Genomic DNA, 57,671 nt, shown 5'->3' with positions numbered 1-57,671 from the left:
GTTCGATAAAGCCCGGCAGTATTGGGACGCGCGGGATCGTTCGATTTAACCGATCATTAACGCCCAACCTTTGCGCTTTTAGTTCGAACCTATGGGAATAGACTCGTCTCCAACGATTATTGAGCGAGGATATCCAGATGGGTTTGTTGGTCGAAGGCCGCTGGCAGGACCAGTGGTATGAAAGCAAGGACGGCACCTTCCAGCGCGAACAGGCGCAGCGCCGTCATTGGGTGACCGCCGACGGCAGCGCCGGCCCCTCGGGCGAAAGCGGGTTTGCCGCCGAGGCCGGGCGCTACCATTTGTATGTCTCCCTGGCCTGCCCCTGGGCCCACCGCACGCTGATCGTGCGCAAGCTCAAGGGCCTGGAGGCGCTGATCGATGTCTCGGTGGTCAGCTACCTGATGCTGGAAAACGGCTGGACCTTCGACAAGGCCCACGGCTCCACAGGCGACAAACTCGACCCTCTGCAATTCCTGCATCAGCGCTACACCGCCGACACGCCGGACTACACCGGCCGCGTCACCGTGCCGGTGCTGTGGGACAAACGCCAGCGGCGCATCGTCAACAACGAATCGGCGGAAATCATCCGCATGTTCAACAGTGCCTTCGATGGTTTGACTGGCAACCACCTGGACCTGTATCCCGAGCACCTGCGCCGCGATATCGATGCCTTGAACGAGCGGATCTACCCGGCGGTCAACAACGGTGTGTATCGCGCCGGGTTCGCCACCACCCAAACGGCCTACGAAGAAGCGTTCGACGGTTTATTCGCCGAACTGGACTGGCTGGAGGCCTTGCTTGCGACCAAACGCTACCTGGCTGGCGAATACCTGACCGAGGCGGATATCCGCCTGTTCACTACGATCATCCGTTTCGACGCGGTGTATTTCGGTCACTTCAAATGCAACCTGCGGCGCATCGCCGATTATCCGAACCTGTCGAACTGGCTGCGGGAGCTGTACCAATGGCCGGGCATTGCCGAAACCGTGGACTTCACCCATATCCAGGGCCATTACTACGGCAGCCACAAGACCATCAACCCTAACGGGATCGTGCCCAAGGGGCCGAAGCAGGATTTCACGGTTGCCCATGATCGGGAAAGGTTGAGCGGGAAAGGAATTTGGCGTGGGGCTGGTGCTTGATTCTGGATTCTCGCTGTATTTGAGGGCCTCATCGCGAGCAAGCTCGGCTCCCACACTGGATCTTCAGTGCGCCAAAGGCCCCTGTGGGAGCCGAGCTTGCTCGCGATCGGGGCGACTCGGTCTTCCTAGACCTGCCCCTGAGCCCCTTCAAACCAGGCCAGTTTCTCGCGTAACTGCACCACTTCCCCAACGATCACCAGCGTCGGCGCATGCACCTCGTGCTCGGCCACCAGCCGTGGCAAGTCGGCCAAAGTGCCGGTAAAGACCCGTTGGTTCGACGTGGTGCCCTGCTGGATCAACGCCGCTGGCGTATCCGCCGCGCGGCCATGCTTGATCAGCTCGTCGCAGATCATCGGCAGGCCGACCAAACCCATGTAGAACACCAGCGTCTGCGCCGGCGACACCAGGTCGGCCCACGGCAAATCGCTGGTGCCGTCCTTGAGATGGCCGGTGATGAAACGCACCGATTGGGCGTAGTCGCGATGGGTCAGCGGGATCCCGGCGTAGGCCGCGCAACCACTGGCGGCGGTGATGCCCGGGACGACCTGGAACGGGATGCCATGGGCCGCCAGCTCTTCGATCTCCTCGCCACCACGGCCGAAGATGAACGGATCGCCGCCCTTCAACCGCACCACGCGCTTGCCCTGGCGAGCCAGGTCGACCAATTGCTGGTTGATCTGGTCCTGGGGTACGGCGTGGTCGGCGCGGCGCTTGCCGACGTAGATGCGCTCGGCGTCGCGTCGGCACAATTCCAGAATCGCCGGCGCCACCAGGCGGTCGTACAGCACCACGTCCGCCTGCTGCATCAAGCGCAAGGCGCGGAAGGTCAGCAGGTCCGGATCTCCCGGCCCGGCCCCCACCAGATAAACCTCGCCCGGCGCGCTCGGCGCCTGGCCGTCGATCTTTTCCCGCAGCAAGCGCTCGGCTTCGCCGCCCTGCCCGGCCAGTTGGCGGTCGGCGATAGGGCCTTGGAACACTTCCTCCCAGAACGCCCGGCGCTGCTGGACATCGGGAAACAGTTGCTTGACCTGATTGCGAAAACGCGCCGCCAGCCCGGCCAACTGCCCATAGGTCGAGGGAATCCAGGTTTCCAGCTTGGCCCGGATCAGCCGTGCCAGCACCGGCGCGTCGCCGCCACTGGACACTGCGATCACCAAGGGCGAGCGGTCGACGATCGCCGGGAAGATCACGCTGCACAGGGCCGGCGCGTCCACCACGTTGACCGGCACGCAACGCTTGTGGGCGTCGGCCGAGACCTGGGCATTGAGCGGTTCGTCGTCGGTGGCGGCAATGATCAGCCCGCAACCGTCCAGATCCGACTCAAGGTAACCGCGCTGGACACACTCGCCGCCGCTGCCACTGACCAGTTCCCGCAACTGCGGTTCGATGTCGGGTGCGACCACCCGCAGCAACGCGCCGGCATCGGCCAGCAGGCGGGACTTGCGCAAGGCAATTTCCCCGCCGCCGACCACCAGCACGCGGCTGCCGCGCAGGTTGTGGAACAGTGGCAAATAGTCCATTTAGCCGATGACCTCGATGCCGCCCATGTAGGGTTTCAACACCTCGGGCACACGGATCGAACCGTCGGCCTGCTGGTAGTTCTCCAGCACCGCCACCAGGGTGCGCCCCACCGCCAGGCCGGAGCCGTTGAGGGTGTGGACCAGTTCCGGCTTGCCGGTTTCCGGGTTGCGGAAACGCGCCTGCATGCGGCGGGCCTGGAAGTCGCCGCAGTTGGAGCACGACGAAATCTCGCGGTACTTGTCCTGGCTCGGAATCCAGACTTCCAGGTCGTAGGTCTTGACCGCGCTGAAGCCCATGTCGCCGGTGCACAGCGCCAGGGTGCGATACGGCAGTTCAAGCAGTTGCAGGACCTTCTCGGCGTTGGCGGTCAGGCTTTCCAGCGCTTCCATGGATTTCGACGGCTCGACAATCTGGACCATCTCGACCTTGTCGAACTGGTGCTGGCGGATCATGCCGCGGGTATCACGGCCCGACGCCCCGGCTTCACTGCGGAAGCACGGCGTGTGGGCAACGAACTTGATCGGCAACTGCTTGGCATCGACGATCTCGCCGGCCACGATGTTGGTCAGCGAGACTTCGGCGGTCGGGATCAGGTACAGGTCGGCCTCGCCGTCGCGGCTGATCTTGAACAGGTCTTCCTCGAACTTCGGCAACTGACCGGTGCCTTGCAGGGCCGGGGCCTGGACCAGATACGGGGTGTAGGCTTCTTCGTAGCCGTGTTCGGTGACGTGCAGGTTGATCATGAACTGCGCCAGGGCCCGATGCAGGCGCGCGATCGGCCCGCGCAACAGGGCGAAACGGGCGCCCGACAGCTTGGCGGCGGTTTCGAAGTCGAGCCAGCCGAATTTCTCGCCCAGGGCCACGTGGTCCTGCACCGGGAAATCGAAGGTTGTCGGCGTGCCCCAGCGGCGCACTTCGACGTTGCCGTCTTCGTCTTCCCCGACCGGCACCGATTCGTGCGGCAGGTTCGGGATGCCCAGCAGGATCGAATCCAACTCGGTCTGGATCGCGTCCAGCTCGACCTTGCCCGCGCTCAATTCGCCCGCCATGCGCTCGACATCGGCCATCAGCGGCGCGATGTCTTCGCCACGCTGCTTGGCCTGACCGATGGACTTGGAGCGCGCGTTACGTTCAGCCTGCAGGGCTTCGGTGCGGGTCTGGACGGTCTTGCGCTGTTCTTCCAGCGCTTCGATGCGCGCGACGTCCAGGGCAAAGCCACGGGAAGCCAGGCGGTCCGCTACGTCCTGGAGGTTGCTACGTAACAGTTTGGAATCGAGCATGTCGGTCTCTCGTTATCAAAGTTTGGTCAAGGACAGGCCGGCCCAGGTGGCGAGCAGCCCGCCGAATACGCTGATGGCCGCATAGCCCAGGGCCAGCGGCACCTGCCCGCTTTCCAGCAGGCGCACCGTATCCAGTGAAAAGGATGAAAAAGTCGTCAGGCCGCCGAGAAAGCCAACCATCAGCCCGGCCCGCACCTCGATGGGCACTTCCGGGCGAATCAAAAACAGACCGTATAGAACGCCGATCAGCAGACAGCCCACGATATTAACGGCCAGCGTCGCGGTATAGAAGTGCCGGGGCCAATTTGCGTTGATCCAGTTGCCCGTGGCGAAACGCAGCAGCGTGCCGGCGACACCGCCAGCGGAAACGGCAAGTATCAGGGGGATCAAGGTTTTCTCCGCTGCCGTGGGCTCAAGCGATCCAGTTGTGCCAAGTGGTTGAGCTTCTCGCCGATCTTCAGCTCAAGGCCCCGCGGTACTGGCTGGTAGAAGCGCTGGGGTTCGAGTTCATCGGGAAAATAATCTTCGCCGGCGGCATAGGCGTCCGGCTCATCATGGGCATAACGGTATTCTTCGCCATAGCCCAGTTGCTTCATGAGCTTGGTCGGCGCGTTGCGCAGGTGCAGCGGCACTTCGAGGGAGCCGTGTTCGGTGGCGCTGCGCATCGCCGCCTTGAAGCCCATGTACACCGCGTTGCTCTTCGGCGCACAGGCCAGGTACGTGATGGCCTGGGCCACGGCGAGCTCACCTTCCGGGCTGCCGAGGCGCTCCTGCACATCCCACGCCGCCAGGCACAGGCTCAGGGCCCGGGGGTCGGCATTGCCGATGTCTTCGCTGGCCATGCGCACGACGCGCCGCGCCAGGTACAGCGGATCGCAACCGCCGTCGATCATGCGCGCAAACCAGTACAAGGCCGCATCGGGGTTGGAACCGCGGATGGATTTGTGCAGCGCCGAAATCTGGTCGTAGAACGCTTCGCCGCCCTTGTCGAAGCGGCGCCGGGTATCGCCCAGCAGGCTTTGCAGCAGCTCGACGCCAATCTCGCTGTCGTCTTCGGCCAGGTCCGAGGCGTTTTCCAGCAGGTTGAGCAAGCGCCGGCCATCGCCATCGGCGGCGGAAAACAGGATCTGGAAGCCTTCATCGCTGAGGCTCAAATGCCGCTTGCCCAGGCCGCGCTCCTCGGTCAGCGCCCGATGCACCAGCTTGCGCATCGCCGTCTCGTCGAGGCTCTTGAGCACATAGACCCGCGCCCGCGAGAGCAAGGCGTTGTTGAGTTCGAACGAAGGGTTTTCGGTGGTGGCACCGATGAAGATCAGCGTGCCGTCTTCGACGTAGGGCAGGAATGCGTCCTGCTGGGACTTGTTGAACCGGTGCACTTCGTCGACGAACAGGATCGTGCGCTTGCCGTACTGCCCAGCTTGCTGCTTGGCCACTTCCACCGCCTGGCGGATTTCCTTGACCCCGGCCAGCACCGCCGACACCGTTTCGAAGTGAGCGTCCGAGACTTCCGCCAGCAGCCGCGCCAGGGTGGTCTTGCCCACGCCCGGCGGGCCCCAGAAGATCATCGAGTGCAGGGCGCCCTGCTCCAGGGCTTCGCGCAGAGGCTTGCCGCGGGCGAGCACATGTTCCTGGCCGACGTACTCATCCAAGTTGGTCGCGCGCAGGCGAGCGGCCAGTGGCTGGGCAATCGGGGCGCTTCGAAACAGGTCCATGATTACTACAAAACCTCCGCTGGGTCCTGTTGCCATTCCTCTCTGCCGGAGCAGATCCATGGGAGCCAATCTGTGGGAGCAAGGCTTGCCCGCGATTGCATCGTCTCGGTCCACCAGATGCACCGAGGTGTTTGTATCGCGGGCAAGCCTTGCTCCCACAGACCTTTTCCCACAGGCCATTTCCAACAGGGGGCCAGTGTTTATTCCTGGATCACATCGGCACCCTTGGGGATGTCGAACTTGAACTTGGACGCGGCGATCCGCTCGTTGGCCTTGACCCCGGTGAACAGGATATTGGTGCGCTGGCCAACACTGTCGATCAACTGCATGTCGTTGACCAGGCCGTTGCGGAACGACAGGCGCAGGCTGTCGAACAGGCTGTCCTTGGTCTTGGGCTTGAGGGTGAAGTCGATCACGCCACCGGCCTCCTTGGAGGTGATCTCGAAGCTCTGGCTGATCTCGGAGATGTCACCGGAGAGCAACAGCGCCGGCGTCTGGGTCAGGCGCTGGTCGAGGGTCTTGATGGTCACCTGTTCCAGGTCCGGGTCCCACAGGGAGACTTTCTTGCCGTCGGACACCATCAGTTGTTCGGCTGGCGCATCCGTGTGCCAGTAGAACAGGCCCGGGCGCTGCAGGGCCATGTCGCCGGCGGTTTCCTGCAATTGGGTGCCACTGCCATCGAGGGTCAACTGGGAAAAACGTGCGGTCAGGGTCTGGGAGCCCCCCAGCAATTGGGTCAGGCGAGCCACGTCCTTTTCGCCGGCGTGGGCCGACAAGGTAGACAAGGCCAGTACGGGCAACAGCAACATGCGAATCAGGCGCATGGGAGTCCTCATGAAGTCGTGGGGGTTCGAGCGGCGCTTCGGCAGGCCGCCCGGGTCATTAGTCGCGCATCGGGCCCGGCGCCAGTACTTCGCGCGAGCCGTTGGTGTTCATGGCCGTCACCACCCCGGCCATTTCCATGGCTTCGATCATGCGGGCGGCGCGGTTGTAGCCAATCTTCAGCTTGCGCTGGACGGCGGAAATCGAGGCCCGGCGGCTCTCCAGGACAAACTGCACCGCTTCGTCATAGAGCGCATCGGTTTCAGCGTCGTCGTCACCGCCGCCACTGCTGCCCTCGAAACCGCTGCCGGCCTCTTCGACACCGTTGAGAATGTCGTCGTTGTATTCAGGGGCGCCACGCAACTTCCAGGCCTCGACCACGCGGTGCACTTCGTCATCGGAAACGAACGCACCGTGCACACGAATCGGCAGGCTGGTGCCCGGCGGCATGTAGAGCATGTCACCATGCCCCAGCAACTGCTCGGCGCCACCCTGGTCGATGATGGTCCGCGAGTCGATCTTGCTCGATACCTGGAACGCCATGCGGGTCGGGATGTTGGCCTTGATCAGGCCGGTGATCACGTCCACCGACGGCCGCTGCGTGGCGAGGATCAGGTGGATACCGGCCGCACGGGCCTTCTGGGCGATACGGGCGATCAGCTCTTCGACCTTCTTGCCGACGATCATCATCATGTCGGCGAATTCGTCCACCACCACCACGATGGTCGGCAGTTTGTGCAGCAGCGGCGCTTCGTCGTGGATGCTCTCGCGGTGATACAACGGGTCGCTCAATGGCGTACCGGCCTCTTCGGCTTCCTTGACCTTGGCGTTGAAGCCCGACAGGTTGCGCACGCCCATCTTCGCCATCAGCTTGTAGCGGCGCTCCATCTCGGCGACGCTCCAGCGCAGGGCGTTGGCAGCGTCCTTCATGTCGGTGACCACCGGGCACAGCAAGTGCGGGATGCCTTCGTAGATCGACAGTTCGAGCATTTTCGGGTCGATCATGATCAGCTTGGCGTCTTCCGGGCCGGACTTGAACAGAATCGACAGGATCATCGCGTTCACGCCCACCGACTTACCGGAACCGGTGGTACCGGCCACCAGCAGGTGGGGCATCTTCGCCAAGTCGGTGATGACCGGCTTGCCGCCGATGTCGTGGCCCAGGGCCAGGGTGACCGGCGACTTGTGATTGTCATACTCAGGCGTCGACAGCACTTCGGAGAAGCGCACGATCTGCCGGTCTTCGTTGGGAATCTCGATGCCCACGGTGGTCTTGCCGGGAATCACTTCCACCACCCGCACGCTGGTCACGGCCAGGGAGCGCGCCAGGTCCTTCGCCAGGTTGGCGATGCGACTGACCTTCACGCCGGCGGCCGGCTGGATTTCGTAGCGGGTAATCACCGGACCCGGGTGGATCGAATCCACCGACACCTCGACCCCGAACTCCTTGAGCTTGATCTCCAGCAAGTGGCCGACGGCCGCCAGGGATTCGGGGGAATAATTGAGCTGTTTCTTCTCGGCCGGGTCCAGGATCGAGATCGGCGGCAAGGTCCCTTCCACCGCACTGTCGACGAACAGCGGCGCCTGTTTCTCTTTCTGCACGCGCTTGCTCTGCTCCGGCGGCTTGGCCGGGGCCATGGTGATGACCGGCGGCACCTGTTTTTCGCGCTCGGACATGTGCTTGCTCAAGGCCTGCTCACGCTCGATCAGGCGCTCCTTGACCTTGGCCTGCTCGCGCTTGTCCGGCGTCGTCGGGGCCACCACGTCGTGGACGCGGTCGTCGACTTCACGCAGTTGCGCCACCAGTTGCTTGCGCTCGGTGCGCGCCGCCCACCAGCGGTTGACGGCGCCCTGGATCAGTTCGATCAGGTCGAGGGTGATCTTGCCCGTGACGTCCATGACCTTGAACCAGGACAGGTCGGTGAACACCGTCAGGCCAAACAGGAACAGGGCGATGAACAGCAACGTGCTGCCCTGGATGTTCAGGGCGTTCCTGGCCAGGTCACCGAGGCTTTCCCCCAGGGCGCCACCCGCCCCGGCCGGCAAACCGGTGGGCGCATGGAAATGGATATGGGCCAGCGCGGCCCCCGACAACACCAGGAATACCAGGCCGATCAGGCGCCAGGAGAACAACCAGCCGCTCCACTGCCACGGCTCGTGGCGCTGACGGAAGATCTGATAGGCCTTTATCGCCAGCAGCAACGGGAAAATGTAGGCGAAATAGCCCAGCACCATGAACAGGATGTCGGCGCTGTAGGAGCCGGCCGGACCGCCGAAATTCTGCACGTCGTCGATCTTGCTGTTATGGCTCCAGCCCGGATCGTCCTTGCCGTAGGTCAGCAAGGCCATCATCAGGAACAGGCACAGGGCACCGATGGCGATCAATGCACCTTCCTTGAGCCGGTAGTGCAGTTGCTGGCGCCAGAGCGGAACGACTGGTTTGGGTGCTGCGGTGGATTTCTTCAAAACGCTTCTTTTCCTGCGCCAACGGCGCGTCCATCTGTTGAATGACTATAAAAAACTGCCCATGACGAGCAGGTAAAAAAGTGAATGTGCACAACCGGTACTACTTTTACCACTGTGAGGTGCATCCAGAAAACCGCAGGCGTGGCCGAAAATTTTGATCTTTAGCCCATCCTGCGTTCAAAACCCAGGCATTGTACGGGTTTGTCTGCGCCAATTGGACCATGCATTCTCTTTTGTGACAAAGGCTTATGAGGTGTTTTTATGAGCGAAGTGAAGCATTCACGCCTGATCATTCTGGGTTCCGGCCCTGCGGGGTACAGCGCGGCTGTCTATGCCGCCCGCGCCAACCTCAAACCCGTTGTCATTACTGGCCTGCAGGCCGGTGGCCAGCTCACCACCACCGTGGAAGTCGATAACTGGCCCGGCGATGTCGAAGGCCTGACCGGCCCGGTACTGATGGAGCGCATGCAACGGCACGCCGAGCGTTTCGACACGCAGATCGTCTACGACCATATCCACACCGCCAAGTTGCAGCAGCGCCCGTTCGAATTGATCGGCGACAGCGGCATCTATACCTGTGATGCGCTGATCATTGCCACCGGTGCCTCAGCCCAGTACCTGGGGCTGCCCTCGGAAGAAAGCTTCGCCGGCAAAGGGGTTTCCGCGTGCGCGACGTGCGATGGCTTTTTCTATCGCAACCAGGTGGTAGCGGTAGTCGGCGGCGGCAATACCGCGGTCGAGGAAGCCCTGTACCTGTCGAACATCGCCAGGGAAGTGCACCTGATCCACCGCCGCGACAAGCTGCGCGCCGAGAAAATCCTCCAGGACAAACTCTTCGAAAAAGCCACCAGCGGCAATATCAAGCTGCACTGGAACCAGAACCTGGATGAAGTCCTGGGCGACGCCAGCGGCGTGACCGGCGCGCGCCTGCGGCACAGCGAGACCGGCGAAACCAGCACCTTGTCCCTCGCCGGGGTGTTCATTGCCATCGGTCACAAACCCAACACCGATCTGTTCCAGGGCCAGTTGACGATGCGCGACGGCTACCTGCTCGTGCACGGCGGCAGCGAAGGCAACGCCACCGCGACCGATATCGAAGGCGTATTCGCCGCAGGCGACGTGGCCGACCATGTCTATCGCCAGGCGATTACTTCCGCCGGTGCCGGCTGCATGGCCGCACTCGACGCGGAGAAGTATCTCGATGACATCCCTGCCGTTTGACGGTTAACCTTCCAGGCGGGGGCTCGCTGACCGGCGAGACCCGCATCTGCCGCCCTCCCCTTCTACAAGCCGGACGCCCATGCTGACCTGGTTACAACGCAACAGCTTCGAATTTCCGCCATTGGCAAAGGCCATGCGCGATCCCAACGGATTATTGGCCGCCGGTGGCGATCTATCCGCCGACCGGCTGATCCAGGCCTACCGCCACGGCTGCTTCCCATGGTTTTCCGAGGGGCAACCGATCCTGTGGTGGTCGCCGGACCCACGCACGGTGTTGTTTCCCGACGAACTGCACATATCCCGCAGCCTGGGCAAACTGTTGCGCAAGCAGCGCTATGACGTGACGTTCGATCGGGATTTTGCCGCGGTCATCCAGGCCTGCGCGGCACCGCGAGACTATGCCGAGGGCACCTGGATCACCGACGCCATGCAAACCGCTTATCTGGAATTGCACCGACGCGGTTTCGCCCACTCGGTGGAAGTCTGGGACCAGGGGATGCTGGTGGGCGGCCTGTATGGCTTGGCCATGGGCCAGTTGTTTTTTGGCGAATCCATGTTCAGCCGGGCCGACAATGCGTCGAAATTCGGCTTCGCCACCCTGGTCCAACACCTCAAGGCCGCCGGTTTCGTGCTGATCGACTGTCAGATGCCCACCGAGCACCTGCACAGCCTGGGCGCTCGGTCGATTCCACGCACCGAATTTGCGGGCTATCTAAAGGCACATCTGGACCTGCCCAACCAAGCAACATGGGTTTGCTGAGCGACATTCGCGCTCCTGGCTTACAATTAAATCCAAAGCTTATTCCGAGGGCCGATCATGACCGAGTTGGCGCGTTTGAAGTTCTATGCCACTCAGCCCCACTCTTGCAGTTACCTGCCGGAGGAGCAGGCCACGACGCTGTTCCTCGACCCTAGCCAGCCCATGGATGTGCATGTCTACGCAGACCTGTCGGAAATGGGCTTTCGTCGTAGCGGCGATCATCTCTACCGGCCCCATTGCCAGCATTGCAACGCCTGCGTCCCGGCGCGCATTCCCGTGGCGCAATTCTTGCCCAATCGCCAGCAGAAACGCATTTTCAAACGCAACGCCGACCTTCAGGTCCGCCCGGCCAAGCCGCAGTTCACCGAGGAATACTTCGACCTGTACCAACGCTACATCGAACAACGCCATGCCGATGGCGACATGTACCCGCCCAGCCGGGATCAGTTCTCGACCTTCCTGGTGCGTGACCTGCCGTTTTCCCGCTTCTATGAGTTCCGGCTGGAGGGACGACTGCTCGCCATCGCTGTCACGGACCTGCTGCCCAACGGCCTTTCAGCGGTGTACACCTTCTATGAGCCGGAGGAAGAACGGCGCAGCCTGGGGCGCTTTGCCATTCTCTGGCAAATCAACGAAGCCCGGCGCCTGGGACTGGAAGCGGTGTACCTGGGCTACTGGATCAAGAACTGCAAGAAAATGAACTACAAGACCCAATATCGGCCTATCGAATTGCTGATTAACCAGCGATGGGTCGTCCTGAGTTAGAAGCCTTTGGCTTAAAAGCTAGAACCCCTTGGCTTGACCCCCCTTTTTCGGGCACAATGCACGCCGCTTTTGCCTGGCGCAGTTGCACCGGGCCATTCACTGGATACCGAGGGCTTTACTGCATGTCGAAAGAAGACAGCTTCGAAATGGAAGGCACTGTCGTCGACACCCTGCCCAACACCATGTTTCGTGTGGAGTTGGAAAATGGGCACGTCGTAACCGCGCATATCTCCGGCAAGATGCGCAAGAACTACATTCGTATTCTTACCGGTGACAAAGTGCGCGTCGAGCTGACGCCCTATGACTTGAGCAAAGGGCGCATCACTTACCGCGCTCGCTAACAAGTCAATACAAGACGCCCGGCTAGATGCCGGGCGTTTTTGTTTGCCTGCGATTTGATGCTCCCGCCCTCCTTGTGGGAGCGAGCTTGCTCGCGATAGCAGAGGGTCAGCTTGCATTGATGCAGGATGTGCCGCCGCCATCGCGAGCAAGCTCGCTCCCACAGGGATTGGCGGTGGGGCCAGTAACAGCAAAAAGGCGCCTTTCGGCGCCTTTTGCTTTGTTGCAGTTAACGGTCAGGCCATTTCGGCCGTGGTTTCGAAGTCGAAGGTCAGTTCGCCGTCCTTGATGTCGATGTGAACCACACCGCCATGCTCGGCCAGCTCGCCAAAGAGAATCTCCTCCGCCAGCGGACGCTTGATCTTGTCCTGGATCAAGCGAGCCATCGGCCGCGCGCCCATCGTCACATCGTAACCACCTTCGGCCAGCCAACTGCGGGCCGCATCGGTAACCTCCAGCAACACACGCTTGTCTTCGAGCTGCGCCTGAAGTTCGGTAAGGAACTTGTCCACCACGCTCTTGATGACTTCATGACTGAGGCGACCGAACTGGATAATGGTGTCCAGGCGGTTGCGGAATTCAGGCGTGAAGCTTTTCTTGATCACTTCCATCGCATCGGACGAGTGGTCCTGATGGGTGAAACCGATCGAAGCGCGAGCTGCGGTTTCGGCACCGGCGTTCGTGGTCATGATGACGATCACGTTGCGGAAGTCCGCCTTGCGCCCGTTGTTATCGGTCAGCGTACCGTGGTCCATCACCTGCAGGAGCAGGTTGAAGACTTCCGGATGCGCCTTCTCGATTTCGTCGAGCAGCAATACGCAGTGCGGTTGCTTGGTGATGGCTTCGGTCAACAGGCCGCCCTGGTCGAAACCGACATAGCCCGGAGGCGCACCGATCAGACGCGATACGGTGTGGCGCTCCATGTACTCGGACATGTCGAAGCGCACCAGCTCGATGCCCATCGCCTTGGCCAACTGCCGTGCCGCCTCGGTCTTGCCGACACCGGTAGGACCGGCGAACAGGAACGAACCCACCGGCTTGTCCGGCGACTTGAGACCGGCGCGGGACAGCTTGATGGCGGTCGACAGCGAGTCGATGGCCGCATCCTGGCCGAACACCGTCAGCTTCAGGTCACGCTCCAGGTTACGCAGCAGTTCCTTGTCGGAACTGGTGACGTGCTTGGGCGGAATACGCGCGATTTTCGCCACGATGTCCTCGACCTGAGGCACTTCGATGCGCTTGACGCGTTTCTCCACGGGCTGCAGGCGCTGGTAGGCACCCGCCTCGTCGATGACGTCGATGGCCTTGTCCGGCATGTGCCGGTCGTTGATGTAGCGCGAGGCCAGTTCAGCGGCCGCGCGCAGGGCTTCATCGCTGTATTCGATGTTGTGGTGCAGCTCGAATCGCCCCTTCAGGCCGCGCAGGATGCCAATGGTGTCTTCCACCGAAGGTTCCGACACATCGACCTTCTGGAAACGCCGAGCCAGGGCACGGTCTTTCTCGAAGATCCCGCGAAACTCCTGGAACGTGGTCGAGCCGATGCAACGGATATCACCTGAAGACAGCAGCGGCTTGAGCAGGTTCGACGCATCCATGACCCCGCCCGACGCCGCCCCGGCACCGATAATGGTGTGGATTTCGTCGATGAACAGGATCGCCTGCGGACGTTTTTTCAGTTCGCCGAGCAACGCCTTGAAGCGCTTCTCGAAATCACCGCGGTATTTGGTACCTGCCAGCAAAGCCCCCAGGTCGAGGGAGTACACCACGCTGTTGGCCAGCAGGTCCGGCACCTGGTTATCGACGATGCGCTTGGCCAGGCCTTCGGCAATCGCGGTCTTGCCCACGCCCGCCTCGCCCACCAGCAATGGGTTGTTCTTGCGCCGCCGAGCCAGGATCTGGGCCACGCGCTCGACTTCCGCCTCGCGCCCGACCAGCGGATCGATCCGGCCCTGGCGTGCCAGTTCGTTCAGGTTGCTGGCATAGGCATCCAATGGGTTGCCTGAAGAAGAAGACTCACCGCCCTCGTCGTCCTGCATATCCTGCTCACCCTCGGAATGATCGCCATGCCCAGGCACCTTCGAGATGCCATGGGCGATGTAGTTGACGACATCGATACGCGCAACGCTCTGCTGCTTGAGCAGGAACACCGCTTGGCTTTCCTGCTCGCTGAAGATGGCAACCAGCACGTTGGCGCCGGTGACTTCACGCTTGCCCGAGCTCTGTACGTGGAAGACAGCACGCTGCAGGACACGCTGGAAGCCCAGGGTTGGCTGGGTTTCACGATCCTCGTCATGCACGGGGATCAATGGCGTGGTGGAGTCGATGAACTCCTGCAGATCATGCTTGAGTTTATCGAGGTTCGCGCCGCAGGCACGCAAAACGGTGGCGGCAGCCTCGTTATCCAATAGGGCCAGCAGCAGGTGCTCGACGGTCATGAATTCATGACGCTTCGAACGAGCCTCCTTGAAGGCAAGATTGAGGGTGACTTCGAGCTCGCGGTTTAACATAGCTTCACCTCATACCCAAGTGGTCGGCGTTAACCGTCCTTCTCGATTTCACAGAGTAGCGGATGCTGGCTTTCCCGGGCGTACTGGTTGACCTGCATAGCCTTCGTCTCGGCGATGTCGCGGGTAAACACGCCACATACTGCCCGTCCCTCTGTATGGACGGCCAGCATGACCTTGGTCGCCAGCTCCCGATTCAGGTTAAAAAACACCTCGAGCACTTCGACGACGAAATCCATCGGTGTGTAGTCATCGTTGAACAAAACCACCTTGTACATCGGTGGCGCCTGTAATGCGGGCTTTGCTTCCTGAACAGCAATGCCTGCGGAATCGTCGTCGTGTAGATCCGGGCGATCCTGATTGAATGTTAGTCGAATCTGGCTGACTGCATGCATGGAAAGAAAGGTTCGTTTAGTTGGCGAATACAGTGATGGGGGCGCTTGTGGGCGATTTCAACCACGACCACCGGAGCCACCTTGACTATCGGGAAAACGGTGTTACAACCAATAGAGCCCATCGTGGGTTAAAAAGGTCCGTGGAATCTATCCTGTACAAGAAGATTAACCTGCGGATGGACTGGATGATACTCCAGTGATGGAGTGCGTTGCAGAGGGAAATGGGTTATGTCGGTCGTCAAGATGAAGGGTAAGGTGAAATGGTTCAATAATGCCAAGGGTTACGGTTTCATTCTTGCGGACGGCAAGGATATTGGAGACCTGTTCGCCCATTTTTCGGTGATCGAGATGGACGGCTACAAGACCCTGAAGGCCGGGCAACCGGTGACATTCAACGTCATCCAGGGGCCCAAGGGCCTGCACGCGATCAACATCAAGGTTGTCCTCGCCGAAGACGCGCCCGCCCCTGCCAATGTCATTGTCAGGGTCACCGAGACCCACTGACCCGGCAGTCGCCACCCCGCCTGAATGAAAATGCCCGGCTCGATCACTCGAGCCGGGCATTCGCGTTGAGCGCCGATCCGCTTACATGTGCGAGATCAGGGCATCACCGAAGCCCGAGGACGATACCAGCTTGGCGCCCTCCATCAGGCGTTCGAAGTCATAGGTCACGGTCTTGGCCGAAATCGCGCCGTTCGTGCCCTTGATGATCAAGTCGGCCGCTTCGGTCCAACCCATGTGGCGCAACATCATTTCCGCCGACAGAATCAGCGAGCCCGGGTTGACCTGGTCCTTGCCGGCATACTTGGGCGCGGTACCGTGGGTGGCTTCGAACATCGCCACGGTGTCGGACAGGTTGGCGCCCGGCGCGATACCGATGCCGCCCACTTCCGCCGCCAGGGCGTCGGACAGGTAGTCACCGTTCAGGTTCAGGGTGGCGATCACGTCATACTCGGCCGGGCGCAACAGGATCTGCTGCAACATCGCATCGGCGATGGCGTCCTTGACGATGACGTTCTTGCCGGTCCGCGGGTTCTTGAACTGCATCCACGGCCCGCCGTCGAGCAGGGTCGCGCCGAACTCTTCGGCCGCCACTTCGTAGGCCCATTCCTTGAAGGCACCTTCGGTGAACTTCATGATGTTGCCTTTATGCACGATGGTCAGCGAATCGCGGTCGTTGTCGACCACATATTGCAGGGCCTTGCGAGCCAGGCGCTTGGTGCCCTGCTTGGAAACCGGCTTGACGCCGATGCCGCAATCCTCGTCGAAACGGATCTTGGTCACGCCCATTTCTTCTTTCAGGAACTTGATAACCTTGGTGGCTTCGGGCGAGCCGGCTTTCCACTCGATGCCCGCGTAGATGTCCTCGGAGTTCTCGCGGAAGATCGTCATGTCCACGTCGCCAGGCTTCTTGACCGGGCTTGGCACACCTTCGAACCAGCGCACCGGACGCAGGCAGACATACAGGTCGAGCTGCTGGCGCAGCGCTACGTTCAACGAACGGATACCGCCACCCACCGGCGTGGTCAGCGGGCCCTTGATGGAAACCACGTAGTCCTTGACCGCATCCAGGGTTTCCTGGGGCAACCAGGTGTCCTGGTCGTAGACCTGGGTCGCTTTCTCACCGGCATAGACTTCCATCCAGGAAATCTTGCGCTTGCCGCCATAGGCCTTCTGAACCGCAGCGTCCACAACCTTGATCATGACCGGACTGATATCGACGCCAATGCCGTCGCCTTCGATGAAGGGGATGATCGGGTTGTCGGGAACATTAAGAGAATGGTCTGCATTGACGGTGATTTTGTCACCGACGGCTGGAACCTGAATCTTTTGATACCCCATGCTGAACTCCATTGCTTGGATTGAACATCTGGCTGCGTTCGAGCGTACCCCAGTTGAATCGGCACGCAAACCCTACGTTAGGCCCATCGGCGGCAAAGCGTTGCACTTCGCCGCGTACAACCCTGAAAACCAAGGGAAAAGCGCCAAACATGAGCATAGTCCGCCCCAGGGGGACTGCGACGTTTAGACCAATGGACGTGTACGGAAGTCTATGAACCATCGGCAGATCGCCAGCTACCTATGTATAATGCCGCCGCTGACCACAGGGTCACGACGGCTGACGGCTCTATCACAGGACTTTCCGCCAGTTTAAAAGCCGGACCGTTACCGCGGCCCAACCGCTTGACGCTCGACTGATGCACCCAACATCACCGCGAAGAAACCTCGACATTCGGTTCACGGATGACTTTGAACGAACGCGCTTACCCGGCGCCCCTCGAGTTTCTGCGCATGCTTTAGCAAAGAAGAGAGTTAATCCGAATATGCCCACCCGCTCGAAGATCATCTATACCTTCACCGACGAAGCGCCTGCCCTCGCCACCTATTCGCTGCTGCCGATCGTCGAAGCCTTTACCGCTTCGGCCGATATCGCCGTGGAAACCCGCGATATCTCCCTCGCAGGGCGCATCCTGGCCAGCTTCCCCGAGCAACTGGGTGACAAAGCCGTAGCCGACCACCTCGCCGAACTGGGCGACCTGGCCGTTACGCCTGAAGCCAACATCATCAAGCTGCCGAACATCAGCGCCTCGGTGCCGCAACTGCAGGCCGCGATCAAGGAATTGCAGGCCCAGGGCTACGCACTGCCGGACTACCCGGAAACCGTGACCACCGACGCCGAGAAAGACGCTCGCGCCCGTTACGACAAGGTCAAGGGCAGTGCCGTGAACCCGGTCCTGCGCGAAGGCAACTCCGACCGCCGCGCACCGCTGTCGGTCAAGAACTATGCGCGCAAGCACCCGCACAAGATGGGCGCCTGGGCCGCGGACTCCAAGTCCCACGTAGCCCACATGAGCACCGGCGATTTCTACGGCAGCGAAAAAGCCGCCCTGATCGACGCCGCCGGCAGTGTGAAAATCGAGCTGATCGCCCAGGACGGCACTGCCACTGTCCTGAAGGAAAAAACCACCGTACAAGCCGGTGAGATCCTCGACTGCGCCGTGATGAGCAAAAACGCCCTGCGCGACTTCATCGCCGCTGAAATCGAAGACGCCAAGCAAAAAGGCGTGCTGCTGTCGGTTCACCTCAAGGCCACCATGATGAAGGTCTCCGACCCGATCATGTTCGGCCAGATCGTTGCCGAGTTCTATAAAGACGCCCTGGCCAAGCACGCACAAGTGCTGGAACAGATCGGCTTCAACCTGAACAACGGCATCGGCGACCTGTACACTCGCATCAAGGCCCTGCCGGCCGAGCAACAGGCGCAGATCGAAGCAGACATCCAGGCGGTCTACGCGGCGCGCCCATCCCTGGCGATGGTCAACTCCGACAAAGGCATCACCAACCTGCACGTGCCGAGCGACGTGATCGTCGACGCCTCGATGCCAGCCATGATCCGTGACTCCGGCAAGATGTGGGGCACCGATGGCCAGTTGCACGACACCAAGGCCGTGATCCCGGATCGCTGCTACGCCACCATCTACCAGGCAGTGATCGAAGACTGCAAGCAACACGGAGCCTTCGACCCGACCACCATGGGCAGCGTGCCGAACGTCGGCCTGATGGCCAAGAAAGCCGAAGAATACGGCTCCCACGACAAGACTTTCCAGATCAAGGCCAACGGCGTGGTCCGCGTTTCGGACAACACCGGTCGCACCCTGCTGGAGCAGAACGTCGAGGCTGGCGACATTTTCCGCATGTGCCAGACCAAGGACGCGCCGATCCAGGATTGGGTCAAACTGGCCGTCAACCGTGCCCGCGCCAGCAGCACCCCGGCGATTTTCTGGCTGGATCCGATGCGCGCCCATGACGGCGTGGTGATCGAGAAGGTCCAGACTTACCTGAAGGATTACGACACCGCCGGCTTGGACATCCGCATCATGTCGCCTGTCGACGCGATGAAGTTCACCCTGGGCCGCACCCGCGAAGGCAAGGACACCATCTCGGTGACCGGCAACGTGCTGCGTGACTACCTGACCGACCTGTTCCCGATCATGGAACTGGGCACCAGCGCCAAGATGCTGTCGATCGTGCCGCTGATGAACGGCGGTGGCCTGTTCGAAACCGGCGCTGGCGGCTCGGCCCCCAAGCACGTCCAGCAGCTGCTGGAAGAGAACTTCCTGCGCTGGGATTCCCTGGGCGAGTTCCTGGCCCTGGCTGCATCCCTCGAGCACCTGGGCGTGACCTACAACAACCCGAAAGCCCTGGTGCTGGCCAAGACCCTGGACCAGGCTACCGGTGAGTTCCTGGACCGCAACAAGTCGCCTTCGCGCAAAGTCGGCGGCATCGACAACCGTGGCAGCCACTTCTACCTGACCCTGTTCTGGGCCCAGGCGCTGGCCGCTCAAAACGACGACGCGGCCCTCAAGGCTCAGTTCGCTTCCCTGGCCAAGACGCTGACCGACAACGAAGAAAAAATCGTTGCCGAACTCAACGCTGTCCAAGGCAAGCCCGTGGAGATCGGCGGTTACTACTTCGCCAACCCGGAGCTGACCAGCAAGGCCATGCGCCCGAGCAACACCTTCAACGCGGCGATTGCTGCGCTGGTGTAAGGTTGTAAGGGAACACCACAAACCCCGGCCTAGTGCCGGGGTTTGTGTTTCCAGGCATGCCAAGCCCTCCTGTGGGAGCCGAGCTTGCTCGCGATGACGGCTGCATGCTCAACCACGATGCAAGCAGGCCCACCGCTATCGCGAGCAAGCTCAGCTCCCACACGAGCACAGGCGCTCTCCAACCTCTCTTGACCCACCCCATTGGCTGCCCAGGCTGACCTTGACAGTACAATCAGACAGCCTAGCCTTAAAAGCATCGTTCTAAGTACGCCCTCTTCACTGAAGGCGCATGAAGTAAAGCATGAGCGCCGAAAGCCACGGCTTGATCCAAGCACACCCTTTCAGCGTTTATGGATGCGAGATGTCTCGGCAAGAGAACGAGAGAGCGTCAAATCGGGCAGCATTCTGAACTGCCTACAGCTGTATCGACCTCAAGTGGAGCGAAACCGGGTTGCTCGAATCGCCTGCGTAGCGATAGCAATCCTTCCTGGTTTGAGTTTTTAACGAACGACACGCTAAAAACTCATTACCTGATTCGCATCCGTTGAGGAAGCACACCATGAAAAACAATGCGCAAATAACCCTACCCGCCCAAAGGCACTTCTCTATTGGTAACTGGAGCTTTCTGGAGCTGACAGTTTCCCCAACCCTCTATAAAAGAGACCATGACAATGAGCCCTTTGCCTATTATGAAGTGAGCAAGATCAGCTCTACGGGTGGAAGATACTCTACCGATGTTCGTACCAATGACTATGGCCAGCGATACAGCTACGCCACTGCCTCCCATGAATTACTGTTTAAAAGCGCATCCGCCGAATACCGATTCAATGCGACCAAGTTTGGAAATCAGGTCACCTATTCCACCAACTCACCGGGCGCCTCCGTCGAAGCGTTCTATTTCATATTCGATGATTTTCTCCGCATGATCGAACTTACAATGCGCGAGCCCGGAGAACCCGTCGAGGGCAAGAGGCATGAGGCCGACAGGGAGTGCGAGGCTCAGATCAACGGCCAGACCATTCAATGCTCTTCAGCCGACCCTGTGCATCCCGCCCCCCCAAAAAAGGTGTCGCAAATCGTTTTCGCAGACACGGATAAATTTTCTTTTTTATCCAACGTCAATCTCTATTTTTCGGGCTGCGATGTATACCTGGAAGAGTCCCCAGGAAAAGTAAAAAGAGTTGATCGTCACGGCGAGGGCAATCCAAGTGCGGCCACCAACTACTACCTTACACCGGACAAGGGCTATCCCCCCGGAATCACAAGCCTGACTATAAAAGACGGGTTTTCGGAAACGACGGCTATCGTTGAGTTCGATCACGACACGTTCAATAAACAGGTCACCATGACAATTAAATCCTTTACCAGCAGACTGTGCGATATCCGAGCATTCACCTACAACGAACACCACTTTCCCAATGCGATATGCATTGCCCTTTAAGGACGTCCAAACCTTGCACGGGCCAGCATCGCTGACCAGGGAAACATGAGCATAGGCATGGACATTTGCTCGGGACGGCGATTGGTCATTCATTTAATATCGACTGACCCACCGCTATCGCGAGCAAGCTCGCTTCCACGGTGGCCCATATTCCCTACGAGAAATAAAGGAACCCCATGGACTGGCAACCCCACATAACCGTCGCCACCATCGTCGAGGACAACGGCCGCTTCCTGATGGTGGAAGAATCCAAGGGCGGGCGCGCAGTGCTCAACCAGCCCGCCGGGCACCTGGACCCGGACGAAACACTGATCGACGCCGCCGTACGCGAAACCCTGGAAGAAACCGGCTGGGACGTCGAGCCCACCGGTGTGGTAGGCATTTACCTGTACACCGCCCCCAGCAACGGCGTGACCTACCAGCGCGTCTGTTTCGCCGCCAAGGCCTTGCAACACCACCCCGAGTATCAATTGGACGACGGCATCCTCGGCGCCAAATGGCTGACCCGCGACGAATTGCTCCAGCGGCGCGAGCACTGGCGCAGCGAGCTGATCATCCGTTGCATCGACGATTATCTGGCCGGCCATTGCCACAGTCTGACGCTGATCCGTCCTTCTCTTTAGCCTTGCGCGCCCGGGCCTGATAGAATCGCGTCCTTTTTCAAGACACTCATTGAATTCCTATGCGTGATCCAGCCCCTTCTGACACACCCAAGAAGCGCGTCATTGTCGGCATGTCCGGCGGCGTGGACTCTTCCGTTTCCGCCCTTCTGCTGATTGAGCAGGGTTATGAGGTGGAAGGCCTGTTCATGAAGAACTGGGAAGAAGACGACGGAACCGAATACTGCACCGCCATGGATGACCTGGCGGACGCCCAGGCCGTGTGCGACAAGATCGGCATCAAGCTGCACACCGCCAACTTCGCCGCCGAGTACTGGGACAACGTGTTCGAGCACTTCCTGGCCGAATACAAGGCCGGTCGCACGCCGAACCCGGACATCCTCTGCAACCGCGAAATCAAGTTCAAGGCGTTCCTCGACTACGCCATGATGCTGGGCGCCGACCTGATCGCCACCGGCCACTACGTGCGCCGCCGCGACATCGATGGCCGCACCGAACTGCTCAAGGGCCTGGACCCGAACAAGGACCAGAGCTACTTCCTGCATGCCGTCGGCGGCGACCAGATCGCCAAGACCCTGTTCCCGGTAGGCGAACTGGAAAAGCCCGAAGTGCGTGCGATTGCTGAAAAACACCAGCTCGCCACCGCCAAGAAGAAGGACTCCACCGGGATCTGCTTTATTGGCGAGCGCCGCTTCAGCGACTTCCTCAAACAATACCTGCCGGCCCAGCCGGGCGAGATCAAGACCACCGAAGGCGAAGTCATCGGCCGCCACCATGGCCTGATGTACCACACCATCGGCCAGCGCCAGGGCCTGGGCATCGGTGGGCTGAAAGACGCCGGGGAAGAGCCGTGGTACGTGCTGGTCAAGGACCTGGAGCACAACGAGTTGATCGTCGGCCAGGGCAACGACCATCCCTGGCTGTTTTCCCGCGCCCTGCTCGCCTCCGAGATCTATTGGGTCAACCCCATCGACCTCGGCGAACCACGCCGCCTGACAGCCAAGGTTCGCTACCGCCAGAGCGACCAGCCCTGCACCCTGGAAAAAACCGCCACGGGCTACCGCGCCACCTTCGATGACCCGCAGCGGGCGGTCACACCCGGCCAATCCGTGGTGTTCTACGACGGCGACATCTGCCTGGGCGGCGGCGTGATCGAAGTCGCAGAGCCCTGGAGCAGCCAGGCATGAACCCAATCCAGGAACAACTGACGGCATTGGGCGGCGTGTTTCTCGCCGCCGTGCTGGTGGACAGGATCGCCAAGACCGGCCAGGCCACCGAAGCGGGCGTGGCCTGCATGCTCGGCAGCCTGCTGGTTCGCGACCCCAAGGACACCCTGGAAGTCTATGGCGGCGACGACCTGAACCTGCGCGAAGGCTATCGTGCGCTGATCGGCGCCCTGGAGCGCGATCCCAGCACCTTGCAACGCGAGCCGCTGCGCTATGCCCTGTCGATGCTGGGCCTTGAGCGCCAGTTGGCCAAGCGCGACGACCTGCTGGAGACCATCGGCAAACGCTTGCCGCAGATCCAGTCCCAAGTCGAACACTTCGGCCCGGCTCACGAAAACGTCGTCGCGGCCTGCGGTTCGCTGTACCAGGACACCCTGAGCACCTTGCGCCAGCGCATCCAGGTGCATGGCGACATGCGCAACCTGCAACAGCCAAGCAATGCCTCGAAGATCCGCGCCCTGCTGCTGGCCGGGATTCGCTCGGCACGACTTTGGCGGCAATTGGGTGGCCATCGTTGGCAACTGGTGATCAGCCGCCGCAAATTGCTGAAAGAGCTTTACCCGTTGATGCGCAACGAATAAGTCGCCTCGACCTGCTTTTTTGTGGCGAAGGCGCTTGCTCCCTCGCCACAGGTAATAAACAGTTTTAGCTTGTTACGCGTAGCACGCCGGTCAGTTGGCGACGGACCGGCACTTGTTTTCATGTATGATACGCGCCCCATTTCGTTGCCCGACTGTCCGAGAACACCCCATGCAGCTCTCTTCGCTCACTGCGGTTTCCCCTGTTGACGGCCGCTACGCCGGCAAAACCCAGGCCCTGCGCCCGATTTTCAGCGAGTACGGCCTGATCCGTGCCCGCGTCCTGGTTGAAGTGCGCTGGCTCCAGCGCCTGGCCGCCCACCCTGCCATCGGCGAAGTGCCGGCGTTTTCCGCCGAAGCCAACGCGGTGTTGAACGCGCTGGCAGAAAACTTCGTGCTGGAGCACGCCGAGCGCGTCAAAGAGATCGAGCGCACCACCAACCACGACGTCAAGGCCATCGAATACCTGCTCAAGGAGCAGGCGGCCAAGCTGCCGGAGCTGGCCAATGTCAGCGAGTTCATCCACTTTGCCTGCACCAGCGAGGACATCAACAACCTGTCCCACGCCCTGATGCTGCGCGAAGGCCGTGATGAGGTGATGCTGCCCCTGATGCGCCAGACCGCCCAGGCCATCCGCGAACTGGCGATCCGCTTCGCCGACGTGCCGATGCTGTCGCGTACCCACGGTCAACCGGCTTCGCCGACCACCCTGGGCAAGGAACTGGCAAACGTGGTCTACCGCCTGGAGCGCCAGATCGCCCAAGTGGCCGCCGTGCCGCTGCTGGGCAAGATCAACGGCGCCGTGGGCAACTACAACGCCCACCTGTCGGCCTACCCGGACATCGACTGGGAAGCCAATGCCCGCGCCTTCATCGAAGACGAGCTGGGCCTGAGCTTCAACCCGTACACCACCCAGATCGAACCGCACGACTACATCGCCGAGCTGTTCGATGCGATCGCGCGCTTCAACACCATCCTGATCGACTTCGACCGTGACATCTGGGGCTATATCTCCCTGGGCTACTTCAAGCAGCGCACCATCGCCGGCGAAATCGGTTCTTCGACCATGCCGCACAAGGTCAACCCGATCGATTTCGAAAACTCCGAAGGCAACCTGGGCATCGCCAACGCGCTGTTCCAGCACCTGGCGAGCAAACTGCCGATCTCCCGCTGGCAGCGCGACCTGACCGACTCCACCGTACTGCGCAACCTGGGCGTGGGTTTTGCCCACAGCGTCATTGCCTACGAAGCCAGCCTCAAGGGCATCAGCAAGCTGGAACTGAACGAGCAGAAGATCGCCGCCGACCTCGACGCTTGCTGGGAAGTTCTCGCCGAGCCGATCCAGACCGTGATGCGTCGCTACAACATCGAAAACCCGTATGAAAAGCTGAAAGAGCTGACCCGTGGCAAGGGCATCAGCCCTGAAGCGCTGCAGACTTTCATCGATGGCCTGGACATGCCTGCCGAGGCCCGCGCGGAGCTGAAGAAGCTCACGCCGGCCAGCTACATCGGCAACGCGGTGGAACAAGCCAAGCGCATCTGATCCACGGCTTTACCTTTGAGACGCCCGGCCGCGCCGGGCGTTTTTATTCGCGTCTGAAAAGTATATTTTTTCAATAGGTTACACATGAATCCTGATATTCCTCTGCAACTCCTGGGCGGCATCACGGCACGGGAATTCCTGCGCGACTACTGGCAGAAAAAACCCCTGCTGATCCGTCAGGCGATTCCTGACTTCCAAAGCCCGATCGACGCCGATGAACTGGCCGGCCTGGCCCTGGAAGAAGAAGTCGAATCGCGCCTGGTGATCGAGCACGGCGAGACCCCTTGGGAAATGCGTCGCGGCCCGTTCGCCGAAGACGAATTCAGCAAGTTGCCGGAGCGCGAGTGGACCCTGCTGGTGCAGGCGGTCGATCAGTTCGTACCGGAAGTCGGCGAACTGCTGGAGAACTTCCGCTTCCTGCCGAGCTGGCGCATCGACGATGTGATGATCAGCTTCGCCGCCCCCGGTGGCAGCGTGGGTCCGCATTTCGATAACTATGACGTGTTCCTGCTGCAAGGCCATGGCCAGCGCAACTGGAAGATCGGCCAGATGTGCGACTCCGAAAGCCCGCTGCTGCAGCACGCCGACCTGCGCATCCTCGCCGACTTCGAAGCCACCGACGAGTGGACCCTGGAGCCGGGCGACATGCTCTACCTGCCGCCGCGCCTGGCGCACTGCGGCGTGGCCGTGGACGACTGCATGACCTACTCCGTGGGTTTCCGTGCACCAAGCGCCGCTGAAGTGCTGACTCACTTCACCGACTTCCTGAGCCAGTTCCTGCCGGACGAAGAACGCTACACCGACGCCGACGCGCGCCCGGTGGCCGACCCGCACCAGATCCAGCAAGACGCCCTCGACCGCCTCAAGGGCCTGCTGGCCGAGCACATGAGCGACGAGCGCCTGCTGCTGACCTGGTTCGGCCAGTTCATGACCGAGCCGCGCTACCCGGAACTGGTAGTGGGTCCGGAAATGGAAGATGACGAGCTGTTGGCCGGCCTGGAGCAAGGCGCGGTGATCATCCGCAACCCAAGCGCCCGCCTGGCCTGGTCGGAAGTCGACGACGACCTGTTGCTGTTCGCCAGCGGCCAGAGCCGTTACCTGCCGGGCAAGCTGCGCGAACTGCTGAAAATGATCTGCGCCGCCGACGCCCTGCACAGCGAAAACCTCGGCCCGTGGCTGGCCGACGAAGACGGTCGCAGCCTGATCTGCGAGCTGGTCAAGCAAGGCAGCCTGGGGTTCGCCGATGAATAAAATTCACGTTCGTGTCGCAGACTGGCAAAAGGATAACGCCGAGATCCGGCGCATTCGTGAGACCGTGTTCATCGCCGAGCAGTCCGTCCCGCCCGAGCTGGAATGGGATGCCGACGACCAGGGCGCGGTGCATTTCCTGGCGTTTGAAGGCGATTTCCCCATCGGCACCGCGCGCCTGTTGACCGACGGCCACATCGGCCGTGTCTCGGTCCTCAAGGACTGGCGCGGCCTGAAGGTGGGCGATGCGTTGATGCACGCGGTGATCGCCGAAGCCGAGAAGCGTGGGCTCAAGCAGCAGATGCTCAGCGCCCAGGTGCATGCCACGCCGTTCTACGAGCGGTTGGGGTTTGCAGTGGTCAGCGAGGAGTTCCTGGAAGCCGGGATTCCTCACGTGGACATGGTGCGGCGCTCGGCCTGAAACCGCTGACCAGCAAGAGGGTGACCTTTGTGGCGAGGGAGCTTGCTCCCGCTGGGTCGCGAAGCGGCCCCAAAAACAAAGGGCTGCTGCGCAGCCCAGCGGGAGCAAGCTCCCTCGCCACAGGTGCATCACACCCCCCCCCAAAACGCCCCGCCATCCCCCGATGCCGGGGCGTTTTGCCGTCTACCATTCAACTTGCCCCATCCGGGGCCGACAAACTGGCAATATCAAGCCTTTGTCTCGCGGAGAAATGGACATGCCTCTACGCACCCTCCTGGTCACCCTGCTGCTCGGTTGCAGCCTGTCAGTCATGGCCGATACGCAAATCGTGCCACTGAACTACCGTACCAGCGCCGACCTGCTGCCGGTGGCGCAGAATTTCATTGGCAAGGACGGCCAGGTCAGCGCCTACGGCAACCAACTGATCGTCAACGCCGAGCCCGGCAAGATCGAAGAGCTGCGGCAATTCCTGGCCCAATTGGACACCGCGCCCAAGCGCCTGCTGATCACGGTCGACACCAACGAAAACAACCTCCAGGGCGACCAGGGTTACTCGATCAACGGTGCAGCTCCCAGCCAGACCCGCATCATCAACCGCAGCACCGCCAGCCGTGACGGCGGCGTACAGCAGGTGCAGGCCAGTGAAGGCCAGCCGGCGCTGATCCAGGTAGGCCAGAGCGTGCCATTCACTAGCAACCAGACCGACAACTACGGCCGCATGCAGAGCCAGACTGAATACCGCAACGTCACCCAGGGTTTTTATGTCACGGCCAGCGTCACCGGCGAGACCGTTCATCTGAGCATCAGCACCAATCGTGACCGTATGAGCCAGGAACGTCCCGATGTAGTGAACGTTCAGAGTACCGACACAACTGTCAGCGGACGCCTCGGCGAATGGATCACCCTGGCCGGCGTGAATCGCCAGACTCAGGCCGACAAACAAGGCCTGACCCGCAGCTACTCGACCCAGGGCCGCGACGACATGATTTTGCGGGTCAAGGTCGACACCCTGAACTGAAGCACCAAAAACTGACTGATGAGTCGTATTAGACCAAAGATGTAGTGCTATAAAAAAAGCACTACAAAACGTTTGACGAGCCAAAAAACCGAAGGCATGATGGCCTCGCTCCCGCTAATCAGGGGCCCTGGCAAGGGCCTTCGGGTCGACGCTTGCAACTATCCTGCGAGCCGATTCGTGTCTGTACCGCCCACAAGGTGTGTTTGACGAGGTTGCGACTGGAACGAAGTTGTCCCGAGGGACGGAAGCGTAACTAGGTAACCCGGCATCACTCTGAGTTCGTATTAAAGGCCCACGACGCCCGAATGCGCCCGCAGTTCGCCCCTACCTGCTCACTTTCCCCTCGAGCCCATCGTTCATCCCGTCGCCACCTCGCCTGAACCGACTTGTACGCCAACCCCTGGTCGGCAGGAGCAGGAATTTTCCACCAAGACCTATGCGACGAGGTTTATCTCCATGGCACTGACACGCGAACAGCAAATTGCAGCCCTTGAAAAAGACTGGGCTGAAAACCCGCGCTGGAAAGGCGTGAAGCGCAATTATTCCGCTGCTGACGTCGTCCGTCTGCGTGGCTCGGTTCAACCTGAGCACACCTTTGCGAAAATGGGCGCCGAGAAGCTGTGGAACCTGGTCACCCAGGGCGCCAAGCCAGCCTTCCGTCCCGAGAAAGATTTCGTCAACTGCATGGGCGCCCTGACCGGCGGCCAGGCTGTGCAGCAAGTCAAGGCGGGCATCCAGGCGATCTACCTGTCGGGCTGGCAAGTGGCTGCGGACAACAACTCCGCCGAGTCGATGTACCCCGACCAGTCGCTGTACCCGGTGGATTCGGTTCCAACCGTGGTCAAGCGCATCAACAACTCGTTCCGTCGCGCCGACCAGATCCAGTGGAAAGCCGGCAAGAACCCGGGCGACGAAGGCTACATCGACTACTTCGCACCGATCGTGGCTGACGCCGAAGCCGGTTTCGGCGGCGTCCTGAACGCCTACGAACTGATGAAGAGCATGATCGAAGCAGGCGCCGCCGGCGTTCACTTCGAAGACCAACTGGCCTCGGTGAAAAAATGCGGCCACATGGGCGGCAAGGTTCTGGTTCCAACCCAGGAAGCCGTGCAGAAGCTGACCGCTGCCCGCCTGGCCGCCGACGTTGCCGGTGTACCGACCATCATCCTGGCCCGTACCGACGCCAACGCCGCTGACCTGCTGACCTCCGACTGCGACCCGTACGACCAGCCGTTCGTGACCGGTACCCGCACCCAGGAAGGCTTCTACAAGGTGCGCGCCGGTCTCGACCAAGCCATCGCCCGTGGCCTGGCCTACGCGCCGTACGCCGACCTGATCTGGTGCGAAACCGCCAAGCCGGACCTGGACGAAGCCCGCCGCTTCGCCGAAGCGATCAAGAAGGAATACCCGGACCAACTGCTGTCGTACAACTGCTCGCCTTCCTTCAACTGGAAGAAAAACCTGGACGACGCGACCATCGCCAAGTTCCAGCGCGAACTGTCCGCCATGGGCTACAAGCACCAGTTCATCACCCTGGCCGGCATTCACAACATGTGGCACAGCATGTTCAACCTGGCGCACGACTACGCCCGCAACGACATGACCGCCTACGTGAAGCTGCAAGAGCAGGAATTCGCCGACGCCGCCAAGGGCTACACCTTCGTGGCTCACCAGCAGGAAGTGGGCACCGGCTACTTCGACGACATGACCACCGTGATCCAGGGCGGCACTTCGTCGGTGACCGCACTGACCGGCTCCACCGAAGAAGAACAGTTCCACTGATTCACACGCTTGCCTCGAGTAAGCGGCCCTTGCGGACCGGATAAAAACTAACCGCAAAGCCGACGATCTGAAGCCCCGACTGGTTCGGGGCTTTTTTTCGCCGGTTTTTTACACTTTGAAGTGACTGACCAGTTGCTGCAACTGGTTACCCAGGCGCGCCAGCTCAATGCTGGAAGCGGCGGTTTCTTCGCTGGCCGAGGCGGTCTGTTCGGATACGTCGCGCACGCTCAGAATACTGCGGCTGATGTCCTCGGCCACCGAGCTTTGTTGCACCGCAGCAGCGGCAATCTGCTGGTTCATGGCCTGGATGCCGGAAACCGCCTGGGTGATGTTGCCCAGGGAGATGCCAACCTTGCCGGCCAATTCCACGCTGCTGTCGGTCAGTTCGCGGCTATTGCGCATGATGCTCGACACCTGGCGCGTGCCGTTCTGCAAGCCCGCCACCAGGCTTTCGATCTCTTCGGTGGAATGCTGGGTACGCTGGGCCAGGCCCCGCACTTCGTCGGCGACCACGGCAAAACCGCGCCCGGCGTCACCCGCGCGGGCAGCCTCGATGGCGGCGTTAAGGGCCAGCAAGTTGGTCTGCTCAGCCACCGCCCTGATCACATCCATGATCTTGCCGATGCGCGCGCTTTCTTGTTCCAACCCATCCATGGCGTCGACGGAGCGCCCGACTTCGCTGGCCAAACGCTCGATCTGAACGATGGCCTGGGCGACCACTTGGTCGCCGATACGGGCCTGCGCATCGGCCTCTGACGCGGCGGTGCAAGCCTGTTCGGCATTACGCGCGACTTCATGCACGGTGGCCGACATTTCCTGCATGGCGGTGGCTACCTGATCGGTCTCGGTCTTCTGACTATTGACCCCGGCACTGGTCTGCTCGGTGACCGCCGATAACTCTTCGGCGGCGCTGGCGATTTGGGTGACGCCATCGCGGATGCCACCGATCAGGTCGCGTAACGTGGTGCCCATGCGCTGGATACCTTGCTGCAAGACACCCAGCTCATCACTACGGGTCACGACCATGTCTTGGGTGAGGTCGCCTGCTGCAATGCGGTCGACCACAGCCAATGTGTCCTGCAATGGCCGCGTAATCTGGCGAGTGATGACCATGGCCGCAAGAATCCCCAACAACATCGCCAAGGCCGTGCAGCTCAGTTGCAGGATGCGGGCCTGGGCGCTGTCTTCGTCACGGGAGGTCAGTTGGCTGGCATACATTTCATCAGTCAGACGGGTGATGGTGTCACCCGAATCGATGGTGTCCTGCACAGCCTTGCCAATGGCCTGGTTACTGGCGGTGAAGTTCTGCACCGAATGGCGGTAAGCAATCAGTGCGGTTTCCAGCTGCTTGATGGTGTCGGCATAGCTCGGGCCGAAAGCACTATTAAGGGTTTCGATGCCCTTGAGCGCATTTTCGAGCTGGCGAGAGGCGGCTTGTTCGGTGGCGCTGTTGGGGTTGCCGGTGTAGCCACGCACTTCATAACGCACCAGCGCCACATCCTCCTTGGCCTTGAGAATGATCCGGTACAACTCGAAACGGCGCTCATCCGAGGCAGGCATTGCCTCTACGTCATTGATGACCTTGGCAATCAGCGCGGCGCCCTTGACCGCATTGACGCCCATCTCCTTGCGCATGGCCGCGTCATTGCGATAAGCCTCGCGCATCGTATTCAGTGCCACCTGATACTGCTTGCTGGCCTGCTCGATCAGCGCAAGCTTTTTCAGGTTGTCAGGCTTTCTCAACTCGCCTGCAAGGCTTTTTTGCTTGGCGACAAATTGCTCCAGCGACGCCTGGATCAATGCCCCCTTTTGTTCATCGCCCTTGTCCAGCTGGTATTGCAAGCGAGCCCTGCGCAGGTGATCGAGGCGGTTGCCGAGTTCGGTAATGCTGGTCATTCGATCAGTGCGCTCGAGCATTTTTCCCAGGCTGAACCAGCCGCTCGCGGCAAGGATAGCGGTCAGCAGCAGCACAACGGCAAAGCCCAAAGCCAACTTGAGCATAACGCTCATATTCGCGAACCAAGAATTCATGACATTCCTTTGGTAATCAGCCGCGAGCGATGAGAACTGACGCAGCTATCTATGGAGGGAGCGATTGTCTAATCAATATTGATATAGATGATTAGATGAGAGAGCGGCAAAGATAGCTATTTGCCATCAATCCTTCAAGGCTCTAGGCCAGGCCTCTTGCCGATTTTTTGCGGGCAAAGCGGTTTCGCTTAACGCTCCAATGCCCCGGGCGCAGTTTCTGGATGGGCTCGACTGAGCGACCTCGATCGGATGGCCGAGGTTTTTTTACCCGTTTTCTTTGAAGCCACCTACGCTTTAAGGGCAAGCCTGCACCTGTGGAAGCCAGGCTTGGCTGCGATGAACGATAAGGCAGTCTGCCTCGGGACCGCGTTGCCGACATCGCGAGCAAGCCTGGCTTCCACGGGAGCAGCCCCTCATGCCGATCCAACCCTCACCGAGCCCTTCCCTTCGGCGCGCTGACAGAAAAATTGATCGAACGCAGTATTGGGCAGTCCGAAAAGGAGTAAAACGTCCGACGCTGACAATTGCAGTAGCGACGATGTAAGACAGCCTCTCGGACACGACACTAAGTGCACTGTAGAAAAGGCCGGCACAGATAATAATAATTATCATTTGGAAGTCGTTATCATTGTTACATTCCGCACGAAATATTATTGATGAATAACCGGCCAACGCCCACGGGGCCGGGGCCGCAGGGTCCTGGAGGCGCGCTATGTCCTTATTCCAATAAATAATTTCGCTATAGGAATTTTACTTGCCCGGTGTTTAGCCATAAAATCACCGCGATTGATTGCTGCGACATATCGTCACTGCGTTATTTCATTCAAGCTCAGAGACCTTTGCTCTCTGTTAAGGATTTCCAGCATGTCCGAAGCGACAGGACTCATGGCCCACAATTGGGGCTTTGCCATTTTCCTTCTGGGCGTTGTTGGCCTGTGTGCTTTCATGCTCGGTGTGTCGAGCCTGCTTGGGTCAAAAGCCTGGGGCCGCAGCAAAAATGAACCGTTCGAGTCCGGCATGCTGCCTACCGGTGGCGCCCGCTTGCGGCTCTCAGCCAAATTCTATCTGGTCGCGATGCTGTTCGTGATCTTCGATATCGAAGCCCTCTTTCTCTTTGCATGGTCTGTGTCCGTCCGCGAAAGCGGCTGGACCGGATTCGTCGAAGCTCTCGTTTTCATAGCAATTCTGTTGGCAGGTCTTGTCTACCTTTACCGGGTGGGGGCACTTGATTGGGCTCCGGAAGCTCGGCGCAAGCGGCAAGCGAAGCTGAAACAATGAGGCTTTGGCAATGCAATACAATCTCACCAGGATCGACCCCGATGCTCCTAACGAGCAGTATCCGATTGGCAAACGGGAAACCGTCGCCGATCCGTTAGAAGATCAAGTCCACAAAAACATCTTCATGGGCAAGCTCGAAGACGTGCTGAACAGCACGGTCAACTGGGGTCGCAAGAACTCCCTGTGGCCGTACAACTTCGGCCTTTCGTGCTGCTACGTGGAAATGACCACCGCCTTCACGGCGCCCCACGACATCGCGCGCTTTGGCGCCGAGGTGATCCGGGCATCGCCGCGCCAGGCGGATTTCATGGTTATCGCCGGTACCTGCTTCATCAAGATGGCGCCGATCATCCAGCGTCTCTACGAGCAAATGCTCGAGCCCAAGTGGGTCATCTCCATGGGTTCGTGCGCCAACTCCGGTGGCATGTACGACATCTACTCTGTCGTTCAAGGGGTGGACAAGTTCCTGCCCGTGGACGTCTACGTGCCCGGCTGCCCGCCTCGCCCCGAAGCTTTCCTGCAAGGCTTGATGCTGTTGCAGGAGTCGATTGGCCAGGAGCGTCGCCCACTGTCCTGGGTCGTTGGCGATCAAGGCGTCTATCGCGCCGAGATGCCGTCGCAAAAGGAACAGCGCCGCGAACAGCGTATCGCAGTCACCAACCTGCGCAGCCCCGACGAAGTCTGATCCAGCTCTGCTCTGTACAAGAAACGAGAACCTGGCTTCATTCTTTACGTTGACCGAAAGCGATAAATAACCATGACTACAGGCAGTGCTCTGTACATCCCGCCTTACAAGGCAGACGACCAGGATGTGGTCGTCGAACTGAACAACCGTTTTGGCCCCGAGGCGTTCACCGCCCAGCCGACCCGTACCGGCATGCCGGTGCTTTGGGTCGCCCGCGCCAAACTCGTCGAAGTCCTGACTTTCCTGCGCAACCTGCCCAAGCCGTACGTCATGCTCTATGACCTGCACGGCGTGGACGAGCGTCTGCGCACCAAGCGTCAAGGGCTGCCCGACGGCGTCGACTTCACCGTGTTCTATCACTTGATGTCGATCGAGCGTAATAGTGACGTAATGATCAAGGTCGCGTTGTCCGAGAGCGACCTCAGCGTGCCGACCGTGACCGGCATCTGGCCGAACGCCAACTGGTACGAGCGTGAAGTGTGGGACATGTACGGGATCGACTTCCCCGGCCACCCGCACCTGACCCGCATCATGATGCCGCCGACCTGGGAAGGTCACCCGCTGCGCAAGGACTTCCCGGCCCGTGCCACCGAGTTCGACCCGTTCAGCCTGTCCCTGGCCAAGCAACAGCTCGAGGAAGAAGCCGCGCGCTTCAAGCCTGAAGACTGGGGCATGAAGCGTTCGGGCGCCAACGAGGACTACATGTTCCTCAACCTGGGCCCGAACCACCCTTCGGCCCACGGTGCGTTCCGCATCATCCTGCAACTGGACGGCGAAGAGATCGTCGACTGCGTGCCGGACATCGGCTACCACCACCGTGGCGCCGAGAAAATGGCCGAGCGCCAGTCCTGGCACAGCTTCATCCCGTACACCGACCGTATCGACTACCTCGGCGGCGTGATGAACAACCTGCCGTACGTACTGTCGGTGGAGAAACTGGCCGGGATCAAGGTCCCGGAGAAAGTCGACGTCATCCGCATCATGATGGCCGAGTTCTTCCGCATCACCAGCCACCTGCTGTTCCTGGGTACCTATATCCAGGACGTGGGGGCGATGACACCGGTGTTCTTCACCTTCACCGACCGCCAGAAGGCCTACACGGTGATCGAAGCCATCACCGGTTTCCGCCTGCACCCGGCCTGGTACCGCATCGGTGGCGTGGCCCACGACCTGCCGCGCGGCTGGGAAAAGCTGGTCAAGGACTTCGTCGAGTGGATGCCCAAGCGCCTGGACGAATACACCAAGGCCGCCCTGCAGAACAGCATCCTCAAGGGCCGTACCATCGGGGTCGCCGCCTACAACACCAAAGAGGCCCTGGAATGGGGCGTCACCGGTGCCGGCCTGCGTTCCACCGGTTGCGACTTCGACCTGCGCAAGGCGCGCCCCTACTCCGGCTACGAAAACTTCGAATTCGAAGTACCGCTGGCGGCCAACGGTGACGCCTATGACCGCTGCATGGTTCGTGTCGAGGAAATGCGCCAGAGCATCAAGATCATCGACCAATGCATGCGCAACATGCCGGAAGGCCCGTACAAGGCGGATCACCCGCTGACCACGCCGCCGCCCAAAGAGCGCACGCTGCAGCACATCGAGACCCTGATCACGCACTTCCTGCAGGTTTCGTGGGGCCCGGTCATGCCGGCCAACGAGTCCTTCCAGATGATCGAAGCGACCAAGGGCATCAACAGTTATTACCTGACGAGCGATGGCGGCACCATGAGCTACCGCACCCGGATTCGCACCCCAAGCTACCCGCACCTGCAGCAGATCCCTTCGGTGATCAAAGGCAGCATGGTCGCGGACTTGATCGCGTACCTGGGTAGTATCGATTTCGTTATGGCCGACGTGGACCGCTAAGCATGAACAGCACGCTTATCCAGACTGACCGTTTCGCCCTGAGCGAAACCGAGCGCTCGGCCATCGAGCACGAGTTGCATCACTACGAAGACCCGCGCGCGGCGTCGATCGAAGCCCTGAAGATCGTCCAGAAGGAACGTGGCTGGGTGCCCGACGGCGCGCTCTACGCCATCGGCGAGATCCTCGGCATCCCGGCCAGCGACGTCGAAGGCGTCGCCACTTTCTACAGCCAGATTTTCCGCCAGCCAGTGGGCCGTCACATCATTCGCGTCTGCGACAGCATGGTCTGCTACATCGGCGGCCACGAATCGGTGGTCGGCGAGCTCCAGAGCAAGCTGGGCATCGGCCTGGGCCAGACCACCGCCGACGGCCGCTTCACCCTGCTGCCGGTGTGCTGCCTGGGCAACTGCGACAAGGCACCGGCGCTGATGATCGACGACGACACCTTCGGTGACGTCCAGCCTGATGGCGTCGCCAAACTGCTGGAGGGCTACGTATGACCCTGACTTCCTTCGGGCCCGCCAACCGCATCCAGCGTTCGGCCGAAACCCATCCCCTGACCTGGCGTCTGCGTGACGACGGCGAAGCGGTGTGGCTGGACGAGTACCAGGCCAAGAACGGCTACGCCGCCGCGCGCAAGGCGTTTGCCGACATGGCCGGCGACGACATCGTCCAGACCGTGAAAGACTCCGGCCTCAAGGGTCGTGGCGGCGCGGGCTTCCCCACGGGCGTGAAGTGGGGCCTGATGCCCAAGGACGAATCCATCAACATCCGCTACCTGCTGTGCAACGCGGATGAAATGGAACCCAACACCTGGAAGGACCGCATGCTGATGGAGCAACTGCCCCATCTGCTGATCGAAGGCATGCTGATCAGCGCCCGTGCGCTGAAGACCTACCGTGGCTACATCTTCCTGCGCGGCGAATACACCACCGCCGCCAAGCACCTGAACCGTGCCGTGGAAGAAGCCAAGGCCGCGGGCCTGCTGGGCAAGAACATCCTGGGCAGCGGCTTCGATTTCGAGCTGTTCGTCCACACCGGCGCCGGGCGCTACATCTGCGGTGAAGAAACCGCGCTGATCAACTCCCTGGAAGGCCGCCGCGCCAACCCACGCTCCAAGCCGCCCTTCCCTGCCGCCGTGGGCGTGTGGGGCAAGCCGACCTGCGTGAACAACGTCGAGACCCTGTGCAACGTGCCGGCGATCATTGCCGACGGCGTGGACTGGTACAAATCCCTGGCCCGCGACGGCAGCGAAGACATGGGCACCAAGCTCATGGGCTTCTCCGGCAAGGTCAAGAACCCTGGCCTGTGGGAACTGCCGTTCGGCATCACCGGCCGCGAGCTGTTCGAAGACTACGCCGGCGGCATGCGCGACGGCTACACGCTCAAGTGCTGGCAGCCCGGCGGCGCCGGTACCGGTTTCCTGTTGCCGGAACACCTGGACGCACAAATGTACGCCGGCGGCATCGCCAAGGTGGGCACCCGCATGGGTACCGGCCTGGCCATGGCGGTGGACGACAGCGTCAACATGGTGTCGCTGCTGCGCAACATGGAAGAGTTCTTCTCCCGTGAGTCGTGCGGTTTCTGCACCCCTTGCCGCGATGGCCTGCCGTGGAGCGTCAAGCTGCTGCGGGCCATTGAAAACGGCGAAGGCCAGGCCGGCGACATCGAGACCCTGCTGGGTCTGGTGGGTTTCCTCGGCCCAGGCAAGACCTTCTGTGCTCACGCACCGGGTGCCGTGGAGCCGTTGGGCAGCGCCATCAAATACTTCCGTCCAGAGTTCGAAGCCGGCATCGCGCCCACCAGCGCCGTCGTCCCGCCTCTGGCAAAGCCGATCGTAGTCGGCGCGTAAACGCTTAAAAAGGCGAAGGGTCCGTGCCCTTCGTCTTCTCGTGTGATGACGCCGTAAGCGGCTGTGTTGATTCACGCGAACAACAAGATTCCATTAGCCACGCCCGCTGACACCGGGCCAACGAAGAACTTTGAACCATGGCCACTATCCACGTAGACGGCAAAGAGCTCGAAGTCGATGGCGCAGACAACCTGTTACAGGCATGTCTGTCGCTGGGCCTCGACATTCCTTATTTCTGCTGGCACCCCGCCCTTGGCAGCGTTGGCGCTTGTCGCCAGTGCGCGGTCAAGCAGTACACCGACGAAAACGACAAGCGTGGTCGGATCGTCATGTCCTGCATGACCCCCGCCACCGACGGCAGCTGGATCTCCATCGACGACGAAGAAGCGAAGGTGTTTCGCGCCAGCGTCGTCGAATGGCTGATGACCAACCACCCTCACGACTGCCCGGTCTGTGAGGAAGGCGGCCACTGCCACCTGCAAGACATGACCGTGATGACCGGCCACAACGAGCGCCGTTATCGCTTCACCAAACGCACCCACCAGAACCAGCAACTGGGCCCGTTCATCTCCCACGAGATGAACCGCTGCATCGCCTGCTACCGCTGTGTGCGTTTCTACAAGGACTACGCCGGCGGTACCGACCTGGGCGTGTTCGGTGCCCACGACAACGTGTACTTCGGTCGCGTCGAAGACGGCACCCTGGAAAGCGAGTTCTCCGGCAACCTCACCGAGGTCTGCCCGACCGGTGTGTTCACCGACAAGACTCACTCCGAGCGCTACAACCGCAAGTGGGACATGCAGTTCTCGCCAAGCATCTGCCATGGCTGCTCCAGCGGCTGCAACATTTCCCCGGGCGAGCGCTACGGTGAACTGCGGCGCATCGAAAACCGCTTCAACGGTTCGGTCAACCAGTACTTCCTGTGTGACCGTGGCCGTTTCGGCTATGGCTACGTCAACCGCAAGGATCGCCCACGCCAACCGCAGCTGGCGGGCGGCGCCAAGCTGAGCCTGGACGAAGCGCTGGACAAGGCCGCCGAGCTGCTGCGCGGTCGCAACATCGTCGGCATCGGCTCACCACGGGCCAGCCTGGAAAGCAACTACGCCCTGCGTGAACTGGTCGGCGCCGAGCACTTCTACAGTGGCATCGAAGCCGGCGAGCTCGAACGCATCCGCCTGGTGCTGCAAGTGCTCAAGGACAGCCCGCTGCCGGTGCCGACGATGCGCGACATCGAAGACCACGACGCAGTGTTCGTCCTTGGCGAAGACCTGACCCAGACCGCCGCCCGCATGGCCCTGGCCCTGCGCCAATCGGTCAAGGGCAAGGCCGAGGACATGGCCGACGCCATGCGCGTGCAGCCATGGCTCGACGCCGCCGTGAAGAACATCGGCCAGCACGCGCTGAACCCGCTGTTCATCGCCAGCCTCGCTGAAACCAAGCTCGACGACGTCGCCGAAGAATGCGTCCACGCCGCTCCGGACGACCTGGCCCGCATCGGTTTCGCCGTGGCCCACGCCCTGGACGCCAGCGCCCCGGCCGTCGACGGCCTGGACAGCGAAGCGGCCGCCCTGGCCCAACGCATCGCCGACGCCCTGCTGGCGGCCAAGCGCCCATTGATCATCGCCGGCACCTCCCTGGGTTCCAAGGCCTTGATCGAAGCCGCCGCCAACATCGCCAAGGCCTTGAAGCTGCGCGAGAAGAACGGGTCCATCAGCCTGATCGTGCCGGAAGCCAACAGCCTTGGCCTGGCCATGCTCGGTGGCGAATCGGTGGACGCCGCCCTGCAAGCGGTGATCGACGGCAGTGCCGACGCCATCGTCGTGCTGGAAAACGACCTCTACACTCGCACCGACAAAGCCCGGGTGGACGCAGCCCTGAACGCCGCGAAAGTGGTGATCGTCGCCGACCACCAGAAAACCGCCACCACCGACCGTGCCCACCTGGTGCTGCCGGCGGCGAGCTTCGCCGAAGGCGACGGTACGCTGGTCAGCCAGGAAGGCCGCGCCCAGCGCTTCTTCCAGGTGTTCGACCCGACTTACCTGGACGCCAGCATCCTGGTCCACGAAGGCTGGCGCTGGCTGCATGCCCTGCGCGCCACCCTGCTGGACCAGCCGATCGACTGGACGCAACTGGACCACGTCACCGCCGCCGTCGCTTCGAGCAGCCCGCAACTGGCTCGCATCGTCGATGCCGCGCCATCGGCCTCGTTCCGCATCAAGGGCCTGAAACTGGCGCGCGAACCGCTGCGCTACTCCGGTCGCACCGCGATGCGCGCCGACATCAGCGTCCACGAACCACGGACCTCCCAGGACAACGACACAGCGTTCTCGTTCTCCATGGAAGGTTACTCGGGCTCCACCGAACCGCGCTCGCAAGTGCCGTTCGCCTGGTCGCCGGGCTGGAACTCGCCGCAAGCCTGGAACAAGTTCCAGGACGAAGTCGGTGGTCACCTGCGTGCTGGCGACCCGGGCACCCGCCTGATCGAAAGCCAGGGCGATGGCCTGAGCTGGTTCGCCAGCGTGCCACGCGCCTTCAACCCGGCACCGGGCACCTGGCAGGTCGTGCCGTTCCATCACCTGTTCGGCAGCGAAGAGAACTCTTCCAAGGCCGCACCGGTGCAGGAACGCATCCCAACCGCCTACGTGGCGCTGGCCAAGTCCGAAGCCGACCGCCTGGGTGTCAACGATGGTGCCCTGCTGAGCCTGAACGTGGCCGGCCAGACCCTGCGTCTGCCGCTGCGCATCAATGAAGAACTGGGCGCCGGCCTGGTGGCCCTGCCGGCCGGTTTGGCGGGTATTCCACCGGCGATATTCGGCAAAACCGTCGACGGTCTGCAGGAGGCAGCGCAATGAGCTGGTTCACCCCTGAAGTGATCGCTGTGATCCTGACGGTCCTCAAGGCCATCGTGATCCTGCTGGCCGTGGTGGTCTGCGGCGCGTTGCTGAGCTTCGTCGAACGTCGCCTGCTGGGCTGGTGGCAGGACCGCTACGGTCCGAACCGCGTCGGCCCGTTCGGCATGTTCCAGATCGCCGCCGACATGATCAAAATGTTCTTCAAGGAAGACTGGACACCGCCGTTTGCCGACAAGGTGATCTTCACCCTGGCACCGGTCGTGGCCATGAGCGCCTTGCTGATCGCCTTCGCGATCATCCCGATCACCCCGACCTGGGGCGTGGCGGACCTGAACATCGGCCTGCTGTTCTTCTTCGCCATGGCCGGCCTGTCGGTCTACGCGGTGCTGTTCGCCGGCTGGTCGAGCAACAACAAGTTCGCCCTGCTGGGCAGCCTGCGGGCCTCGGCCCAGACCGTGTCCTACGAAGTGTTCATGGGCCTGGCGCTCATGGGCATCGTGATCCAGGCCGGCTCGTTCAACATGCGCGACATCGTCGAGTACCAGGCCCAGAACCTGTGGTTCATCATTCCGCAGTTCTTCGGTTTCTGTACCTTCTTCATCGCTGGCGTGGCCGTGACTCACCGTCACCCCTTCGACCAGCCGGAAGCGGAACAGGAACTGGCCGACGGTTACCACATTGAATATGCCGGCATGAAATGGGGCATGTTCTTCGTCGGTGAATACATCGGCATCATCCTGATCTCGGCGCTGCTGGTGACGCTGTTCTTCGGTGGCTGGCACGGTCCGTTCGGCATCCTGCCGCAACTGTCCTTCGTCTGGTTCGCCCTGAAGACCGCGTTCTTCATCATGCTGTTCGTCCTGCTGCGCGCCTCGATCCCGCGCCCACGCTACGACCAGGTGATGGACTTCAGCTGGAAATTCTGCCTGCCGCTGACCCTGATCAACATGCTGGTGACCGCTGCGATCGTTTTGATGAACGCGCCTGCGGCCGCGGTTCAGTGAGGATTTGACCCATGTTCAAATATATTGGCGACATCGTTAAGGGTACCGGTACCCAACTGCGAAGCCTGGTCATGATCTTCGGCCATGGCTTTCGCAAGCGCGACACCCTGCAATACCCGGAAGAGCCGGTCTACCTGGCCCCCCGTTACCGTGGCCGCATCGTCCTGACCCGCGACCCCGACGGCGAGGAACGCTGCGTGGCCTGCAACCTGTGCGCCGTGGCGTGCCCGGTGGGTTGCATCTCGCTGCAGAAAGCTGAAACCGAAGACGGTCGCTGGTACCCGGACTTCTTCCGCATCAACTTCTCGCGCTGCATTTTCTGCGGCCTCTGCGAGGAAGCCTGCCCGACCACCGCGATCCAGCTCACGCCGGATTTCGAAATGGCCGAGTTCAAACGTCAGGACCTGGTGTACGAGAAAGAAGATCTGCTGATTTCCGGTCCCGGTAAAAACCCTGATTACAACTTCTATCGTGTTGCAGGCATGGCCATTGCCGGTAAGCCAAAAGGCGCCGCGCAGAATGAAGCCGAACCGATCAACGTGAAGAGCTTGCTGCCTTAAGGAAGAAAGATGGAATTCGCTTTCTATTTCGCATCGGGTATCGCGGTGGTGTCCACGCTTCGTGTGGTCACCAACACTAATCCCATACATGCCCTGCTCTACCTGATCATTTCGCTGATCGCCGTGGCCATGACCTTCTTCGCCCTCGGCGCGCCGTTCGCCGGTGCCCTGGAAGTGATCGCCTACGCTGGCGCCATCATGGTGCTGTTCGTGTTCGTGGTGATGATGCTCAACCTCGGCCCGGCCGCGGTCCAGCAGGAACGCTCCTGGCTCAAGCCGGGCATCTGGGCGGGGCCGGTGATTCTCGCCGCCCTGCTGCTGGGTGAACTGCTGTATGTGCTGTTCGCTCACCAGAGCGGCCAGGCCATCGGCCACACCACCGTAGGCGCCAAGGCCGTGGGCATCAGCCTGTTCGGTCCGTACCTGCTGGTGGTCGAACTCGCCTCGATGCTGCTGCTTGCCGCAGCCGTCACGGCGTTCCATTTGGGCCGTAACGAGGCGAAGGAGTAATCACATGCCTGCTATCCCTCTCGAACATGGCCTGGCGGTTGCCGGCATCCTGTTCTGTCTCGGTCTGGTCGGCCTGATGGTCCGCCGCAACATTCTGTTCGTGTTGATGAGCCTGGAGGTCATGATGAATGCCTCCGCCCTGGCTTTCATCGTCGCGGGCGCTCGCTGGGCGCAGCCGGATGGACAGATCATGTTCATCCTGGTGATCAGCCTGGCAGCCGCCGAGGCCAGTATCGGCCTGGCGATCCTGTTGCAGCTGTATCGCCGCTTCCACACTCTCGATATTGACGCTGCCAGCGAGATGCGCGGATGAACCTTCTCTTCCTGACTTTCATATTTCCTCTTGTCGGTTTCCTGCTGCTGTCGTTCTCCCGTGGACGCTGGTCGGAAAACCTGTCGGCGCTGGTTGGCGTGGGCTCCATCGGCCTGTCTGCCATCGTCACGGCCTACGTGATCTGGCAATTCAACGTCGCCCCGCCGGAAGGTGGCCGGTACGTGCAAGTGCTGTGGCAGTGGATGGCGGTGGAAGGCTTCACCCCGAACTTCGCCCTGTACCTGGACGGCCTCTCGGTCACCATGCTCGGTGTGGTGGTCGGCGTGGGTTTCCTGATCCATCTGTTCGCCTCCTGGTACATGCGCGGTGAAGCCGGTTACTCGCGCTTCTTCGCCTACACCAACCTGTTCATAGCCAGCATGCTGTTCCTGGTGCTCGGCGATAACCTGTTGTTCCTGTACTTCGGCTGGGAAGGCGTGGGCCTGTGCTCGTACCTGTTGATCGGTTTCTACTACAGCAACCGCAACAACGGCAACGCCGCACTCAAGGCGTTCATCGTGACCCGGATCGGCGACGTGTTCATGGCCATCGGCCTGTTCATCCTGTTCCAGCAACTGGGCACGCTGAATATCCAGGAACTGCTGGTCAAGGCACCCGAGCACTTCAAGGTCGGTGACTTCTGGATCGTCCTGGCGACCCTGATGCTGCTGGGCGGTGCCGTCGGTAAATCCGCACAACTGCCGCTGCAGACCTGGTTGGCGGACGCGATGGCCGGTCCTACCCCGGTCTCGGCACTGATCCACGCCGCGACCATGGTGACCGCCGGTGTCTACCTGATCGCCCGTACCCACGGCCTGTTCGCCCTGGCGCCGGACATCCTGCACCTGGTGGGCATTGTCGGCGGTGTGACCCTGGTGCTGGCCGGTTTTGCCGCCCTGGTACAGACCGACATCAAGCGCATCCTCGCCTACTCGACCATGAGCCAGATCGGCTACATGTTCCTGGCCCTGGGTGTTGGTGCCTGGGAAGGCGCGATCTTCCACCTGATGACCCACGCCTTCTTCAAGGCCCTGCTGTTCCTGGCGTCCGGCGCGGTGATCGTGGCCTGCCACCACGAGCAGAACATCTTCAAGATGGGCGGCCTGTGGAAGAAACTGCCGCTGGCCTACGCCAGCTTCATCGTCGGCGGCGCGGCCCTGGCGGCCCTGCCACTGGTCACCGCCGGTTTCTACTCCAAGGACGAGATCCTCTGGGAAGCGTTCGCCAGCGGTAACCAGGGCCTGCTCTATGCCGGCCTGGTGGGCGCGTTCATGACCTCGCTGTACACCTTCCGCCTGATCTTCATCGCGTTCCACGGTGAAGCCAAGACCGAAGCCCACGCCGGCCACGGTATTGCCCACTGGCTGCCACTGTCGGTGCTGATCGTGCTGTCGACCTTCGTCGGCGCCCTGATCACCCCACCGCTGGCCGATGTGCTGCCGCAAAGCGTCGGCCATGCTGGCGGCGAAGCCAAGCACAGCCTGGAAATCGCCTCCGGCGCCATCGCCCTGGCGGGTATCCTGCTGGCCGCCCTGCTGTTCCTGGGCAAGCGTCGTTTCGTCACGGCGGTCGCCAACAGCGGCATCGGGCGGTTCCTTTCGGCCTGGTGGTTCGCCGCCTGGGGCTTCGACTGGATCTACGACAAACTGTTCGTCAAGCCATACCTTGCGATCAGCCACATTCTGCGCAAAGACCCGCTCGACCAGACCATTGGCCTGATCCCGCGCATGGCCAAGGGCGGTCACACCGCCTTGAGCCGTACCGAGACCGGTCAACTGCGTTGGTATGCGGCTTCCATGGCGGCTGGCGCCGTGCTGGTTATCGGCGCCATCGTGCTGGTAGCGGTCTGATATGAACCTTGCGAACTTGCGAAAGGAAACGAGCCCGTCATGATTCTGCCCTGGCTAATCCTGATCCCCTTCATCGGCGGCCTGCTGTGCTGGATCGCGGAGCGCTCCAGCTCCACGCTCCCGCGCTGGATTGCGCTGCTGACCATGTCCCTGGAACTCGCGCTCGGCCTCTGGCTGTGGGCGACCGGCGACTATTCATTCGCTCCGGCCCCTGGCGCCGATCCGACCTGGGCACTTGAGTTCAAGCACGCCTGGATCGCGCGCTTCGGCATCAGCGTGCACCTGGCCCTCGACGGCCTGTCGTTGCTGATGATCCTGCTGACCGGCCTGCTGGGTATTCTCTCGGTCCTCTGCTCCTGGAAAGAGATCCAGCGTCACGTCGGTTTCTTCCACCTGAACCTGATGTGGATCCTGGGCGGTGTCGTCGGCGTGTTCCTGGCGCTGGACCTGTTCATGTTCTTCTTCTTCTGGGAAATGATGCTGGTGCCGATGTACTTCCTCATCGCGCTCTGGGGTCACAGTTCTTCGGACGGCAAGAAAACCCGGATCTACGCGGCGACCAAGTTCTTCATCTTCACCCAGGCTTCCGGCCTGATCATGTTGGTGGCGATCCTTGGCCTGGTGCTGGTCAACTTCAACAACACCGGCGTGATTACCTTCAACTACGCCGACCTGTTGAAAGTGCAGATGTCGCGCACCACCGAGTACGTGCTGATGCTGGGCTTCTTCATCGCGTTCGCGGTGAAGTTGCCGGTGGTGCCGTTCCACTCCTGGCTGCCGGACGCCCACGCCCAGGCGCCGACCGCCGGTTCCGTGGACCTGGCGGGTATCTTGCTGAAGACCGCGGCCTACGGCCTGCTGCGCTTTGCCTTGCCGCTGTTCCCCAATGCCTCGGCCGAGTTCGCGCCGATTGCCATGACCCTGGGCCTGATCGGGATTTTCTACGGTGCGTTCCTGGCGTTCGCCCAGACCGACATCAAGCGCCTGATCGCGTTCTCCAGCGTTTCGCACATGGGCTTCGTGCTGATCGGGATCTACTCCGGCAGCCAGCTGGCCCTGCAAGGCGCGGTGATCCAGATGCTGGCCCACGGCCTGTCGGCGGCGGCACTGTTTATCCTCAGCGGTCAGCTGTACGAGCGCCTGCACACCCGGGACATGCGTGAAATGGGCGGCATCTGGTCGCGCATCGCCTACCTGCCGGCCATCAGCCTGTTCTTCGCGGCCGCGTCCCTGGGCCTGCCGGGCACGGGCAACTTCGTCGGCGAGTTCCTGATCCTGATCGGCTCGTTCGTCAGTGCGCCTTGGATCACGGCGATTGCCACCTCTGGCCTGGTGTTCGGTTCGGTCTACTCGCTGATCATGATCCACCGCGCCTACTTCGGTCCGGCCAAGTCGGATGAAGTGTTGCGTGGCATGGACGGTCGCGAACTGATCATGGTGCTCGGCCTTGCGGTGCTGCTGGTTTACCTCGGCGTGTACCCGCAACCGTTCCTCGACACCTCTGCCGCCACGATGCATGGCGTGCAGCAGTGGCTCGGCACCGCCTTCTCTCAACTCGCTTCGGCCCGGTAAGAGCGCTATGGAATTCACGATTCAACACTTTATCGCGCTTGCGCCGCTGTTGATCACCAGCGCCACGATCATCGTGGTGATGCTGGCGATCGCCTGGCGGCGCAATCACTCGCAGACCTTCCTGCTGTCGGTGGCGGGGCTGAACCTGGCCCTGCTGTCGATTTTGCCGGCCCTGAAAGTCGCGCCACTGGCGGTCACGCCACTGATGCAGATCGACAGCTTCGCCTGCCTCTACATGGCGTTGATCCTGGTCGCCACCCTGGCCTGCGTCACCCTCGCCCACGCCTACCTCGGCGATGGCGGCTCGGGTTACCCGGGCAACCGCGAAGAACTGTACCTGCTGATCCTGATGGCCGCCGCCGGTGGCCTGGTGCTGGTCAGCTCGCAGCACCTGGCCAGCCTGTTCATCGGCCTGGAACTGCTGTCGGTACCGGTCTACGGCCTGGTGGCCTACGCCTTCTTCAACAAGCGTTCCCTGGAAGCCGGCATCAAGTACATGGTGCTGTCGGCGGCCGGTTCCGCGTTCCTGTTGTTCGGCATGGCCCTGCTCTACGCCGAAGCCGGCACCCTGAGCTTCGTCGGCATCGGCCAGGCCCTGGCGGCCACCGGCCTGCCTAGCCCGATCGCACAACTGGGCCTAGGCATGATGCTGATCGGCCTGGCGTTCAAGCTGTCGCTGGTACCGTTCCACCTCTGGACCCCGGACGTCTACGAAGGCGCCCCGGCACCGGTGGCGGCGTTCCTGGCCACCGCGTCGAAAGTGGCGGTGTTCGCGGTCATGGTGCGGCTGTTCCAGATCTCTCCCGTGGCCAGCAGCGGTGTACTGAGCAACGTGCTGACCATCATCGCCATCGCGTCGATCCTGTTCGGTAACCTGCTGGCACTGACCCAGAGCAACCTCAAGCGTCTGCTGGGTTACTCGTCCATCGCCCACTTCGGCTACCTGCTGATCGCCCTGATCGCCAGCAAGGGCCTGGCCGTGGAAGCCATCGGCGTGTACCTGGTCACCTACGTGATCACCAGCCTCGGCGCCTTCGGCGTGATCACCCTGATGTCCTCGCCGTACAACGGCCGCGACGCCGACGCCCTGTACGAATACCGCGGCCTGTTCTGGCGCCGTCCGTACCTGACCGCCGTGCTGACCGTGATGATGCTGTCCCTGGCCGGCATCCCGCTGACCGCCGGCTTCATCGGCAAGTTCTACATCATCGCCACCGGCGTCGAGGCTCACCAATGGTGGCTGGTCGGCTCCCTGGTGCTGGGCAGTGCCATCGGCGTGTTCTACTACCTGCGCGTGATGGTCACCCTGTATCTGATGGAACCGAACCTGCGTCGTCACGATGCCGAGTTGCACTGGGAACAGAAGGCAGGCGGCGTGATGCTGCTGGCCATCGCCGTGTTGGCGTTCTTCCTGGGCGTGTACCCGCAGCCGTTGCTGACTTTGGTCCAGCAGGCGGGCTTGGTGGGCTGATCGCCCAAGCGTCGTAACCACTGAAAATGCCCGTATCGCGAGATACGGGCATTTTTTTTGGCTCTGAATCACGAGGAGTGACAGGCCATCAGCGCAAAGTGCAACGCGTTTCTTGCCCGGCTCATGCAGCTTGCACGACGCTGAAAATAATGAGTCTCTCAACCCATTGTTTTTAAAGGGCTTTAAAACCCTGTTCGGCTGGCACAGCTGATGCAATTCAGCTTTTACGCGGCGTCGGCGCTTGAAGCCTGCCCGCATCCGTGAATTGCCGAGGAGCTACCCATGAATGCCATCGATCTGTTGAAAGCCGACCATGAGCGCGTCAAAGCCATCCTGACTCAACTGAGCGAGTCGACCGAACGCGCCGTGAAAAAACGTACCGACCTGTTGGCGAAACTGGAAATGGAAATCTCCATCCATACCCGCCTCGAAGAAGAAATCCTTTATCCGGCTTTCAAGCAGGCAGGTGGCAAGGAGGAGGCACAGATGTACTACGAAGCCAAGGAAGAGCACCGCACCGTCGACTCGCTGGTGCTGCCCGACCTGAAGGCGACCGACCCGTCCACAGCGGAATTTTCCGGCCGGGCAAAAGTGGTCAAGGAGCTGCTTGAGCACCACATCGAGGAGGAAGAAAAAGAAATGTTCCCCCACGCGAAAAAACTGCTGGGCAAGGCAAAACTGGACGCCTTGGGTGCGGAAATGGAGACCATGAAAGCGCAGTACAAAAAAGAACTGAGCAGCGCCAGCCTCGCCGCCTGATCGTACGCCGCGGATGCGTCAGCCGTCACCCGACGGCTGCACGCCCGAGGCGTTATTGCATGTGTTCGCGCAAGAACTCCACCAACGCCTGCACCGGGCGTGAGCCTTGGCGATGTTGCGGGTAGACCGCCGACAGCGCCAGGGGCTCGGTTTCGAACCCCTCCAACACCTTGATCAACCGACCATCCTTCAAGGCATCGCCGAGGATGAAGGTGGGCAGGTAGGTGACCCCCATTGCGGCGATGGCCGCGTCCCTGAGCACATCGCCGTTATTGGCGCGCATGCGTCCCGTGACCTCCAGGGTCAACGGCTTGCCGGCCCCCGCGAAACGCCACTGCACCTGGCGGCTGTGCCCATAGGGCAGGCAGTCATGATGGCGCAGGTCTTCCGGTCGCATGGGTGTGCCTTTTTGCGCCAGGTAAGCCGGACTGGCGCAGTACACCCGCTCGATGGTCGCGATGCGCCGGGCAATCAGCGTCGAATCCTCCAGCACGCCGATGCGCAGCGCCAGGTCATAGCCCTCCCCCAGCAGGTCCACCGAACGGTCGCTCAGGTCCACTTCGACGCTGACGCCCGGATAGCGCTGCAGGAACAGCGGTAACAGGCTGCCCAGATGCGCCATGGCGAAGGACAGCGGTGCGCTGAGCCGAATCGTGCCACGGGGCTCACTGGTCTGGCCGCTGATCCCCTGCTCCACCTGTTCGACGTCATTGAGCAGGCGCAGCGACGCTTCGTAATAACGCTGGCCCAACGGGGTGACGTCCAGCCGGCGGGTCGAGCGATTGAGCAGGCGTACGCCCAGGCGCTGTTCCAACGCCATGAGCTTGCGGCTGACGAACTGCTTGGACAGCCCCAGCTTGTCCGCCGCGGCGGTGAAGCTGCCTGACTCCATGACCTGGGCAAAGATGCGCATTTCTTCGAAGGGGTTCATTGTCATTCCTGGGGTGGACAGTCAGGGGGATGAGTTGGGCATTGTGGGTGGAGCAAGGCAGGTTGGAAAGGTGTTGAGTGGGCTGACGCTATCGCGAGCAAGCTCGCTCCCACATGGGTTCCCAGTGATTACAGAACCTGAATACACCTCAAACCCTGTGGGAGCGAGCTTGCTCGCGATAGCGGCGGATCAGCTTGCAAGAACCTGATGCCAGGCACAAAAACGCCCGCACAAGGCGGGCGTCATTGAGCATGAATCGCTTACTTGGCCGTCAGCGCCGAGTAGCTGTTCATCAGGTTGCGGTAGTTCGGAATGCGCTGGGACAGCAGGTTGCCCAGGCCTTCGATGTCGTTGCGCCAGTCGCGGTGCAGCTCACAGGCCACCGAGAACCAGTTCATCATCTGCGCGCCGGCGGCGGTCATGCGGACCCAGGCGGCCTGTTGCACGGTTTCGTTGAACGTACCCGAGGCATCGGTCACGACGAACACGTCGAAACCTTCAGCCAGCGCCGACAGGGTCGGGAACGCTACGCAGACATCGGTGACCACGCCCGCGATGATCAATTGCTTGCGGCCGGTGGCCTTGATCGCCTTGACGAAATCTTCGTTGTCCCAGGCATTGATCTGGCCTGGACGCGGGATGTATGGCGCGTCCGGGAACATTTCCTTGAGCTCCGGCACGATCGGGCCGTTGGGGCCTTGTTCGAAGCTGGTGGTCAGAATGGTTGGCAGTTCGAAGAACTTCGCCAGATCGGCCAAGGCCAGCACGTTGTTCTTGAACTCGTTGGGCGAGAAGTCCTGGACCAGGGAAATCAGGCCGGTCTGGTGATCGACCAGCAGGACGACCGCGTCGTCTTTGTTCAGACGGTTATAGGCGGGAACGTTGCTCATGGGATGACTCCTTTGGGATGGATTGTGACAAAACCCTGGTGGGAGCGGGCTTGCTCGCGAAAGCGGTGTATCAGTCGACGAAAATGCTGAATGTCAGTCCGCATTCGCGAGCAAGCCCGCTCCCACAGGGGAATCTGTGTGTATCAGTCAGAAGGCAAAGCAGGAGCAGCCAAACGCCCCCCAGAAACCCTGGAAATCACTGACCGGAACGTTCGACAGTCGTGCCCGTTCATGGCTGTGGGCATGCACCGTGCACGGACCGCTGCACTGGTGGACCTGAGCCTGCAACGGCGAAGTCGGGCGCCAGTGGCCCGGGACCTTGACCACCGGTGACCAGTCAGGCAAAACCGGGACGCTGGCCGGGCCGAGTTTTTCGAAGTCACCGGCGGCGTACACCACCTTGCCGTCCACAACGGTCAGCACCGACTCGATCCACTTGATGGCTTCTTCCTCGACGCTGAAGAAGTCCGCGCTCAGGGCCGCCAGGTCCGCCAGTTGGCCGACCTTGATCTGGCCCTTCTTGCCCTGCTCCGACGAGAACCAGGCGCTGCCATGGGTAAACAGTTCCAACGCAGTCAGGCGCGGCAGGCCCTCTTCGTGCAACGAAAGACCACCGACCGTGCGGCCGCTGACCATCCAGTACAACGAGGTCCAGGGGTTGTAGCTGGAGACGCGGGTGGCATCGGTGCCGGCGCCCACCGGTACGCCTTCGGCCAACATGCGCTTGATCGGCGGCGTGGCTTCGGCGGCCTTGGCACCGTAGCGGTCGACGAAGTATTCGCCCTGGAAGGCCATGCGGTCCTGGATCGCAATGCCACCGCCCAGCGCCCGCACACGTTCGATGTTCTTCGGCGTGATGGTCTCGGCGTGGTCGAAGAACCACGGCAGGCCGTTGAACGGAATATCGCGGTTGACCTTCTCGAACACGTCGAGCATGCGGCTGATGGATTCGTCATAAGTGGCGTGCAAGCGGAATGGCCAGCGTTGCTCCACCAGGTGCCGGACCACCGGTTCCAGGTCCTGCTCCATGCCCGGCGGCAGGTCCGGACGCGGCTCCAGGAAGTCCTCGAAATCCGCCGCCGAGAACACCAGCATTTCCCCGGCGCCGTTGTGCCGCAGGAAATCGTCGCCCTGGTGCAGCTTGACGCTGCCGGTCCAGTTCTTGAAGTCGCTGAGTTCTTCCTTGGGCTTCTGGGTGAACAGGTTGTAGGCGATGCGCACCGTCAACTGCTGCTCGCGGGCCAACTGCTCGATCACCGCGTAGTCGTCCGGGTAGTTCTGGAAACCGCCGCCAGCGTCGATGGCGCTGGTCAGGCCCAGGCGATTGAGTTCCCGCATGAATTGGCGGGTGGAGTTGACCTGGTATTCCAGCGGCAGCTTTGGCCCTTTCGCCAACGTCGAGTAAAGGATCATCGCATTGGGCCGCGCCACCAGCATGCCGGTGGGCTCGCCCTTGCTGTCACGCACGATCTCGCCACCCGGCGGGTTCGGTGTGTCACGGGTATAGCCGGCGACCCGCAGCGCGGCGCGGTTGAGCAAGGCGCGGTCATACAGGTGCAATACGAATACCGGCGTATCGGGGGCCGCCTGGTTGAGTTCTTCCAGGGTCGGCATGCGCTTTTCGGCGAACTGGAATTCGTTCCAGCCCCCCACCACGCGCACCCACTGCGGCGTCGGCGTGCGGTCGGCCTGGTCCTTGAGCATGCGCAAGGCATCGGCCAGAGACGGCACGCCTTCCCAGCGCAGCTCCAGGTTGTAGTTCAGGCCACCACGGATCAGGTGCAAGTGCGAGTCGTTGAGGCCGGGGATAACGGTACGCCCCTTGAGGTCGATGACCTGGGTGCCGCTGCCCCGCAGGGCCATGGCCTCGGCATCGGTGCCTACCGCAACGAAGCGGCCCTGACTGATGGCGACTGCGCTGGCCCGAGGCTTCTCGCGGTCGACGGTATGGAATTGACCGTTGAATAGAATCAGATCGGCGTTCATCGGATTTCCTTCTGGATGAGTAGAGGCAAGGGACAGACGAGGCCAAAAAGCCGCCGCCGCGCTGAGCAGGGACCCGGCGGCCAGCAGTTGGCGGCGCAGCGGGTCGGTCGGATCGTCCTTATTGGCCATGGCCGGGCTCCAGGTGCTCATGGGTCTTGGGTTCCAGCCAAGGCGCGAACAGGCGTGTCGCCAAAGGCATGCACACATAGACCACCGAGAGCACGATGGTCAGCGTGATCAGGAACGTGGCGACCACGTAGTTGGACAGAAACGCGTTGAGCTGCAACAGCGGGCCCCAGAGCAACGGCACCAGCAAGGTGTGCGGCAGGATGACCAGCAGCGTCACCACCGATTGCTTCCAACGCGGCGGTGGTGTGGCGGCATCGGCCAGCGGGGCGAACCAGAATTCCTTGTGGGAGGCGACCTCAGTCTGGTCGCCATCGGCCAGCAGCGGCGCGGCCTCTTCCACCAGTTCGCGGCGCTCGGGCGAATCCAGCCAGCGTTGCATGGCCTCGGTGGAGCAGAACCGCAGCACACAGGTGAACAGCGACAATCCGCCCTGCTTGCCCCGCACCACATCCACCCCCAGATGCCCCGGCCACTGGCCAGCCACGCTGACGATGCGCCGCAACCAGGCTTCATAGGCATCATCCTGGCCGGCCTTGATCCGGTGCTTGACCACCAGGGTCACGATTTCATCGAGGCCGGGTTTGGCCGGGCTCCCAGGAGAGTCGATGGTTTGAGATTCAGACATGGCGAAGCACTCCAACAAAACGCGTGTTCAGCGCCAGGCGCCCGGGCCCGGCGATCAATACGCTGGTAAATATGATCAACAGCAACCAACCGAACTGCCCCTCTTCCAGGCTCCACTGCGGATGCACCACCAGCAGCGCCACAGCCAGCAGAAACAGGATGGGCAAGCACGCCAGGCGCACCAGCACACCGGCCATGATCAGCAGCGGACACAGCACCTCGGCGAAAATCGCCAGGATCAGGGTGGGCGCCGCCCCCAGGTGAAAGGGGTCTTCGATCCGGGTCAGCTCGACGCTGTAGTGCAACAGCTTCGGCAGCCCATGGACCCACAGCAGGAACAACCCGCCGCTCAGGCGCAGGAACAACAAACCCAGGTCCTGCCACGGGCGTTCATCGGTCATGTTCATCGGTGGGCTCCGTCCGGGGCGGCCGAGGCCGCGGCCGGCAAGGGTTGGGACATGTGGCTGGCAATGCGCGAGCGCAGCCAGCGCTCGGCCGGGTCGTTGTCATGCACGCCGCTCCAGACCATCGACAGTTCAGCCGCATTGATCTCGAACGGCGGGTCCTCGGCACGCAGCGCGCAGCCTTCCACCAGCGCGCAGGCGGCATAGTCGGGCACGGTGGCGATCAGCTCGGTGCCGGCCAGCAAAGCTCGCAGCCCGCTGAATTGCGGCACCGCCAGCACCACTTTGCGGGTCCGGCCGATGCGGGCCAGGTCCAGGTCGATGTTGCCGCTCAAATCGCCCGAAAACGAAACCATGGCGTGGGGCCGCGAGCAGTACTCGTCCAGGGTCAGCGGCCCCGGGCGCTTGTCGCCACGCAAGACCTTGCAAGGAATGTCCCGCAGTTTCTTGCGTTTGGCATTGGCCGGCAGATCGGTGGTGTAGCTCACGCCGACGCTGATTTCACCGCTGGCCAGCAGCGACGACATCAGCAGGAAATTGGCCCGGCGCACCACCACGATGATCCCCGGCGCCTCTTCGCGCAGTTGGCTCAGCAATGGCGGAAACAGGCCGAATTCGGCATCGTCGGACAGCCCGATGCGAAACACATCGCAACTGGTGGATGGGTCGAACGCCTTGGCCCGGCTGACCGCGCCGGAGATGGTGTCCATGGCCGGTTGCAACTCTCGCAGGATCGCCAGGGCTCGTGGGGTCGGTTCCATGCCACGACCGTGACGGATCAGCAACGGGTCGTCGAACAGATCCCGCAGCCGCCCCAGCGCCGCGCTCACCGCCGGCTGGCCCATGAACAGCTTTTCGGCGACGCGGGTCAGGTTTTTCTCGAACATCAGCGCCTCGAAGATCACCAGCAGGTTCATGTCGAGACGGCGTAAATCGTTGCGGTTCATCGGTTTTTTGGTCCTGTTGAATGCCAAGGGTTGGTGGAGTCCCTGTGGGAGCGGGCTTGCTCGCGAAGGCGCACCGACATTCAACATCTTCGTCGACTGACACACCGCTTTCGCGAGCAAGCCCGCTCCCACATGAAATCTGTGCTTGCCTCATAGCATCAGGGCAAGCCCGGCACCTCCCCTTCAGCCCCGGATGAACGCCAGCAGGTCCGCGTTCAGCCGGTCCTTGTGGGTATCGGTCAGGCCATGGGGCGCGCCCGGGTACACCAGCAACTGCGAGTTCTTCAGCAATTTGGCGGCGGCGATGCCGGCGGTTTCGATGGGGACCACCTGGTCGTCATCGCCATGGACCACCAGGGTCGGCACGTCGATGTTGCGCAGGTCTTCGGAAAGATCAGTCTCCGAGAACGCTTTGATGCAGTCGTAGGCGTTCTTGTGGCCGGCGAGCATGCCCTGCATCCAGAACCAGTCGATCATGCCTTGGGAGACTTTGGCGCCCGGACGATTGGCACCGAAAAACGCGCTGGCCACATCTTTGTATAGCTGAGAGCGGTCGGCCAGGGAGGCCTGGCGGAAACCGTCGAAGACTTCGATGGGCAAGCCGCCAGGATTGGCCGCAGTCCTGACCATCAGCGGCGTCACCGCCGAGATCAGGCCGAGCTTGGCAACCCGGGCGGCGCCATGGCGACCGATGTAGCGCGCCACTTCGCCACCGCCGGTGGAGAAGCCGAGCAGCACCGCATCCTTCAAGTCCAAGCGTTCGATCAGCTCGGCCAGGTCATCGGCGTAGGTGTCCATGTCGTTGCCGTCCCAGGGCTGGCTGGAACGCCCGTGTCCACGGCGGTCATGGGCGATCACCCGATAGCCGTGGGACGCCAGGAACATCATCTGCGCCTCCCAACTGTCCGAGTTCAACGGCCAGCCGTGGCTGAAGACCACCGGTTGACCACTGCCCCAATCCTTGTAGTAGATCTCGGTGCCGTCGCGGGTGATGAAGGTGCTCATGACATGACTCCTTGAGGTGGGTGGATCGCTTTATGGTCTGGTCAGAGGGGGCATGGGCGTGAGTTAAACGTTGTTAATTTTTTCGGGACGAGGGTGTTAAAAACCTGCTTTTGTGGCGAGGGAGCTTGCTCCCTCGCCACAGGGCCCGACGGCTGGAAGGCTGGGAGCAGAACCCGCGCCGTTGCGCTTGAAGCCAAACCTGAGGAATATGCTCGGGTAAAGCCCAGGCATCGGGCCCAGGACATCGAGAGCACCATGAGCCATTACCTCAGCCTGCCCGTCGAACAGACGGTGCATTTCGGCCCTTACCGGGTCCATCCGCGCCAGCGCCTGGTGCTGGAGGGCGAGCAACCGTTGCGCCTGGGACGGCGGGCCGTGGAAATTCTGCTGGTGTTGCTCGAACACGCAGGCGAGGTGGTGAGCAAGCAGCAACTGATCGCCCGGGTCTGGCCCAGGAGCGTGGTGGAAGACACCAACCTGCGCGTACACGTCGCGGCACTGCGCAAGGCCCTCGGGGACGGCCAGGCCGGGCAGCGCTACATCGTCACCGTGGCGCAGCGCGGCTACAGCTTTGTCGCGCCGGTGTCATTCGGATCCCTCGACCCATTGGCGCGCATTCCTCATCCGTCCCTGGCGCGCAACCTGCCGCTGCAGCGCACACGCCTGATCGGACGCCAGGCCCTGGTGGAAAACCTGGTGACCCAGTTGCCCCGAAAGCGTTTCATAACCCTGGTCGGCACCGGTGGCATCGGCAAGACCACCGTCGCCCTGCGGGTCGCTGAACGGCTGATCGGCCACTACCGTGACGGCACCCATCTGCTGGACCTGGCATCGCTCAACGATGCGGCCATGATCGTCCCCAACCTGTGCGCATTGCTCGACCTGCCGCTGCAGGACGGTGATCCGCTGGACACCGTCGCCCGACCGCTCAAAGAGCGGCACCTGCTGCTGGTGATCGACAACTGCGAGCACCTGATCGACGCCATCGCCCAGCTCAGCGAGACCTTGCTGCGCGGCGCTCCTCACCTGCACATCCTGGCCACCAGCCGCGAAGGCCTGCGCGCCGAAGGCGAATACGTGCAGCGCCTGGATGCCCTGGCATTCCCACCCCGGGAAATGCCCATCGAGGGTTACCCCGCCCTGGAGTACCCGGCGCTGCAACTGTTTGCCGAGCGTGCGATGGCCAGCCGTGACGACTTCGAACTGACCGACCGCGAGGTGCCGTTGGTGGTCGACATCTGCCAGCGGCTGGACGGGATTCCCCTGGCCATCGAGCTGGCCGCCGGACAAATCGGCCGCTTCAGCCTCGAAGCACTGCACCGGCAACTGCAAGACAACGTCGCCCTGCTCCACAACGACACCGGCGCCGCCCCGCGCCAGCAAACCCTGCGCGCCACACTGGACTGGAGCTTCGCGCTGCTCACGACCTGCGAGCAGACCTGCCTGCGACGGCTGGCGGTGTTCATGGGCAGTTTCAACCTGGCCTCGGCCGCGGCGGTGATCGTCGGCCAGCATGTCGCACCCGACCAGGTGCTGGTGTCGGTCAGCCAGTTGGTCGCCAAATCGTTGCTCAACGTCGAGATCGGCGATGAAGAGGTGCGCTATCGCCTGCTGGACACCACCCGCCGTTATGCCTTGGAAAAACTGGCCGAAGCCGGGGAACTGGCGGCCAGCCAGGAACGCCACGCCGAACGCTGCCTGGCGCTCATGGGGCAAGCGGAAAACGATTGGGAGAACACCCCCACCCGACTGTGGATCGCCCGTTACGCCGACTATCGCGACGACATCCGCGCGGCGCTCGACCGCGGCTTGAGCCCGCAGGGTTCACACGCCGTGGCGATCCGCCTGACCGCCCGCACCCTGCCCCTCTGGCAGGAGCTGTCGCTGCTCAAGGAGCACGGCCTCTACGTCAACAAGGCGCTGCAATTGTTGCGGGCCAGCCCCACACCATGCCCACGTTTGACCCTGGCCCTGGAGCTGGCCCACGCCAGTTTCAACTACCACACCGAGGGTGGCACGCCAGCCACGGTCCGTGCCTTCGCCACCGCCCGGCAACTGGCCCGGCAATGCCAGGACCTGGCCAGCGAACTGCGGGCCGTGTCCGGGCAAATGACCGTGGACCTCAGCTGCGGCAACTACCAACAGGCCCTGGCCCACAGCCTGGATTTCGACCGGCTCGGTTTGCAGGGCGACCCGATCCTGTCCTTGAGCACTCAACGCCTGCGGGTGCTGGCGCTGCATTTCACCGGCGACCAGGGCGCGGCGCGACGTGAGGCCGAACAGGTGATCCAGCGCCTGGCCCAGAGCGGCCACCTCAGCCGCTTCAGCCACGGCTTCGGCGTGCAATACGACCAGAGCGTGGCCGCGCTGACGATTCTGGCGCGCATCCTCTGGCTGCAAGGTTTTGCCGAGAAAGCCCGGCGTACCGCCAACCTGGCGCTGCAGATCGCCTTGCAGATCAACCACGGCATTTCGATCTGCTACACCTTGGCGCTGACCGGTTGCGTGATCGCCCACTACACCGGCGATCATCAGACTGCCCGGGAAAGGCTCGAGCTGTTGAAACAGCAGGCCAAGAAACATTCGGTGATGCTGTTCCATGACTGGGCCTGTCATTACGACAGCGTATTCAATGACCAGCCCCTGGAGACGAGCCCGACAAACGGGCTGATCCAGGACATCGCCGTCACCCTGCGCCCTGGCGTTGTCAGTCCGGCGCAACTGGAACGGGCCCGCAGTGGCGCCGCGGGCTGGTGTTCGGCGGAGCTCCTGCGAGCCGGCGCCGAAACCTGGCTGGCGCGGAACGA

49 protein-coding genes and 1 pseudogene (2 of these 50 running past the window's edge) are annotated in these 57,671 nt (G+C 61.7%); 32 read left to right on the top strand and 18 right to left on the bottom strand.

Going from position 1 to position 57,671, the window contains the following annotated elements:
* Positions 1-49, top strand: partial view of a glycosyl transferase family protein gene (locus tag IB266_RS08995; protein WP_192260953.1) — the final stretch only. 953 nt of this gene lie to the left of the window's left edge; only the last 49 of its 1,002 coding nucleotides appear in the window; its start codon lies off the left edge, out of view; the stop codon is at positions 47-49.
* 88 nt (positions 50-137) lie between these two features.
* Positions 138-1,142, top strand: coding sequence for a glutathione S-transferase family protein (locus IB266_RS08990; RefSeq protein WP_192260952.1), 1,005 nt, complete (start codon positions 138-140; stop codon positions 1,140-1,142).
* Between the two features lie 125 nt (positions 1,143-1,267).
* On the opposite strand, the gene cysG is transcribed toward IB266_RS08990, so the two are convergent.
* From cysG to IB266_RS08960, 6 genes are all read right to left on the bottom strand, one after another.
* Positions 1,268-2,662 carry a siroheme synthase CysG gene (gene cysG / locus IB266_RS08985; protein ID WP_192260951.1) on the bottom strand — a complete coding sequence of 465 codons (1,395 nt, stop codon included), beginning with the start codon at positions 2,660-2,662 and terminating at the stop codon, positions 1,268-1,270.
* Positions 2,663-3,943 (bottom strand): serine--tRNA ligase, encoded by a 1,281-nt coding sequence (gene serS, locus IB266_RS08980; RefSeq protein ID WP_025213005.1) that lies wholly within the window; start codon positions 3,941-3,943, stop codon positions 2,663-2,665.
* A gap of 15 nt (positions 3,944-3,958) precedes the next feature.
* Positions 3,959-4,333, bottom strand: a complete 375-nt coding sequence (gene crcB / locus IB266_RS08975) for a fluoride efflux transporter CrcB (protein WP_018608522.1) — start codon at positions 4,331-4,333, stop codon at positions 3,959-3,961.
* On the bottom strand, positions 4,330-5,655 hold the full coding sequence (locus tag IB266_RS08970; protein WP_046064131.1) for a replication-associated recombination protein A: 1,326 nt from the start codon (positions 5,653-5,655) through the stop codon (positions 4,330-4,332). The genes crcB and IB266_RS08970 overlap by 4 nt, the downstream gene beginning before the upstream one ends.
* Positions 5,656-5,855: 200 nt before the next feature.
* A complete protein-coding gene (gene lolA / locus IB266_RS08965; RefSeq protein WP_192260950.1) occupies positions 5,856-6,479 on the bottom strand; it encodes an outer membrane lipoprotein chaperone LolA in 624 nt (207 codons plus the stop codon).
* 58 nt (positions 6,480-6,537) lie between these two features.
* Complete coding sequence (locus IB266_RS08960; RefSeq protein WP_192260949.1) at positions 6,538-8,943, bottom strand: DNA translocase FtsK; 2,406 nt, start codon at positions 8,941-8,943, stop codon at positions 6,538-6,540.
* Between the two features lie 261 nt (positions 8,944-9,204).
* Here IB266_RS08960 and trxB point away from each other — a divergent pair, with 261 nt between their 5' ends.
* The 4 genes from trxB (at position 9,205) to infA (ending at position 12,030) form a co-directional block, all read left to right on the top strand.
* Positions 9,205-10,164 (top strand): thioredoxin-disulfide reductase, encoded by a 960-nt coding sequence (gene trxB, locus IB266_RS08955; protein ID WP_092196948.1) that lies wholly within the window; start codon positions 9,205-9,207, stop codon positions 10,162-10,164.
* Positions 10,165-10,243: 79 nt separating this feature from the next.
* On the top strand, positions 10,244-10,924 hold the full coding sequence (gene aat, locus IB266_RS08950) for a leucyl/phenylalanyl-tRNA--protein transferase (RefSeq protein WP_192260948.1): 681 nt from the start codon (positions 10,244-10,246) through the stop codon (positions 10,922-10,924).
* 57 nt (positions 10,925-10,981) lie between these two features.
* The gene (locus tag IB266_RS08945; protein ID WP_192260947.1) at positions 10,982-11,689 is read left to right on the top strand and encodes an arginyltransferase; all 708 of its coding nucleotides are present in this window, start codon (positions 10,982-10,984) and stop codon (positions 11,687-11,689) included.
* A 122-nt stretch (positions 11,690-11,811) separates the two neighbouring features.
* The gene (infA, locus tag IB266_RS08940; protein WP_002553999.1) at positions 11,812-12,030 is read left to right on the top strand and encodes a translation initiation factor IF-1; all 219 of its coding nucleotides are present in this window, start codon (positions 11,812-11,814) and stop codon (positions 12,028-12,030) included.
* Between the two features lie 234 nt (positions 12,031-12,264).
* Here the strand turns inward: infA and clpA are convergent, their stop codons facing one another.
* Positions 12,265-14,535, bottom strand: a complete 2,271-nt coding sequence (gene clpA / locus IB266_RS08935) for an ATP-dependent Clp protease ATP-binding subunit ClpA (protein ID WP_024616766.1) — start codon at positions 14,533-14,535, stop codon at positions 12,265-12,267.
* Positions 14,536-14,564: 29 nt separating this feature from the next.
* Positions 14,565-14,927: an ATP-dependent Clp protease adapter ClpS gene (gene clpS / locus IB266_RS08930; RefSeq protein WP_003180089.1), complete on the bottom strand. Its 363-nt coding sequence runs from the start codon at positions 14,925-14,927 to the stop codon at positions 14,565-14,567.
* Between the two features lie 228 nt (positions 14,928-15,155).
* On the opposite strand from clpS, the gene IB266_RS08925 reads away from it, so the two are divergent.
* Positions 15,156-15,431, top strand: coding sequence for a cold shock domain-containing protein (locus IB266_RS08925; protein WP_103308485.1), 276 nt, complete (start codon positions 15,156-15,158; stop codon positions 15,429-15,431).
* Between the two features lie 81 nt (positions 15,432-15,512).
* Here the strand turns inward: IB266_RS08925 and icd are convergent, their stop codons facing one another.
* On the bottom strand, positions 15,513-16,769 hold the full coding sequence (icd, locus tag IB266_RS08920) for an NADP-dependent isocitrate dehydrogenase (protein WP_060741560.1): 1,257 nt from the start codon (positions 16,767-16,769) through the stop codon (positions 15,513-15,515).
* Positions 16,770-17,251: 482 nt separating this feature from the next.
* On the opposite strand from icd, the gene IB266_RS08915 reads away from it, so the two are divergent.
* The 10 genes from IB266_RS08915 (at position 17,252) to aceA (ending at position 29,354) form a co-directional block, all read left to right on the top strand.
* The gene (locus IB266_RS08915; protein WP_192260946.1) at positions 17,252-19,477 is read left to right on the top strand and encodes an NADP-dependent isocitrate dehydrogenase; all 2,226 of its coding nucleotides are present in this window, start codon (positions 17,252-17,254) and stop codon (positions 19,475-19,477) included.
* 559 nt (positions 19,478-20,036) lie between these two features.
* Positions 20,037-20,918 (top strand): hypothetical protein, encoded by an 882-nt coding sequence (locus IB266_RS08910; RefSeq protein ID WP_192260945.1) that lies wholly within the window; start codon positions 20,037-20,039, stop codon positions 20,916-20,918.
* A 176-nt stretch (positions 20,919-21,094) separates the two neighbouring features.
* The gene (locus IB266_RS08905; protein WP_192260944.1) at positions 21,095-21,541 is read left to right on the top strand and encodes an NUDIX hydrolase; all 447 of its coding nucleotides are present in this window, start codon (positions 21,095-21,097) and stop codon (positions 21,539-21,541) included.
* A 59-nt stretch (positions 21,542-21,600) separates the two neighbouring features.
* Positions 21,601-22,725 (top strand): tRNA 2-thiouridine(34) synthase MnmA, encoded by a 1,125-nt coding sequence (gene mnmA / locus IB266_RS08900; protein WP_192260943.1) that lies wholly within the window; start codon positions 21,601-21,603, stop codon positions 22,723-22,725.
* Positions 22,722-23,345 (top strand): high frequency lysogenization protein HflD, encoded by a 624-nt coding sequence (gene hflD / locus IB266_RS08895; protein ID WP_192260942.1) that lies wholly within the window; start codon positions 22,722-22,724, stop codon positions 23,343-23,345. Before mnmA ends, hflD begins: the two co-directional genes overlap by 4 nt.
* A 169-nt stretch (positions 23,346-23,514) precedes the next feature.
* Positions 23,515-24,885: an adenylosuccinate lyase gene (gene purB / locus IB266_RS08890; protein WP_192260941.1), complete on the top strand. Its 1,371-nt coding sequence runs from the start codon at positions 23,515-23,517 to the stop codon at positions 24,883-24,885.
* An 84-nt stretch (positions 24,886-24,969) separates the two neighbouring features.
* Entirely contained in the window at positions 24,970-26,136 is a 1,167-nt protein-coding gene (locus tag IB266_RS08885; protein ID WP_192260940.1) for a cupin domain-containing protein, read from the top strand.
* Entirely contained in the window at positions 26,129-26,554 is a 426-nt protein-coding gene (locus tag IB266_RS08880) for a GNAT family N-acetyltransferase (RefSeq protein WP_060741551.1), read from the top strand. Before IB266_RS08885 ends, IB266_RS08880 begins: the two co-directional genes overlap by 8 nt.
* 256 nt (positions 26,555-26,810) lie before the next feature.
* Complete coding sequence (locus IB266_RS08875; RefSeq protein WP_060741550.1) at positions 26,811-27,572, top strand: secretin N-terminal domain-containing protein; 762 nt, start codon at positions 26,811-26,813, stop codon at positions 27,570-27,572.
* Between the two features lie 456 nt (positions 27,573-28,028).
* Positions 28,029-29,354, top strand: coding sequence for an isocitrate lyase (gene aceA, locus IB266_RS08870; protein WP_014337679.1), 1,326 nt, complete (start codon positions 28,029-28,031; stop codon positions 29,352-29,354).
* A gap of 108 nt (positions 29,355-29,462) precedes the next feature.
* On the opposite strand, the gene IB266_RS31130 is transcribed toward aceA, so the two are convergent.
* Positions 29,463-30,167: a methyl-accepting chemotaxis protein gene (locus tag IB266_RS31130; RefSeq protein WP_412548301.1), complete on the bottom strand. Its 705-nt coding sequence runs from the start codon at positions 30,165-30,167 to the stop codon at positions 29,463-29,465.
* A gap of 198 nt (positions 30,168-30,365) precedes the next feature.
* Positions 30,366-31,250: pseudogene (locus tag IB266_RS31125) on the bottom strand (methyl-accepting chemotaxis protein); the annotation flags it as partial.
* Positions 31,251-32,249: 999 nt separating this feature from the next.
* On the opposite strand from IB266_RS31125, the gene IB266_RS08860 reads away from it, so the two are divergent.
* The 14 genes from IB266_RS08860 to IB266_RS08795 all read left to right on the top strand — a co-directional run bounded on the left by IB266_RS08860 (position 32,250) and on the right by IB266_RS08795 (position 47,948).
* Positions 32,250-32,663 carry an NADH-quinone oxidoreductase subunit A gene (locus IB266_RS08860; protein WP_003203367.1) on the top strand — a complete coding sequence of 138 codons (414 nt, stop codon included), beginning with the start codon at positions 32,250-32,252 and terminating at the stop codon, positions 32,661-32,663.
* A 10-nt stretch (positions 32,664-32,673) separates the two neighbouring features.
* Positions 32,674-33,348 (top strand): NuoB/complex I 20 kDa subunit family protein, encoded by a 675-nt coding sequence (locus IB266_RS08855; RefSeq protein ID WP_030141322.1) that lies wholly within the window; start codon positions 32,674-32,676, stop codon positions 33,346-33,348.
* Positions 33,349-33,420: 72 nt separating this feature from the next.
* Complete coding sequence (gene nuoC, locus IB266_RS08850) at positions 33,421-35,205, top strand: NADH-quinone oxidoreductase subunit C/D (protein WP_057450016.1); 1,785 nt, start codon at positions 33,421-33,423, stop codon at positions 35,203-35,205.
* Between the two features lie 2 nt (positions 35,206-35,207).
* The gene (gene nuoE / locus IB266_RS08845; protein WP_053123206.1) at positions 35,208-35,705 is read left to right on the top strand and encodes an NADH-quinone oxidoreductase subunit NuoE; all 498 of its coding nucleotides are present in this window, start codon (positions 35,208-35,210) and stop codon (positions 35,703-35,705) included.
* Positions 35,702-37,057: an NADH-quinone oxidoreductase subunit NuoF gene (gene nuoF, locus IB266_RS08840; RefSeq protein WP_192260938.1), complete on the top strand. Its 1,356-nt coding sequence runs from the start codon at positions 35,702-35,704 to the stop codon at positions 37,055-37,057. The genes nuoE and nuoF overlap by 4 nt, the downstream gene beginning before the upstream one ends.
* Positions 37,058-37,194: 137 nt before the next feature.
* Positions 37,195-39,909: an NADH-quinone oxidoreductase subunit NuoG gene (nuoG, locus tag IB266_RS08835; RefSeq protein ID WP_192260937.1), complete on the top strand. Its 2,715-nt coding sequence runs from the start codon at positions 37,195-37,197 to the stop codon at positions 39,907-39,909.
* Positions 39,906-40,913: an NADH-quinone oxidoreductase subunit NuoH gene (nuoH, locus tag IB266_RS08830; protein ID WP_025212983.1), complete on the top strand. Its 1,008-nt coding sequence runs from the start codon at positions 39,906-39,908 to the stop codon at positions 40,911-40,913. The genes nuoG and nuoH overlap by 4 nt, the downstream gene beginning before the upstream one ends.
* 11 nt (positions 40,914-40,924) lie before the next feature.
* Positions 40,925-41,473 carry an NADH-quinone oxidoreductase subunit NuoI gene (nuoI, locus tag IB266_RS08825; protein ID WP_003180051.1) on the top strand — a complete coding sequence of 183 codons (549 nt, stop codon included), beginning with the start codon at positions 40,925-40,927 and terminating at the stop codon, positions 41,471-41,473.
* 9 nt (positions 41,474-41,482) lie between these two features.
* Positions 41,483-41,983 carry an NADH-quinone oxidoreductase subunit J gene (nuoJ, locus tag IB266_RS08820; protein WP_060741545.1) on the top strand — a complete coding sequence of 167 codons (501 nt, stop codon included), beginning with the start codon at positions 41,483-41,485 and terminating at the stop codon, positions 41,981-41,983.
* Between the two features lie 4 nt (positions 41,984-41,987).
* On the top strand, positions 41,988-42,296 hold the full coding sequence (gene nuoK, locus IB266_RS08815; RefSeq protein ID WP_003180046.1) for an NADH-quinone oxidoreductase subunit NuoK: 309 nt from the start codon (positions 41,988-41,990) through the stop codon (positions 42,294-42,296).
* The gene (gene nuoL / locus IB266_RS08810; RefSeq protein WP_060741544.1) at positions 42,293-44,146 is read left to right on the top strand and encodes an NADH-quinone oxidoreductase subunit L; all 1,854 of its coding nucleotides are present in this window, start codon (positions 42,293-42,295) and stop codon (positions 44,144-44,146) included. The genes nuoK and nuoL overlap by 4 nt, the downstream gene beginning before the upstream one ends.
* Positions 44,147-44,185: 39 nt before the next feature.
* A complete protein-coding gene (nuoM, locus tag IB266_RS08805; protein WP_060741543.1) occupies positions 44,186-45,718 on the top strand; it encodes an NADH-quinone oxidoreductase subunit M in 1,533 nt (510 codons plus the stop codon).
* Positions 45,719-45,725: 7 nt separating this feature from the next.
* Positions 45,726-47,189 carry an NADH-quinone oxidoreductase subunit NuoN gene (gene nuoN, locus IB266_RS08800; protein ID WP_060741542.1) on the top strand — a complete coding sequence of 488 codons (1,464 nt, stop codon included), beginning with the start codon at positions 45,726-45,728 and terminating at the stop codon, positions 47,187-47,189.
* A gap of 282 nt (positions 47,190-47,471) precedes the next feature.
* The gene (locus IB266_RS08795) at positions 47,472-47,948 is read left to right on the top strand and encodes a hemerythrin domain-containing protein (protein ID WP_060741539.1); all 477 of its coding nucleotides are present in this window, start codon (positions 47,472-47,474) and stop codon (positions 47,946-47,948) included.
* 52 nt (positions 47,949-48,000) lie between these two features.
* Here the strand turns inward: IB266_RS08795 and IB266_RS08790 are convergent, their stop codons facing one another.
* From IB266_RS08790 to IB266_RS08760, 7 genes are all read right to left on the bottom strand, one after another.
* A complete protein-coding gene (locus tag IB266_RS08790; protein WP_192260936.1) occupies positions 48,001-48,879 on the bottom strand; it encodes a LysR family transcriptional regulator in 879 nt (292 codons plus the stop codon).
* Between the two features lie 260 nt (positions 48,880-49,139).
* Positions 49,140-49,769: an isochorismate family cysteine hydrolase YcaC gene (ycaC, locus tag IB266_RS08785; RefSeq protein WP_014337664.1), complete on the bottom strand. Its 630-nt coding sequence runs from the start codon at positions 49,767-49,769 to the stop codon at positions 49,140-49,142.
* Between the two features lie 147 nt (positions 49,770-49,916).
* The gene (locus IB266_RS08780; RefSeq protein ID WP_024617381.1) at positions 49,917-51,755 is read right to left on the bottom strand and encodes an amidohydrolase; all 1,839 of its coding nucleotides are present in this window, start codon (positions 51,753-51,755) and stop codon (positions 49,917-49,919) included.
* 118 nt (positions 51,756-51,873) lie between these two features.
* Positions 51,874-52,509, bottom strand: a complete 636-nt coding sequence (locus IB266_RS08775) for an antibiotic biosynthesis monooxygenase (protein WP_060741537.1) — start codon at positions 52,507-52,509, stop codon at positions 51,874-51,876.
* On the bottom strand, positions 52,502-52,915 hold the full coding sequence (locus tag IB266_RS08770; protein WP_192260935.1) for a DoxX family protein: 414 nt from the start codon (positions 52,913-52,915) through the stop codon (positions 52,502-52,504). The genes IB266_RS08775 and IB266_RS08770 overlap by 8 nt, the downstream gene beginning before the upstream one ends.
* Positions 52,912-53,859 (bottom strand): LysR family transcriptional regulator, encoded by a 948-nt coding sequence (locus IB266_RS08765; RefSeq protein WP_060741535.1) that lies wholly within the window; start codon positions 53,857-53,859, stop codon positions 52,912-52,914. Before IB266_RS08765 ends, IB266_RS08770 begins: the two co-directional genes overlap by 4 nt.
* Before the next feature lie 183 nt (positions 53,860-54,042).
* Positions 54,043-54,864 (bottom strand): alpha/beta fold hydrolase, encoded by an 822-nt coding sequence (locus tag IB266_RS08760; RefSeq protein ID WP_192260934.1) that lies wholly within the window; start codon positions 54,862-54,864, stop codon positions 54,043-54,045.
* Positions 54,865-55,119: 255 nt separating this feature from the next.
* Here IB266_RS08760 and IB266_RS08755 point away from each other — a divergent pair, with 255 nt between their 5' ends.
* Positions 55,120-57,671: the 5' portion of an ATP-binding protein gene (locus IB266_RS08755; RefSeq protein WP_192260933.1), read on the top strand. Its footprint extends 253 nt past the window's final position; the window shows 2,552 of its 2,805 coding nt (coding positions 1-2,552); it begins with the start codon at positions 55,120-55,122; its stop codon lies beyond the right edge, outside the window.

Source organism: Pseudomonas sp. Pdm06, from assembly GCF_014851795.1.
GTDB lineage: Bacteria > Pseudomonadota > Gammaproteobacteria > Pseudomonadales > Pseudomonadaceae > Aquipseudomonas > Aquipseudomonas fluorescens_AA.
The sequence above is the reverse complement of the archived record's forward strand: the minus strand, read 5'-3'. Positions and strand labels throughout refer to the sequence as shown.

Coding starts and splice junctions, on each gene's coding strand:
- IB266_RS08990 (WP_192260952.1), top strand. CDS start 138: ATGGGTTTGTTGGTCGAAGGCCGCTGGCAGGACCAGTGGTATGAAAGC.
- cysG (WP_192260951.1), bottom strand. CDS start 2,662: ATGGACTATTTGCCACTGTTCCACAACCTGCGCGGCAGCCGCGTGCTG.
- serS (WP_025213005.1), bottom strand. CDS start 3,943: ATGCTCGATTCCAAACTGTTACGTAGCAACCTCCAGGACGTAGCGGAC.
- IB266_RS08970 (WP_046064131.1), bottom strand. CDS start 5,655: ATGGACCTGTTTCGAAGCGCCCCGATTGCCCAGCCACTGGCCGCTCGC.
- lolA (WP_192260950.1), bottom strand. CDS start 6,479: ATGCGCCTGATTCGCATGTTGCTGTTGCCCGTACTGGCCTTGTCTACC.
- trxB (WP_092196948.1), top strand. CDS start 9,205: ATGAGCGAAGTGAAGCATTCACGCCTGATCATTCTGGGTTCCGGCCCT.
- aat (WP_192260948.1), top strand. CDS start 10,244: ATGCTGACCTGGTTACAACGCAACAGCTTCGAATTTCCGCCATTGGCA.
- IB266_RS08945 (WP_192260947.1), top strand. CDS start 10,982: ATGACCGAGTTGGCGCGTTTGAAGTTCTATGCCACTCAGCCCCACTCT.
- infA (WP_002553999.1), top strand. CDS start 11,812: ATGTCGAAAGAAGACAGCTTCGAAATGGAAGGCACTGTCGTCGACACC.
- clpA (WP_024616766.1), bottom strand. CDS start 14,535: ATGTTAAACCGCGAGCTCGAAGTCACCCTCAATCTTGCCTTCAAGGAG.
- clpS (WP_003180089.1), bottom strand. CDS start 14,927: ATGCATGCAGTCAGCCAGATTCGACTAACATTCAATCAGGATCGCCCG.
- IB266_RS08925 (WP_103308485.1), top strand. CDS start 15,156: ATGTCGGTCGTCAAGATGAAGGGTAAGGTGAAATGGTTCAATAATGCC.
- icd (WP_060741560.1), bottom strand. CDS start 16,769: ATGGGGTATCAAAAGATTCAGGTTCCAGCCGTCGGTGACAAAATCACC.
- IB266_RS08915 (WP_192260946.1), top strand. CDS start 17,252: ATGCCCACCCGCTCGAAGATCATCTATACCTTCACCGACGAAGCGCCT.
- IB266_RS08910 (WP_192260945.1), top strand. CDS start 20,037: ATGAAAAACAATGCGCAAATAACCCTACCCGCCCAAAGGCACTTCTCT.
- IB266_RS08905 (WP_192260944.1), top strand. CDS start 21,095: ATGGACTGGCAACCCCACATAACCGTCGCCACCATCGTCGAGGACAAC.
- mnmA (WP_192260943.1), top strand. CDS start 21,601: ATGCGTGATCCAGCCCCTTCTGACACACCCAAGAAGCGCGTCATTGTC.
- hflD (WP_192260942.1), top strand. CDS start 22,722: ATGAACCCAATCCAGGAACAACTGACGGCATTGGGCGGCGTGTTTCTC.
- purB (WP_192260941.1), top strand. CDS start 23,515: ATGCAGCTCTCTTCGCTCACTGCGGTTTCCCCTGTTGACGGCCGCTAC.
- IB266_RS08885 (WP_192260940.1), top strand. CDS start 24,970: ATGAATCCTGATATTCCTCTGCAACTCCTGGGCGGCATCACGGCACGG.
- IB266_RS08880 (WP_060741551.1), top strand. CDS start 26,129: ATGAATAAAATTCACGTTCGTGTCGCAGACTGGCAAAAGGATAACGCC.
- IB266_RS08875 (WP_060741550.1), top strand. CDS start 26,811: ATGCCTCTACGCACCCTCCTGGTCACCCTGCTGCTCGGTTGCAGCCTG.
- aceA (WP_014337679.1), top strand. CDS start 28,029: ATGGCACTGACACGCGAACAGCAAATTGCAGCCCTTGAAAAAGACTGG.
- IB266_RS31130 (WP_412548301.1), bottom strand. CDS start 30,167: ATGTCGGCCACCGTGCATGAAGTCGCGCGTAATGCCGAACAGGCTTGC.
- IB266_RS08860 (WP_003203367.1), top strand. CDS start 32,250: ATGTCCGAAGCGACAGGACTCATGGCCCACAATTGGGGCTTTGCCATT.
- IB266_RS08855 (WP_030141322.1), top strand. CDS start 32,674: ATGCAATACAATCTCACCAGGATCGACCCCGATGCTCCTAACGAGCAG.
- nuoC (WP_057450016.1), top strand. CDS start 33,421: ATGACTACAGGCAGTGCTCTGTACATCCCGCCTTACAAGGCAGACGAC.
- nuoE (WP_053123206.1), top strand. CDS start 35,208: ATGAACAGCACGCTTATCCAGACTGACCGTTTCGCCCTGAGCGAAACC.
- nuoF (WP_192260938.1), top strand. CDS start 35,702: ATGACCCTGACTTCCTTCGGGCCCGCCAACCGCATCCAGCGTTCGGCC.
- nuoG (WP_192260937.1), top strand. CDS start 37,195: ATGGCCACTATCCACGTAGACGGCAAAGAGCTCGAAGTCGATGGCGCA.
- nuoH (WP_025212983.1), top strand. CDS start 39,906: ATGAGCTGGTTCACCCCTGAAGTGATCGCTGTGATCCTGACGGTCCTC.
- nuoI (WP_003180051.1), top strand. CDS start 40,925: ATGTTCAAATATATTGGCGACATCGTTAAGGGTACCGGTACCCAACTG.
- nuoJ (WP_060741545.1), top strand. CDS start 41,483: ATGGAATTCGCTTTCTATTTCGCATCGGGTATCGCGGTGGTGTCCACG.
- nuoK (WP_003180046.1), top strand. CDS start 41,988: ATGCCTGCTATCCCTCTCGAACATGGCCTGGCGGTTGCCGGCATCCTG.
- nuoL (WP_060741544.1), top strand. CDS start 42,293: ATGAACCTTCTCTTCCTGACTTTCATATTTCCTCTTGTCGGTTTCCTG.
- nuoM (WP_060741543.1), top strand. CDS start 44,186: ATGATTCTGCCCTGGCTAATCCTGATCCCCTTCATCGGCGGCCTGCTG.
- nuoN (WP_060741542.1), top strand. CDS start 45,726: ATGGAATTCACGATTCAACACTTTATCGCGCTTGCGCCGCTGTTGATC.
- IB266_RS08795 (WP_060741539.1), top strand. CDS start 47,472: ATGAATGCCATCGATCTGTTGAAAGCCGACCATGAGCGCGTCAAAGCC.
- IB266_RS08790 (WP_192260936.1), bottom strand. CDS start 48,879: ATGAACCCCTTCGAAGAAATGCGCATCTTTGCCCAGGTCATGGAGTCA.
- ycaC (WP_014337664.1), bottom strand. CDS start 49,769: ATGAGCAACGTTCCCGCCTATAACCGTCTGAACAAAGACGACGCGGTC.
- IB266_RS08780 (WP_024617381.1), bottom strand. CDS start 51,755: ATGAACGCCGATCTGATTCTATTCAACGGTCAATTCCATACCGTCGAC.
- IB266_RS08775 (WP_060741537.1), bottom strand. CDS start 52,509: ATGTCTGAATCTCAAACCATCGACTCTCCTGGGAGCCCGGCCAAACCC.
- IB266_RS08770 (WP_192260935.1), bottom strand. CDS start 52,915: ATGAACATGACCGATGAACGCCCGTGGCAGGACCTGGGTTTGTTGTTC.
- IB266_RS08765 (WP_060741535.1), bottom strand. CDS start 53,859: ATGAACCGCAACGATTTACGCCGTCTCGACATGAACCTGCTGGTGATC.
- IB266_RS08760 (WP_192260934.1), bottom strand. CDS start 54,864: ATGAGCACCTTCATCACCCGCGACGGCACCGAGATCTACTACAAGGAT.